Origin of the sequence: Paraliomyxa miuraensis, from assembly GCF_026337845.1 — a bacterium.
GTDB classification, from domain to species: Bacteria; Myxococcota_A; Polyangia; order Nannocystales; family Nannocystaceae; genus Paraliomyxa; species Paraliomyxa miuraensis.
Genome location: NZ_JAOVZF010000138.1, coordinates 57,672 through 115,342 on the forward strand (window position 1 = coordinate 57,672; position 57,671 = coordinate 115,342).

The 57,671-nt window shown below is 69.7% G+C and carries 45 protein-coding genes (2 of these 45 cut by a window edge); 30 read left to right on the plus strand and 15 right to left on the minus strand.

Annotated elements, in window-relative coordinates; genetic code table 11:
• Together OEB96_RS07180 and OEB96_RS07185 are read right to left on the minus strand one after the other, a co-directional pair.
• Positions 1–1,789: the 5' portion of an alkaline phosphatase family protein gene (locus OEB96_RS07180; RefSeq protein ID WP_266214713.1), read on the minus strand. It extends 128 nt beyond the left edge of the window; 1,789 of the gene's 1,917 nt are visible here — the first part of the coding sequence; its start codon is at positions 1,787–1,789; its stop codon lies beyond the left edge, outside the window.
• 31 nt (positions 1,790–1,820) lie between these two features.
• Complete coding sequence (locus OEB96_RS07185; protein WP_266214714.1) at positions 1,821–5,222, minus strand: alkaline phosphatase family protein; 3,402 nt, start codon at positions 5,220–5,222, stop codon at positions 1,821–1,823.
• A gap of 338 nt (positions 5,223–5,560) precedes the next feature.
• Here OEB96_RS07185 and OEB96_RS07190 point away from each other — a divergent pair, with 338 nt between their 5' ends.
• The 5 genes from OEB96_RS07190 (at position 5,561) to OEB96_RS07210 (ending at position 12,120) form a co-directional block, all read left to right on the plus strand.
• Positions 5,561–7,120: a hypothetical protein gene (locus OEB96_RS07190; RefSeq protein ID WP_266214715.1), complete on the plus strand. Its 1,560-nt coding sequence runs from the start codon at positions 5,561–5,563 to the stop codon at positions 7,118–7,120.
• 4 nt (positions 7,121–7,124) lie between these two features.
• The gene (locus tag OEB96_RS07195; protein WP_266214716.1) at positions 7,125–8,918 is read left to right on the plus strand and encodes a multicopper oxidase family protein; all 1,794 of its coding nucleotides are present in this window, start codon (positions 7,125–7,127) and stop codon (positions 8,916–8,918) included.
• Positions 8,919–9,625: 707 nt separating this feature from the next.
• Complete coding sequence (locus OEB96_RS07200) at positions 9,626–10,474, plus strand: hypothetical protein (protein WP_266214717.1); 849 nt, start codon at positions 9,626–9,628, stop codon at positions 10,472–10,474.
• Positions 10,471–11,457, plus strand: a complete 987-nt coding sequence (locus tag OEB96_RS07205) for a hypothetical protein (RefSeq protein ID WP_266214718.1) — start codon at positions 10,471–10,473, stop codon at positions 11,455–11,457. Before OEB96_RS07200 ends, OEB96_RS07205 begins: the two co-directional genes overlap by 4 nt.
• 18 nt (positions 11,458–11,475) lie before the next feature.
• Positions 11,476–12,120, plus strand: a complete 645-nt coding sequence (locus tag OEB96_RS07210; RefSeq protein WP_266214719.1) for a hypothetical protein — start codon at positions 11,476–11,478, stop codon at positions 12,118–12,120.
• A 25-nt stretch (positions 12,121–12,145) separates the two neighbouring features.
• Here the strand turns inward: OEB96_RS07210 and OEB96_RS07215 are convergent, their stop codons facing one another.
• On the minus strand, positions 12,146–13,396 hold the full coding sequence (locus OEB96_RS07215) for a hypothetical protein (protein WP_266214720.1): 1,251 nt from the start codon (positions 13,394–13,396) through the stop codon (positions 12,146–12,148).
• 85 nt (positions 13,397–13,481) lie between these two features.
• On the opposite strand from OEB96_RS07215, the gene OEB96_RS07220 reads away from it, so the two are divergent.
• Positions 13,482–15,047 (plus strand): NAD(P)/FAD-dependent oxidoreductase, encoded by a 1,566-nt coding sequence (locus OEB96_RS07220; protein ID WP_266214721.1) that lies wholly within the window; start codon positions 13,482–13,484, stop codon positions 15,045–15,047.
• A gap of 10 nt (positions 15,048–15,057) precedes the next feature.
• On the opposite strand, the gene OEB96_RS07225 is transcribed toward OEB96_RS07220, so the two are convergent.
• Complete coding sequence (locus OEB96_RS07225; protein WP_266214722.1) at positions 15,058–16,005, minus strand: hypothetical protein; 948 nt, start codon at positions 16,003–16,005, stop codon at positions 15,058–15,060.
• Between the two features lie 378 nt (positions 16,006–16,383).
• Between OEB96_RS07225 and OEB96_RS07230 the strand changes: the two genes are divergently transcribed.
• The 8 genes from OEB96_RS07230 (at position 16,384) to OEB96_RS07265 (ending at position 25,924) form a co-directional block, all read left to right on the plus strand.
• The gene (locus tag OEB96_RS07230) at positions 16,384–17,805 is read left to right on the plus strand and encodes a hypothetical protein (protein WP_266214723.1); all 1,422 of its coding nucleotides are present in this window, start codon (positions 16,384–16,386) and stop codon (positions 17,803–17,805) included.
• Between the two features lie 49 nt (positions 17,806–17,854).
• Entirely contained in the window at positions 17,855–18,622 is a 768-nt protein-coding gene (locus OEB96_RS07235; protein ID WP_266214724.1) for an ATP-binding cassette domain-containing protein, read from the plus strand.
• Positions 18,619–20,142 carry an ABC transporter permease/substrate-binding protein gene (locus OEB96_RS07240; RefSeq protein WP_266214725.1) on the plus strand — a complete coding sequence of 508 codons (1,524 nt, stop codon included), beginning with the start codon at positions 18,619–18,621 and terminating at the stop codon, positions 20,140–20,142. Before OEB96_RS07235 ends, OEB96_RS07240 begins: the two co-directional genes overlap by 4 nt.
• A gap of 92 nt (positions 20,143–20,234) precedes the next feature.
• Positions 20,235–21,455 (plus strand): TolB-like translocation protein, encoded by a 1,221-nt coding sequence (locus OEB96_RS07245; RefSeq protein WP_266214726.1) that lies wholly within the window; start codon positions 20,235–20,237, stop codon positions 21,453–21,455.
• A gap of 334 nt (positions 21,456–21,789) precedes the next feature.
• Positions 21,790–22,098 (plus strand): type II toxin-antitoxin system RelE/ParE family toxin, encoded by a 309-nt coding sequence (locus OEB96_RS07250; RefSeq protein WP_266214727.1) that lies wholly within the window; start codon positions 21,790–21,792, stop codon positions 22,096–22,098.
• Positions 22,099–22,254: 156 nt separating this feature from the next.
• Complete coding sequence (dnaB, locus tag OEB96_RS07255) at positions 22,255–23,667, plus strand: replicative DNA helicase (RefSeq protein ID WP_266214728.1); 1,413 nt, start codon at positions 22,255–22,257, stop codon at positions 23,665–23,667.
• Positions 23,668–23,782: 115 nt separating this feature from the next.
• Complete coding sequence (locus OEB96_RS07260; protein ID WP_266214729.1) at positions 23,783–24,817, plus strand: serine/threonine-protein kinase; 1,035 nt, start codon at positions 23,783–23,785, stop codon at positions 24,815–24,817.
• Positions 24,818–24,832: 15 nt separating this feature from the next.
• Positions 24,833–25,924 (plus strand): hypothetical protein, encoded by a 1,092-nt coding sequence (locus OEB96_RS07265; RefSeq protein ID WP_266214730.1) that lies wholly within the window; start codon positions 24,833–24,835, stop codon positions 25,922–25,924.
• Positions 25,925–25,934: 10 nt separating this feature from the next.
• Here the strand turns inward: OEB96_RS07265 and OEB96_RS07270 are convergent, their stop codons facing one another.
• From OEB96_RS07270 to OEB96_RS07285, 4 genes are all read right to left on the minus strand, one after another.
• Entirely contained in the window at positions 25,935–26,957 is a 1,023-nt protein-coding gene (locus OEB96_RS07270) for an inorganic phosphate transporter (protein WP_266214731.1), read from the minus strand.
• Positions 26,950–27,591, minus strand: coding sequence for a DUF47 domain-containing protein (locus tag OEB96_RS07275; RefSeq protein WP_266214732.1), 642 nt, complete (start codon positions 27,589–27,591; stop codon positions 26,950–26,952). Before OEB96_RS07275 ends, OEB96_RS07270 begins: the two co-directional genes overlap by 8 nt.
• Before the next feature lie 179 nt (positions 27,592–27,770).
• Positions 27,771–28,091, minus strand: coding sequence for a quaternary ammonium compound efflux SMR transporter SugE (gene sugE, locus OEB96_RS07280; RefSeq protein ID WP_266214733.1), 321 nt, complete (start codon positions 28,089–28,091; stop codon positions 27,771–27,773).
• A gap of 145 nt (positions 28,092–28,236) precedes the next feature.
• Complete coding sequence (locus OEB96_RS07285) at positions 28,237–28,998, minus strand: START domain-containing protein (protein WP_266214734.1); 762 nt, start codon at positions 28,996–28,998, stop codon at positions 28,237–28,239.
• Between the two features lie 171 nt (positions 28,999–29,169).
• Here OEB96_RS07285 and OEB96_RS07290 point away from each other — a divergent pair, with 171 nt between their 5' ends.
• Positions 29,170–32,124 (plus strand): iron-containing alcohol dehydrogenase, encoded by a 2,955-nt coding sequence (locus OEB96_RS07290; protein ID WP_266214735.1) that lies wholly within the window; start codon positions 29,170–29,172, stop codon positions 32,122–32,124.
• 71 nt (positions 32,125–32,195) lie between these two features.
• On the opposite strand, the gene OEB96_RS07295 is transcribed toward OEB96_RS07290, so the two are convergent.
• Positions 32,196–33,404: a hypothetical protein gene (locus OEB96_RS07295; RefSeq protein ID WP_266214736.1), complete on the minus strand. Its 1,209-nt coding sequence runs from the start codon at positions 33,402–33,404 to the stop codon at positions 32,196–32,198.
• A gap of 185 nt (positions 33,405–33,589) precedes the next feature.
• On the opposite strand from OEB96_RS07295, the gene ileS reads away from it, so the two are divergent.
• Entirely contained in the window at positions 33,590–36,892 is a 3,303-nt protein-coding gene (ileS, locus tag OEB96_RS07300; RefSeq protein ID WP_266214737.1) for an isoleucine--tRNA ligase, read from the plus strand.
• Positions 36,893–36,904: 12 nt separating this feature from the next.
• Here ileS and OEB96_RS46415 read toward each other — a convergent pair whose 3' ends face one another.
• Positions 36,905–37,300, minus strand: a complete 396-nt coding sequence (locus tag OEB96_RS46415; RefSeq protein WP_323137349.1) for a GNAT family N-acetyltransferase — start codon at positions 37,298–37,300, stop codon at positions 36,905–36,907.
• Positions 37,291–37,638, minus strand: coding sequence for a hypothetical protein (locus tag OEB96_RS07310; RefSeq protein WP_266214738.1), 348 nt, complete (start codon positions 37,636–37,638; stop codon positions 37,291–37,293). Before OEB96_RS07310 ends, OEB96_RS46415 begins: the two co-directional genes overlap by 10 nt.
• A gap of 132 nt (positions 37,639–37,770) precedes the next feature.
• On the opposite strand from OEB96_RS07310, the gene OEB96_RS07315 reads away from it, so the two are divergent.
• Together OEB96_RS07315 and OEB96_RS07320 are read left to right on the plus strand one after the other, a co-directional pair.
• A complete protein-coding gene (locus tag OEB96_RS07315; protein ID WP_266214739.1) occupies positions 37,771–38,373 on the plus strand; it encodes a TetR/AcrR family transcriptional regulator in 603 nt (200 codons plus the stop codon).
• Positions 38,374–38,430: 57 nt separating this feature from the next.
• Complete coding sequence (locus tag OEB96_RS07320) at positions 38,431–39,339, plus strand: alpha/beta hydrolase (RefSeq protein WP_266214740.1); 909 nt, start codon at positions 38,431–38,433, stop codon at positions 39,337–39,339.
• Positions 39,340–39,342: 3 nt separating this feature from the next.
• Here the strand turns inward: OEB96_RS07320 and OEB96_RS07325 are convergent, their stop codons facing one another.
• Entirely contained in the window at positions 39,343–40,206 is an 864-nt protein-coding gene (locus OEB96_RS07325) for a hypothetical protein (protein ID WP_266214741.1), read from the minus strand.
• 63 nt (positions 40,207–40,269) lie between these two features.
• Here OEB96_RS07325 and OEB96_RS07330 point away from each other — a divergent pair, with 63 nt between their 5' ends.
• Together OEB96_RS07330 and OEB96_RS07335 are read left to right on the plus strand one after the other, a co-directional pair.
• Positions 40,270–43,056 carry a serine/threonine-protein kinase gene (locus OEB96_RS07330; protein WP_266214742.1) on the plus strand — a complete coding sequence of 929 codons (2,787 nt, stop codon included), beginning with the start codon at positions 40,270–40,272 and terminating at the stop codon, positions 43,054–43,056.
• Positions 43,053–43,667, plus strand: a complete 615-nt coding sequence (locus tag OEB96_RS07335; RefSeq protein ID WP_266214743.1) for an RNA polymerase sigma factor — start codon at positions 43,053–43,055, stop codon at positions 43,665–43,667. The genes OEB96_RS07330 and OEB96_RS07335 overlap by 4 nt, the downstream gene beginning before the upstream one ends.
• Positions 43,668–43,697: 30 nt before the next feature.
• On the opposite strand, the gene OEB96_RS07340 is transcribed toward OEB96_RS07335, so the two are convergent.
• Positions 43,698–44,648 (minus strand): hypothetical protein, encoded by a 951-nt coding sequence (locus OEB96_RS07340; RefSeq protein ID WP_266214744.1) that lies wholly within the window; start codon positions 44,646–44,648, stop codon positions 43,698–43,700.
• A 112-nt stretch (positions 44,649–44,760) separates the two neighbouring features.
• Between OEB96_RS07340 and OEB96_RS07345 the strand changes: the two genes are divergently transcribed.
• The 4 genes from OEB96_RS07345 (at position 44,761) to OEB96_RS07360 (ending at position 48,934) form a co-directional block, all read left to right on the plus strand.
• Complete coding sequence (locus OEB96_RS07345) at positions 44,761–45,807, plus strand: hypothetical protein (protein WP_266214745.1); 1,047 nt, start codon at positions 44,761–44,763, stop codon at positions 45,805–45,807.
• Between the two features lie 43 nt (positions 45,808–45,850).
• Positions 45,851–46,897, plus strand: coding sequence for a hypothetical protein (locus OEB96_RS07350; protein ID WP_266214746.1), 1,047 nt, complete (start codon positions 45,851–45,853; stop codon positions 46,895–46,897).
• Between the two features lie 6 nt (positions 46,898–46,903).
• On the plus strand, positions 46,904–48,241 hold the full coding sequence (locus OEB96_RS07355; protein ID WP_266214747.1) for a radical SAM/SPASM domain-containing protein: 1,338 nt from the start codon (positions 46,904–46,906) through the stop codon (positions 48,239–48,241).
• A 174-nt stretch (positions 48,242–48,415) separates the two neighbouring features.
• Positions 48,416–48,934 (plus strand): hypothetical protein, encoded by a 519-nt coding sequence (locus tag OEB96_RS07360; RefSeq protein WP_266214748.1) that lies wholly within the window; start codon positions 48,416–48,418, stop codon positions 48,932–48,934.
• Positions 48,935–48,968: 34 nt separating this feature from the next.
• On the opposite strand, the gene OEB96_RS07365 is transcribed toward OEB96_RS07360, so the two are convergent.
• Complete coding sequence (locus tag OEB96_RS07365) at positions 48,969–50,501, minus strand: flavin-containing monooxygenase (protein ID WP_266214749.1); 1,533 nt, start codon at positions 50,499–50,501, stop codon at positions 48,969–48,971.
• A 158-nt stretch (positions 50,502–50,659) separates the two neighbouring features.
• Between OEB96_RS07365 and OEB96_RS07370 the strand changes: the two genes are divergently transcribed.
• A complete protein-coding gene (locus OEB96_RS07370; RefSeq protein WP_266214750.1) occupies positions 50,660–52,801 on the plus strand; it encodes a DUF4139 domain-containing protein in 2,142 nt (713 codons plus the stop codon).
• Positions 52,802–52,809: 8 nt separating this feature from the next.
• On the opposite strand, the gene OEB96_RS07375 is transcribed toward OEB96_RS07370, so the two are convergent.
• Positions 52,810–53,526 carry a peroxiredoxin family protein gene (locus OEB96_RS07375; protein WP_266214751.1) on the minus strand — a complete coding sequence of 239 codons (717 nt, stop codon included), beginning with the start codon at positions 53,524–53,526 and terminating at the stop codon, positions 52,810–52,812.
• 164 nt (positions 53,527–53,690) lie between these two features.
• Between OEB96_RS07375 and OEB96_RS07380 the strand changes: the two genes are divergently transcribed.
• The 5 genes in view from OEB96_RS07380 to OEB96_RS07400 are tightly spaced (at most 12 nt apart) and all read left to right on the plus strand, a layout consistent with a single transcriptional unit that may run on beyond the window.
• On the plus strand, positions 53,691–55,319 hold the full coding sequence (locus OEB96_RS07380; protein WP_266214752.1) for an alkyl hydroperoxide reductase: 1,629 nt from the start codon (positions 53,691–53,693) through the stop codon (positions 55,317–55,319).
• 12 nt (positions 55,320–55,331) lie between these two features.
• Entirely contained in the window at positions 55,332–55,643 is a 312-nt protein-coding gene (locus OEB96_RS07385; RefSeq protein ID WP_266214783.1) for a peroxiredoxin family protein, read from the plus strand.
• A gap of 10 nt (positions 55,644–55,653) precedes the next feature.
• Entirely contained in the window at positions 55,654–56,463 is an 810-nt protein-coding gene (locus OEB96_RS07390) for a hypothetical protein (RefSeq protein ID WP_266214753.1), read from the plus strand.
• Positions 56,460–56,987, plus strand: coding sequence for a TlpA family protein disulfide reductase (locus OEB96_RS07395; protein WP_266214754.1), 528 nt, complete (start codon positions 56,460–56,462; stop codon positions 56,985–56,987). The genes OEB96_RS07390 and OEB96_RS07395 overlap by 4 nt, the downstream gene beginning before the upstream one ends.
• Positions 56,988–56,990: 3 nt before the next feature.
• Positions 56,991–57,671, plus strand: partial view of a hypothetical protein gene (locus OEB96_RS07400; RefSeq protein ID WP_266214755.1) — the beginning only. The gene runs 1,332 nt beyond the window's last position; the window shows 681 of its 2,013 coding nt (coding positions 1–681); the start codon lies at positions 56,991–56,993; the stop codon falls past the right edge of the window.

The following is a 57,671-nucleotide window of genomic DNA, read 5'->3' on the forward strand; positions in this document are numbered from 1 at the left end:
GCTCGGTCGGCGTCCAGTCGGCCTCGGCCAGCGTGCCGTAGCCGTTGCTGGTGGTCTGCTCCTTGGATGCGTCGTACGAGACCGGCAGCTTGGGGGTGAGGATGCCGGGCGTCGAGAAGCGCTCGGTGAGCAGCTGCTCGTTGGACTCGCCGGGGTGCACCAGGTGCAGGACCCCGTCGAGCGGCGCGAGCGCGAGCGGTGCGCCCGCCCGCACTGGGTCGAGCACGGGCTCGAGCTCGCCCGGAGTGCCGGGAAACGGGGCCGCCGTGAAGCGACCCACCACGAACGCGCTCGGTGACCACTGATCTCGGGTGGTGTCGTCCCAGGGCCCGGAGTACTTGCTCGGCGACAGCGTCGTGACGTTGAAGGGCGCGGTGTTGTAGCTGAGCGCGCGCAGGCCCGAGGACTCGGGATCCTGGAACACGAGCTGCAACGAGGGCCCGATCGCGCCCAGGGCCAGCGCCCCCCGGGTGTGCTGACCGGTGCTGACGGTCGCGGCCCAGCCCTCGGGGCCGCAGCGTCGCGACTGGATCACACCCTCGGGGTCGACCCACGCCAGCATCAGTCCATCGTCGGGTAGTGCAGCGATGGCCACGGCGCCGCCCGCCGAGCCCTGCACCTGCGGCGCGCTCCAGCCGGTCTGCAGGTCGTAGCGGGCCACGAGCAGCTCGGTGCCCTGCACGAACGCGAGCACCAGCGCGTCGGCGCTCGAGGCCATCGCGAGCGGCCCGCTCGCACGCACGCCGATCGGCCGGGGCGTGCCCCAGGTCCCGCCCGACCAGGTCGTGTGGCGGAGCATGCCGTCCTCGTCGCGCACCACCACGTGCAGCACCTGCCCGAGCGCCGCACATCCGACGTGGCCATGGGTGCGAAGCGGCGTGGCCCCAGGCGTGCCCCACGAGAAGCGCTGCTTCCACAGCACCCGCAGCGGGGCCGCGGCGGCGTCGTTCTTGCCGAGGTCCCCGAGCCCGAAGTTCAGCTCGATCGTCTTGATCAGGTTATAGTGGTTGTAGCTCTCGTCCACCACGCCGGGCTCGATCATGTCGCCCAGCAGCACGGTGTAGACCTGGTTGGGACCATCGTAGGTGTACTTCTTGCCCTGGTCGAAGCTCCCCTCGAAGTCGGCCTCGTCGAAGGTCACCACCACCAGCGTGCCCCTGGGCAGCCGCGAGTCGGGGCCGGGGAACGAGAGCGCGCCGAAGAAGCCCTCGAGCCACGCCGCGAGTTGGTCCACCAGCACCGGCGCGCGCTCGTCCGGGGCCGTTTGGGTGCCGTCGACGTAGTGGCCGTCGTTCCACATGTCGGGCGTGAACCAGGCGTAGTGCGGCAGCGTGCCCGAGAGCACGTCCACGAAGAACTGCGTCTCGTTCACGATCCTCTGCCACCGCGACTCGCTGCGCACGATCCGCTCGAACGACGAGAACGGGTCGTGCTTGATCACGTAGGGATAGTCGTCCTGGGGCACCAGCGTGGGCGTCCACGGCGTCTTGGCCGGGCGGTAGCCGTCCATGTAGGCCTTCCACTGGAGCTCACCGGGAGCTTCTTCGATGAGGTCGACGATCGTCCGCTGCGGCAAGAGCTCCGGGGGCTGATCGTCGTCGGTGACGTTGCACAGCTCGCCCGCGATCGAGGCGATGTAGTTGGTCTGCGAGGGGTGCATGACCCCGTGGAAATTGGCCATGTCGAGCCCCTGGCGTGCGAGGCCACGCATGTACGGATTGGCCATCACGTACTGGCGATACTGGTTCTCGAACATGATGATGAGGATGCGTTCGAACGGGCGTTCCATCGAGAATCTCCGCGCTTGGCCAAAGTTGGATTCAAGCGTCCACGAGGGCCGCCCCCGGGACCAGGTCGCGCACCGCCGCGATCTCGGCCTCGACCTCGGCGTGCGTCTTCATGCCCTCGCCCGAGCTGGCGATGATCGTGCCCGCGGCGTCGCGCAGGCGCCAGCGATACTCACCGGCCTTGTCGCGATAGACCTCGAACCGCGCGCCCTGCTTGCGCGCGCGGTGGTAGCGGTCGTGCGCCGCGTAGCGCTCTTCGATGTAGCGCGAGGCCTCGGCCTGGGTCTTGGGCACCGGCGGCGGCTTGCCCGAGTCCGGGTGTCCGTCGAGGTGCTGCAGCGTCGAGTAGACCCCCCGCAGCAGCGCCCCCGGCGGTGCCTGACCGGGAGCCGGGGCCTGTTCACCCGCGGCCTGCCCCGGCAGCGGCGGGCGCGGCAGGGTGAGCGGCGCATCGGTGCGGGGCGCGTCGAGCCCCGCGAGCGCGGCGGTGAACGGGTTGGCCGAGGCGTCGCGGCGGGTCAGGAACGAGGGCAGCCCCAGCACCTCCTTGAGCGTCGCGGCGATCGAGGTGTGCTGGTAGGTGGTGGAGTCCACGGTGCCCTTGGCGATCCACGGCGAGATCAACACCGTGGGCACCCGACACCCCAGGCGCTGGAACGAGAACCGGTAGTCGTCTTCGAGCAGGTAGCCGTTGCGCTCGGGGTCGGCCTTGGCCTGGGCCTCGTCGTAGGCCGTGGGCGAGCGCAGGCCATCGGGGTTGGGCACGCCCTCCGACGGCGGCAGCACGTGGTCGTAGAAGCCACCGTGCTCGTCGTAGGTGACGATGAGCAGGGTGTTGGTCCAGTTGGGGCTGCGGCGCAGCGCCTCGTAGACGTCGGCGACGAGGTGCTCGCCGTAGCGCACGTCCTGGGGCGCGTGCTGCGAGTTGGCGTGCTCCTGGTCGGTGTCGCTGTAGCGTGGGCACAAGAACGAGTACGTGGGCAGCCCGTCCTCGCGTTGAACGTCGGCGTAGAAGCGCGGCAACGTCAGCACGCGATCGGGCTGGCTCTTGAGCGCGGGGAACTGATTGGAGTCGCTCAAGTCCTGGTAGTAGAACGCCCACGTGTGCCCCTGCGCAGCCAGGTTCTCCTGGATGGTGCGGGCCTCGATGGGCTGGTCCCATACGTTGTGGGCAAAGCCGACCGAGGTGGCCGCATGCGTGAACAGCCGGTTGGGCTCGGTGGGCCCGGGCACCTCGGAGAACCATCGATCGCACACGCAGAACTCGGTCGCGAGCGTGTTGAGCGTGGGGAGCTGCTCGGGGGTGAAGGCCTCCATCGCCACCTGCACGTGCTCGGGCTTGGGGTCGGCGATCTTCTGTGCGTAGCGCAGCTCGGCGATGTAGCTCTTGACGAAGCCGTTGTTGGTCGGCGGGTCGCTGCCCGCATCGGACGCGGGGCGGTACTTCTGGCCGAAGAGCTGCTCGGTCGCGGCCGGGAACGAGTGCGAGGGCCCGCCGTTGTCGGCCTCGTGATCCTCGCTGGGGATGTCGAAGAACTGGGCCGGGGCCACCGTGTAGCGCTCACCGTCGTGCACGAGCGGATCGGCGTAGTTGTAGTGGCGTGGGTCGATCCGGCCGTCGTTGCCGAGCACGCCGTCGACGCCGGGCAGCATTCCCAGCATGTGGTCGAAGGAGCGGTTCTCGAGCATCAGCACGACGACGTGCTTCATGCGGGGCGCCACGCGTTCGACGAGCGCCTGACGGGTGGCCGACACGACGGGCGCGGGAGCGGAGAGCTCGGCCCACGCGTCGCGCCCCAGCCCCAGCCGCAGGAGATCGGTGCTGCGCCCGCCCGCATACCAGCCGTGGGTCCAGCCGTCGTCTCCGGCCAGGGTGGGCTCGGGGTGATCGTGCTTGGGGTAGCGCTCCTGCAGCCAGCGTCCGCGCCAGTGGGTGTAGAGCCGCGCGAACTCCACGAAGCACTGCTGCGCCAGGCGCTGGTCGCCCTGGATCACCAGCGAGTTCTCGTCGTTGTTCTGGCTCGAGTTGTTCGAGTAGTTGGCCGAGCCCGTCACCACCACGCACTGGGGCGTGTCCCAGTCGACCAGCAGCAGCTTGTGGTGGATGAGCGGCTCGTAGCCCTCACGCTTGAGCTCGGTCAGGAGCACCTGCTCCTCGGGCTCCTTCTCGATGTCGTCGAGCGGCTTGGCCGCCGAGACCACGCGTGGATCGTCGGCGAAGGCTTCGTCGTGGAGCAGGCGATCGCCGCTGCCCGCGTTGCCCTGGTACACGCGATCGGTCACGCCGAGCACCACCACGCCGTCGTCGCGTGTGCTCCCGTGGGCGAGGATCGACTCCACCACCTCCTTGGCCGTCATGCGGAACGTCGCGAAGGCGATGCTCGAGCGGGCCTCCTTGGCCAGCGCGGCGAAGCGATCGAGGTCTGGAGTATCGCCGCCGTGGTGCGGTGAGAAGTAGGCCTCGAGGTTGGGACCGAGCGTGGTCCCGTTGGCATCGGCTTCGCGCAGGCCGACGTTGTCATCGCGCAGGACTCGCTCGAAGTCGGCGAGGTACGCTTGGGCGAGCGCGGGGTCGCGGAGGATGACGCTGTGGTTGGACTGCGTGGAGATCCCCCCGCGGGTGAAGTTGGTGGAGCCGGTGAGCACCGCCTGGGCGCCACCCTTGGCATTGCCGAGGATCATGTACTTGTTGTGGCTGATCGCCACGTGCTGGCGCTGGTGCACCTCCACGCCAGCAGCGACCAGCGTCTTGTAGGCGGGGCCGTTGGGGCCCTCGTAGGGCCCCGAGATGGCGCCCTCCTCCTCGCCCCAGTCGAGCGAGATCCGGCAGCGCTTGCCGAGCTTGGCCAGCGCGGCGATCACCCGCGGGTGGTCGAGGTGGTAGGCGGCCACGTCGAGCTTGGCGCCCGGGTCCTGCACCGCCTCCTCGATGAATCCGACGATCGCGTCGTCGAGACCTCGGGCCAGCCAGCTCATCGCAGCCTCGTCGCCCTCCGGCTCGTGGCCCTCGCCAAACAGCCGCTCGTACTCCTGCGAGCTCGACAGCCCACGGTTGCACCACACGGCCGCGCCGGTGGGTGCGACATCGGGCTCGGTGCGAAGCGTCACCGTGACCGCGCTTGCCTGGTCGAGCACGAGCGCCTCGGGCGTGCCGCGGACGGGGACGACCGTGTACTCGAGCGCCGTATCCGGCGGCAGGCCGTGGCTGGTCCGATCGTCGGAGAGCCCGGGATCGTTCCACACCATCGACTGGATCGGCGCCTCGTTCGAGGGATGGAGCGCGCCCGCCTTGGTGGGCTGCCCCGCGAAGCGTAGCGTCGTGGGCAGCCAGGTCTTGGCGCCGCCGATGCTGCGCTCGATCGCAAAGCCGAGCAGTCCCTGGGCCTGCGCGCGAGGCCAGCCCATGATCAGCGTGACCACGTGGGTTCCACTCACCGCAACGACGGTACGTCCTTGCGTCGTCTGTCGTACTCTCATGGGGACCGCATCCCGTTCGAATATCGATCGACGCCACCCTCTCGCTGGACCAACCACGAGACGGCTCGAAGCGTCGGGTTCACATGCTATCGCAGTCAGCGTGGCCTCGATGGACGATCTGAAGAACGATCTGGTGAACCAAGGTCGAGCAGCGCTCTCCATGCTCGATCGAGCAGGTGGACGGTCGACGCAACTACGTTTGGACCCGTATCCCCGGTGTCGTCGAGATTTCGATCGCTTTCAGCCGAGGCGCCTTGCTAGCATCCGGCCGCATTCGTTGCGCAGGAGGAATCGAAATGAAGGATCGCGCTCATTGGCTGGGACTCGCCCTCGCTGGCTCGTTGCTGCTCCCGGGGTGTGGAAACAAGCCCGCCGAGCCCCCCAAGGGCGCCGAGAAGGGCAAGGACGCCAAGTCCCCCGATGCCAAGACCCCCGATGCCAAGTCGCCGGATGCCAAGACTCCGGACGCCAAGACGCCGGACACCAACACCCCCGATGGCGCCGGTGACCCGGCCGCGCTCGCGTTCCGCAACGCCGCCACCGATCCGCCGCCCGACTGGAAGGGTCCCACCTTCGCGCTCAGCAAGGACTACCCCGCCGAGCCGCCGGCGCCCTGCGCCAAGGAGGTCTGCACCTGGCTCGGGATCGACGTCGACTTCGGCTCGCCCGATGCCCCCGCCAAGTGGACGGAGGGCAAGTGGGCCGACTACATCGAGGCCATCAAGGCCTATGCAGCGCAGGGCCAGGATCCACAGCTCGCCAACGAGGTGGGCATTCGCGTGGAGGTCGACGGCCAGACCCGCTGGTACCACGTGCCGTGGATGGCCTACGACCCGAAGGTCGGCCGCGACTTCGTGCACGGCACCACCAACGAGCGTACCGCCTCGTTCGAAGACCTCATGGGCGGCGCGGCGGGGTCGGCCGTGCACGACGAGCTGCTCGAGGGCAAGTGCCAGGATGAGTGGAAGACCGGGTTCGAGACCTGGGCGGTGGGCGTGTACAACGAGTACGGCGGCTACGCGGTGGGCCAGGCGATTCCGGCCTCTGGCATCCCGCAGGCGGCCGAATACGAGGGACGCAAGGTCGCCGCGGGTACGCCCATGGCCGAGGGGACCGCGGTGGTGAAGTATCTGTTCACCGACGCTCCGCCCGACTGCGTGCCGTTCTTGCAGGGTTCGCCCGAGTGGCAGGTCGATCGGCACGTACGCACCGACGCTGGCCAGTATCTGTGCGAGCGCAAGGTGCAGACGGTGCGGCTGCTCCAGGTCGACGTGGCGGTGGTCGACGCGCGCTCGCCCACCCGCTGGGTCTACGGCACGTTCTCGTACGATGGCAACCAAAAGGGCGACACGGTGTGGGAGCGGCTGGTGCCGGTGGGCGTGATGTGGGGCAGCGATCCCACCAGCTTCCCCGCGGTGCCCAAGGAGGCGAGCAAGCCGATCCACGAGACGGTGCTCAACCCCGGCATGGACATCTACGAGCACTACGGCTGTACCGCGCTGCCCGACGATCCCGATGAGCTCGCGGGCCATCGGCTCAACGGGCCGGTCGACAACCCGGTCTCCGCCTGCATGGCCTGCCACGGGGCGGCGTTCGCCCCGGGGGAGATCGGCGCCACCCTGCAAGACGGCGTCAACGTGCCCACGCCGTGGGGCTCGGCCGATCTGTGCAATGCGACCGATCCGGCCGCGAGCGCCGCGTACTTCGCCAACTACCCGTTCCCGCAGCCGTACCCTGGCGGCAAGTTCGACGCGGCGCTGCCGCTCGACACCTCGCTGCAGCTCCAGGTGGCCTACGGGCAGTATGGGCAGTGGAAGACCGCGGGAGCGCCCGTGTCCTGCACGGATCCGAGCTGACGCCATGTCGGAAGAACGCGCCGGTCGTCGTGAATTCATGGCCAGGGCCGGCGCGGCCTCGGCCGTGGCTGGTCTCTCCCCCGGGCTGTCGGGCTGCGCCGAGGACGAGGCGCCGCCCGACGTGCAGACGCTCGAGCTCGTCACCGGATGGATCGAGAAGACCTTCGATGGCGAGCGCGTGCGCCTGCGGGCCTACGACGGGCAGGTCCCGGGGCCCACCATCACCACACGTCCGGGGCAGCTGCTCGAGATCGCCCTCGTCAACGAGCTCGACGACTACGCGGCCAAGTCGTGGACCCGCGCCGACACCTGGAACGGCGACCACAACGTCCCGCACCACCTGGGGACCACCAACCTGCACGTGCATGGGCTCGAGGTGCTGCCGCACCTGTTCGAGCCGCTGGGGACCGAGGATCCGGCCGCCTCGATGATCGCGGTGCCGCCGGAGGGCGGGGTCCAGGTCTATCCGTTCCAGATCCCCTCCGATCACCCTTCGGGCCTGTTCTGGTATCACCCCCACCATCACGGCTCCACCGTGGTGCAAGCGGTCAGCGGGATGGCGGGGCCGATCATCGTGGAGGGGCCGATCGACGAGGTGCCCGAGATCGCTGCCGCACGCGACGTGCTGGTGGCGGTGCAGGACATCGGGCTATTCCGCTCCGACGATCCCGACGATCCCGATGCGTGGGTCTACGAGCCCGTGCAGAACGCCATCTGGCAGTCCCTGGCCTCCGATCCGGCAGCAAGGGTCACGATCTACGACGCGTCGACCGGGATGGCCGAGCCAACCCCGCTCAACGGTGGGTTCACCACCGGCGACTATGCGCTGCGCTTCTACCTCGTGGACGGCGAGCCGTTCTATCGCGAGGAACACAACGACGGCACGACCGGCGAGTGTCCCGGCGGGGGCATGCCCTCGCAGAGCTGCCCCGTGGGCACCCAGCTCGGCGATGGCCTGCGGCTCAGCATCGCCCCCGGCGAGGTGGTGCGCCTGCGAATGCTCAACGGCTGCTCGGATCTCGTGATGCCGATGCACCTCGAGGGTCACGAGCTCCACCTCATCGCGCTGGACGGCGTCAACTTCACCGCACCGCGCACGATCACCACCCAGTATGCCGAGATCTGGGACGGTCGGGTCGACTACTCGAGCGCCGCGACCTCGCTCGTGCTCGCGCCGGCCAACCGCGCCGAGTTCCTCGTCAAGGGCGGGGCGCCGGGCACCTATCGCCTCGTCCAGCTCGCGCACGTCGATCAGCAATTCATGGCGGCCGACGAGAAGGTGGTGGCCACGATCACGGTGGAGGGCGAGCCCATGGACATGGCGCTGCCCACCGCGCTGCCCGAGCCCACGCGCCACTATCCGCTCATCACCCCCGGCGAGCTCGTCGACGACAGCTACGTGGTCGAGTTCGAGATGGCGTTCCCGGGGGTGCTCAATCCCACGGTCGGCCTCGACTTCATGATCGGCGAGCAGATCTACGCGGAGCACGAGACCACCAAGCAGGTCCGGCTCGGCACCGCCGAGCAGTGGACGCTACGCACGCACGACACGATGGAAGGCCATCCGTTCCACGTCCACGTCAACTCGTTCGAGGTGATCTCGATCGCGGGGGTGGACCAGCCGCCGGGCACCATCATGGACACGATCTGGGTGCCCAAGCCGCCCACCATGGACGGCGCCACCGAGGTGGTGATCCGCAGCCGCTACAAGCAGTGGTCGGGCAAGTCCGTCTACCACTGCCACATCCTTCCCCACGAGGACACGGGGATGATGAGGAACTTCCTGATCCTGCCATAGTCGCGGTGGAAGGGCTTCGCGGCGCTCCCCCGGGCCCGCGAAGCCGTCCCGATCCGCCACCGGGCTCGTGGGAGCGGGTGATCGGTGGTGGGCGTGGTGATCTCGATTTCGGGTGGTCGGGGGCGGTCGGGGTGCCGACGCCGTGCAGTTCGACGAGCAGCACCACGGGAAGCGAGCCGGTGCCACATGGAACCTCGAACTCGAGCCAGTATCACGTCTACTACGTGTACGATTCGGAAGAACCTGGGCTCGTGGTAGTGCTCGGTCGCAGACATCGACGAGGCCACGAGGGGAAGCAGCGTGACGGCCCAAACGAGCCAAAGCTCGAGCGCCACAACCGCTGGATTCTTCACACAATGGTGGAAAGTGCGCCTCGCGATGGAGCCGAGAGCGGTCATACACGAAAATCCCCAAGGGAAGTGCATGACCGTGATCGCCCCTCAATCTACTCCTTGTGTGAGGGAATCCATGGGAGTACTTTGATGGACGTGGGACGGGTGGCGATGCGGTGCACGGTGATCGTGCTCGTATCCTGCGACCCCACGCTCGAAATCGCGCGCGAGGGACACCCGCACGATGCAGCGTCCAGCCCGGCGGTGCCTTCGTCCGGACCCGAAGCCTCCTTGATCGCCGTTCCGCATTCCGTGGCATCCGAGACCGCTGCGCAGCAAGGCTACGCTGAAGCGCTCGCAGCAGAGCCTCCGCCGATGCAGGGCTCCACCGTGCTCGAGCTTCGCCTTACGCGGCTCCAACCCACGGTCGACGACTTGCAGGAGCGTCTCGAGGGCATGCTCGCGGCGATGGGCCTGGAGATCGAAGCCGGCGAGGCGGCGGCATGGGCTCGGCAAGCGCACACCACCGAGTCGAGCCCGGAGGGTCGGGCGAGCATCGCCGAGCTGCGGCCGGGGCTGGTCGTCACCTACGACGCATGGTTCGACGATCTGTCCGTGGTCGACACCACCCGCCTGGCCGAGGATGGGGGGCAACTCGATGTAGTGCCGTGGGGCGTGGCGAGCAACGCGATGGATGCACTGGCAACCCAGGGCGTCGTCGACGTGAGTCTTTCGTACGACGATGTGTCGATCTCCTACGTGCGCAGTGGAGTGAAGGGACCCGATGGTACGCACGACGAGTGGGTCGATGAGATCCGCTTCGAGGCCAATGGAACCCTCGATGGCACCGCGATTCTCGACGCGGGGGTGCGGGTCGGTGTCACGCCGAAGCAGCGGGTGTCGTCGTTGCGGGTCAATCGCATCGAGATCGAGCGACTCGAGCCGAGCTTCGTCGAAGCCTCCGAGGTGGACGTTCGTGACTCGTTTGCTGCTCACGTGGCCGGGACGACGCGCGCCAACGTCGAGTCCGTGCTCGTCTCGGCCCGGCGTCCAGCGTACATGCTCGACCCGGCAAGCCCCTCGGCAATCGTCGCGCCACGGTATATGATCGACTACACCATCACCGTGGGCACGGCCGAAGACGATCGCATGGTATCCCGCGCCAGGATGGCGTTCTTGTCCTTGATCAGCGCTCCACCGTCCGTGGAGCTGGAGCAGCCTTGATGCCACCGTTGCGCAGAGTCTGGATCCTGGTACCCGCTGCGCTCGTTGGCATCGACCTCGTGGCGTGCTCGGTACCGCAAGACAGCGGAGTAGGTCAGGGACCTACCAGCGGCGGCGGTGAAGCGCCGCCGGCCAGCACCGGTATGCTCGACTCCGAGGGCGACGGCGGCAGCGGGCTCGACGACACGCAGGGCGCCGAGGCTCCACCGCCACCCGCCAAATCGTACTTCATCGCGGAGTCCATGGACTTCACCGACAACGGCTGCGAGAACGCAGACGTCAACGAGGTGAGCGCCAGCTTGCGGGACGAGCTCGACGACGACGGCTGGGTGGGGACCCGGGTCACCGATGGCAACACACAGCCATCGGACTTCATCGATGCCAACAAGGAGCCCTTTGGACGGGATCACCTCGAGAGCGATGCCGTTTCGCTGGCGGTGTACGCGGGGCATGGTGAGATCGACAGGATCCAGTGGGGCACTCAGGACGACGATCCTGCCGTGGATACACCCCGGCATCGGTGTGGTGCGGAGTTCTCCGATGACGTCAGGCTGGGGTCGATGGCCGGTGGGTGGGCCAAGGCCGTAGCCCTGCTGACGAGCTGCAACGGCAGCCTCGAGTGCTACGAGACTAGCCTGGCGAGGAGCAGCGCGACGCAGATCTTCGCGTTCAACAACAGCCCCTTGCTCTGGGGCAATGCCTCGGGCCGCTTCTATCGCAAGAGCGATCACATGCCCAACCGCGATGCATGGATCATGGCCATGGACAATCGTCCGGGCCAGGGGAAGAATTCTCCGGTCGTCTACACGCGGGGGACGAGCGAGGAGCAGGCCCTCCAGATCCACCGGACCGCCCGCTTGCCGCAGATCGAGCAGATCCCAAGCGACCAGACGACGACCTGGTACGCGTACACATGGGTCGATCATGGTCTACACGGGCACTGCGGCGTGGTCCCGGAATGGTGTAGACCCGTCGATGACTAGACTCGCGAAAGGCACCCCATGAAACCCACTCCACCCCTCCTCGCGCTACTCACGGCAACGGCCATGCTCATGGGCTGCGACAGCAAGGGTGGATGCTTCCAGGTCGACCACCCCCCCGTGACCGACAAGGAGGCACTTCTGGTCATCGGGGTCACCTTCGGTGAGATGGTGACCGTGGTCGAGGGCGAGCGCTCTGGCCCATTGCAGTGGGAGTCGAGCGAGTCGTACGTCCGTGGATTGCCTCCGCCCGGGCAGACGCGGATCACCGTGACGGTGCACGAGCCGAGCATGGTTCAGGAGATCGATCAGGAGCAGGAGGAAGCTTCGAGATTTCCCTGGAAGAACGAGCGAATCGTCTGCTCCGACCGGGTCGATGCCGACCTCGAGATCGACCTGCGGACCGACGACGGAGCGCTCGACACGACCATCGTGGCCGGAGCGTCCTTCGACGAATTCGGCGAGGCCCAGATGACCGGTGTTCTGGAAGATCTCGACGCCCTGGGCTTGGATCCGGTCGACCCGAACGCCACGCTCCACGTCCAGCTCTCCTATGACTCCGATCGCTCCGCCGAGGGCGCGCTGGTGCTGCGCTCGGGCTCCTCGGACGGCAACGGAAGCGGCAGCGGCATGTCGGTCGAGCTGGCCACCTGGACGCTGGAGTAGCCTCCACGAGCCCGAGCTCGAACCATCAGAACCAGAACTGCCCCTGCAGGTGCACGCCCTGCGTGATGCAGGCGGCGTCGGCCAGGCCGAGGTCGCAGCGATAGCGCAGCTGCAGCTTGGCGTGGTTGCCCGCGAAGTAGAGGTTCATCCCGGGCTCGAGGGGCATGTGCGCCGAGGTCTCGCCCTCGAGCCGCATCGCTCCCACCCGCGCCACCACGTCGAAGCGCTTGCGAACCGCGTTGAGCGAGAGCGTGCCGTAGCCACCCCAGGCATCGCCCCGGCCGCCGTCCTGGAAGTAGTCGCCGCGCCAGAACACCTCGCCCAGGCCCACCAGGCGCCACCACTGGAGCGCCAGCTCGCCGCCCGCGGTCACCGTACGCAGGCGCGGGAGCATGATGATGGTCTCCTCCCCGGTCATGGGATCGACCATGGTGCCCGTGCGCGCGACCTCGTTGGTGGCCGCGCTGGCGCCGATCGCAAGGCGGAGGGGGAGGTTGCGATCGGTGGTGGAGGCGACCGTCTGATCGTAGGCGACCGGACCCAGCGGGTTGGCGACCACGCGGGCCGTGACGAGCGGCTGAGGGCTGCGCGGCGCCGAGAGCTCGAGGCCCTCGCCGTTGAGCACGCCCACGTAGTACTCGAGCCGCCCATCGAACGGCTGGCCGAGCACCGTCACGCCGATGTCGCGGTCGATGCGGAAGGCATCGAGCACGGCACCACGATCGAGCTGCGCCTGTAGCGGTAGGTTGGTGGGAAACGCACGGGTGAACCACGGCCGGTACTGCCCCACCAGCACCGAGAACGCCGGATGCAGGTTGACGGTGACGTTGGCATCGAGCAAGCGCACGTTGCCGGCGAACTCGGGCTGCAGCTGGAACAGCAGCCGCTGCCCAAACATGTGGCCCTGGAGCATGGTCCGGGCCAGGCGCAGGCTGAAGGCGTTGTCGAGGTCGCCGTCCTGATGGTCGACCGAGTAGCGCACCTGGCCCAACAGGCCCAGCGACAGCCCGAAGCGGCCGCTGGCCGACTCGAGCCCAAAGCCGTCGAGCGAGGCTCGCACGCGCCCGTCGGTGGCCTCGTTCGGATCGGGCACGGGGATCGGCTCGGCGGCGGGCGAAGGCTCGCCGAACTCGAGCGCCTCCACGGGCGCCGGCTCGCTCGCCGCCACATCACCGGAATCTGCGGGTGGCTCCGCGGCCATCGCGGTGACCTCCAGCCGCAAGGCCAGGAGGGTCCCGGCCGTGACCGCGAGCATGGGCTTCGAAACCAGGCGCATGCGTAGGCGGTGGAGGCTAACCCCCACGGCTCGATTGGCCAAGGCTCGCGCGGAGCCTCGGGATGCGCTAGCACCTACCTTCGCGATGCCCCACCGCATCGAGCTGCGAGCCCATCCCGATGTCGGGGACGACGACGCAGCGTTGCGTCGTGTCGCCGCGGCCCAGGCTCGGATCCCGGAGGCCGAGGTGGAGCGCGTCGTGGTGCGACGACGCTCCATCGATGCGCGCCGGGGGCGAGTGCACCTGCAGCTCGTGGTCGAGCTGTGGCGTCGAGGCGAGTCGATTCCCGCCGAGCGACGGCCCGAGCCGGTGGTGCTCCCGAGCCTTTGCGGGGAGCCCCCGGTGGTGATCGTGGGCGCGGGTCCGGCCGGGATGTTCTGCGCATGGGCGCTGGCGCAGCGCGGCGTGCGAGCGGTGGTGCTCGAGCGCGGCAAGTCGGTTCGCCCGCGTCGTCACGACCTGGCGGCCCTGGCCAAGCACGGCCGGCTCGACCCCGAGAGCAACTACTGCTTTGGTGAGGGCGGCGCGGGTACGTTCAGCGACGGCAAGCTCTACACCCGGGCCCACAAGCGCGGCGACGTGCATCGGGTGCTCGAGGCGTTCGTGGGCTACGGGGCTCCCCAGGAGATCCTGGTCGATGCGCGGCCCCACATCGGCACCAACCGGCTGCCCCGGGTCGTCACCTCGATGCGCGAGCACCTCGCCAGCGCGGGGGTGGAGCTGTGCTTCGAGCACCGGGTGGAGGGCCTTCGCACCGAAGCAGGGCGGGTCACGGGCGTACGCGTGAAGGGAGAGGTCGTGCGAGCGCGCGCGGTCGTGCTGGCGGTGGGCCACTCGGCGCGCGACGTGACGCGATGGTCCTCCGAGGCCGGCGTGCTGCTGTCCGCCAAGCCGTTTGCCGTGGGGGTGCGCCTCGAGCACCCACAGGCGCTCATCGATCAGCTGCAGTACGGCGCGCTCGCGGGCCACCGCGCGCTCGGGGCCGCGGCCTACCGCGTGGTGGAGCAGGCGGCGGGTGCGGGCGCGTTCTCGTTTTGCATGTGCCCCGGCGGCTTCATCGTGCCGGCCGCGACCGAGCCGGGGGGACAGGTGGTCAACGGCTGGAGCCCTTCGTCGCGAGGCGGACGCTTTGCCAACAGCGGGTTCGTGACCGAGGTCGGGCCGGCCCAGCTCGCCGCCGCCGGGCTCGATCCGAGCGACGTCCTTGCCGGGGTGGAGCTGCAGCGCCGCCTCGAGCGGGCCGCATTCGAGGCGGGCGGCGGTGCCTACGTGGCACCGGCCCAGCGCGTGGACGACCTCGTGGCCGGGCGCACGTCCACCGGCGCGCTGCCGCGGTGCAGCTATCCCCGCGGGCTGACGGCGGCTCCGCTGCACGAGCTGCTGGGAGGCCTGGCGATTCCGCTGCGCGAGGCACTACGAAGGATCGGCGAGCGCATGCCGGGGTTCGTCTCGAGCGAGGCGGTGGCGGTGGGCGTGGAGTCGCGGACCAGCGCGCCCGTGCGAACCGAGCGCGATCGGGAGACCTGCGAGTCGCCGGGGCTGCGCGGGCTGTTTCCTTGCGGCGAGGGAGCCGGGTTCGCCGGGGGGATCATGAGCGCCGCGCTCGATGGAATTCGGGTGGCCGAGGCGGTGGCGCGCTCGCTGGGCTGAGCGCGCGAGCTCAGATGCACCCCTTGAGGTCGCCGGCCCCGACGCAGACCAGGAAGGGCCCGCACTGGTCGTCGTCATCGCACGGATCACCAAAGCTGCCGTCGTGGCACTCGTCGTCGTAGGGGCAATGGGGGGCCGAAGGACCGCAGTCCTCGTCGCCGGCGCAAGGATCGCCCTCGCTGCCGTCCTGGCAAACACCCGCAGGCCCACACAGCAGCGCGCCGGCACACTCGCCGTCTCCGGTGCACGGGTCGCCCTCGCTGCCGTCGTGGCAGATCATGTCGGGGGGGCAGAACGGCGCCCCGGCTCCACAGTCGGCCGCGCTCGCGCACGGATCGCCCTCGCTTCCGTCCTGGCACCCCCCCGCAGGCCCACACAGCAAGGGCGCCATGCACTGTCCATCGTCGGCGCACGGATCGTCGGCGCTGCCGTCGTGGCACGACCCGTCGGCCGTGCAGAACGGCGCCGCGGCGCCGCAGTCCCCGGTATCGGCGCAGGGCTCCCCCTCGTCGCCGTTCTGGCACACGCTGCCCGGACCGCAGAGGAGCGGCGCATCGCACTGGCCGTCGTCGTCACACGGGTCACCCTCGCTGCCATCGTGGCACTGGCCGTCGTGAGGACAGAACGGCGCGGTGGGCTTGCAATCTTCGGGACCGGTGCAGGGATCGTCCTCGCCCTTGTCGACGCACATGGGCGGCTGGCACACCCAGCCGGGTGCACAGTCGCCATCGACCATGCACTCGGCACCGGCGGTGTGCGAGTCGGCGGAGTCGGAATCGGAGCCATCGCCATCGCCGGTGACGGGGCCGACCGTCTCGTCGGGATCGAGCGTATCGGTCGAAGGTCCGTCGTCGGCCGAGCTCGCTCCATCACCCAGGTTCGCCGTGGTGATCCCCTTGCCGGTGGAATCGGGGCTGCACCCCACGAGCGCGAGCGCGGCGAGAACGATGATTCGCATGGGGCTGCGGATGCGCTCGAGCACGGCGGGGTTCCCCGAGTCGGTGATGATAGCGACATTTGCTGCTCGACACGGCAACGAAGACCACGCCGTCCGACGGGGTGTTGCGCGCTTCGATGCCGCGCTCGGATTCGGCCTTCTTCCATCACCTCGTCACGAGGCCTCGACCATCGGGCCACGAGACATCGACGGCTCACCTCCCGAGAGAGTCGGGTAAGAAAAACCTTGACACGAACATTGCTCTCGCCTATCCAAACGCCCATTGGGGATGCCGAAACGGCTCGGTGAGTGCCGTTGCATTCGATGGCGATCTGTTCCAGCCCGTTCGACTCGTGAACGTTGCCACGAGATCGACACCCGCCATGGACAGGCCAGCCCATGCCAGCGATCGCGCGACGCCTCACCCTCGAGTCCCTGCGCTGGAGCGCCCACCAGCTGGTGATGCGCTTTGGTCTGGGCGAGCTCTCGTTCTCCACCGTCTACTGGTATCCGGATGTCGATCTCCTGGATCTCGACCGCCGCTTCGGCCGGGACTTCATGGAGCGCGTGCACCTGCACTCGGCCCTGTTCGAGAGCAACAAGCTCGCGAGCCTCCGCCCGGAGATCCTCGATCTCGGACCCTACGCGCGGCATCACACCGCTGCGCTGGAGCGCCTGTGGTGTGAGGTGTTCCAGCGCATCTGGGCGCAGTGGCGCTACGAGAACGACCTGCCCGACGCGAGCCCACCGCAGTGGGCCACGCGCCCGGTCGCGAGCGGCCTCGGTGCCGTCCGCCGCGACCGCCATGCAGACGAGGTGCTGCTCTTTTGCGGCGGCGGCAAGGACAGCCTGGTCACGATGAAGCTCCTCGAGCGCGCGGGCATCCCGTTCGCCTCGTTCGGCTACGCGACCAACGCCTACGGCCTGGTGCGCCCGCAGCTCGGCCTCATCGACGCGCTCCTCGACCACGGGGTACCCCGTCGTCGTGAGCGGCAGATCGTCTTCGACGACTTCGTCGACGCCCCCGTGCTCTCGCTGTATGGCGAGTCGATCGGGGTACGCACGATCACGACGGCCGAGACCCCCAGCTCGGTGTTCGGCTCGCTCCCGATCCTGCTCGCCCGCGGCTATCCGCTCGCGGCCCTCGGCCACGAGGCCAGCGCCAACCGGGGCAACCTCGTGTGGGACCGCACCGGGGAGGAAGTCAACCACCAGTGGGGCAAGTCGGTGGAGGCGGAGCGCTTGCTCGACGAGTACGTCCGCAGCGAGCTCGTGGCGGACATCGGGGTCTTCAGCCTGCTCATGCCGATCCACGACGTGGTGATCTTCTCGCTCCTGCGTCGGGACGCGTCGGCCCTCCGTGCCACGCACTCGTGCAACGAGGACAAGCCCTGGTGCCGCCGCTGTCCCAAGTGCGCCTACGTGTGGCTCGGGTACCGGGCCCACCTCGAGCGAGCTCCCGTGGAAGCGATGTTCCCCGAGGATCTGCTCGAGGTGCACGAGAACCAACCCATCGTTCGCGATCTGCTCGGCCTGGGCAGCCACCTGCCCTTCGAGTGCGTCGGGCACGTCGAGGAGAGTCGCCTTGCGCTCGCGCTGTGCCGCGCCCGAGGCCTGCTGGGGCCCGGGGGCCTGACGCTCGCGGAGCGCCTGCCCCCGCTCGAGCTCTCGGCGATGCTCGAGCGCTATCTTCGGGTCGACGCGGAGCACTCGCGGCTGCCTGCGAGCATTGCGGCGGGCGTGCTCCCGCAGATGCGCGAGGCGGCGGAGGAGGCTCGCACGCGGATCCTGGCGCAGCTCGGGCGTGAGCGGACTCCATGACGATCTGGTCCCGCGTGGCAGCGCCGGCTATCATCGCGGCGCCGCTTCCATGATCCGGCTGATCGACGTGACTCGACGCTTTGGCGACCGCCTGGCCGTCGATCGCGTGTCGCTGGACGTCGCCGAGGGCGAGTCGCTGGTGCTGATCGGCGGGTCGGGCTCCGGGAAGACGACCACGTGCAAGATGATCAATCGGCTCGTCGAGCCGAGCGCGGGGCGGGTCCTGGTCGACGGACAGGACGTCGCGCACCAGTCGGGGCCGCGGCTGCGCCGAAGGATCGGCTATGTGTTCCAGCGCCTGGGGCTGTTCCCCCACATGACGGTCGCCGAGAACATCGGCGTCACGCCGCGCTTGCTCGGCTGGGACGCCGACCGCGTGCGCGTGCGGGTGCGCGAGCTGCTCGAGCTGGTCGAGCTCGATGCCGACGCGGTCGCCGAGCGCCGCCCCGACTCGCTCTCGGGCGGGCAGGCTCAGCGCGTCGCGGTCGCCCGGGCCCTCGCGGCCGCCCCGCCGGTGCTGCTGATGGACGAGCCGTTCGGCGCGCTCGATCCACTGACCCGCGAGCGCCTGCAGGGGTCCTTCGAGCGGATCCGCCGGGAGCTACGACTGACGGTCGTGTTCGTCACGCACGACATGATCGAAGCGATGCGGCTGGGCGATCGGATCGCAGTGATGAGCGATGGTCGGCTGGTGCAGGTCGGCACGGCCAGGCAGCTCTACGAGGCACCGGTGGACGCGACCGTGCGCGAGCTGTTTGCGGCGCCGCGTCGGCAGGCCAGGCTCATCGAGTCGCGGCTCGAGCGAGGCGCGCCGTGACCGAGCTGCTCGCGCGCCTGCCGGAGACGACCGCGGCGCACCTCGGGCTGTCGCTCGCCGCGCTGACGCTGGGGGTGGCGGTTGCCGTGCCGCTCGGGGTCATGGCCGCGCGCCAGCCTCGGCTCGCGGGTCCGCTGGTCGGCGTGGCGAGCGTGCTGCAGACGATCCCCGGCCTGGCGCTGCTCGCCTTCATGGTGCCCGTGCTCGCAGCCCTCGGCTTGACGAGCATCGGCGTGCTACCGGCGCTGCTCGGACTGTTCCTCTACAGCCTGCTGCCGGTGCTGCGCAACACGATCACGGGGCTGGCCGGAGTCGATCCGGCGGTCCGGGAGGCTGCATTGGGGGTCGGCATGACGCCGCGCGAGTCGCTGGTGCAGGCCGAGCTGCCGCTGGCGCTGCCGGTGATCCTCGCCGGGATCCGGATCTCGGCGACCTGGACCGTCGGCACCGCGACGCTCGCGACACCGGTGGGCGCGCCGAGCCTGGGCAGCTACATCTTCGGCGGGCTACAAACGCGCAACTACGCGGCCGTGCTGGTCGGCTGCGCCGCGTCCGCGGTGCTGGCACTGATGATCGACGGTCTACTCCGCGCGCTGGCGCTCGGGCTGGAGCGTCGGCGACGACGCGTGACGACGGCGAGCCTCGCCGGGCTCCTGGGACTCGGCGCGATCGGTGCGTCTCCGGCGGTGTGCACCCTCGGGACCCGCGACGAGGCGCCGATCGTGATCGGCGCCAAGACGTTCTCCGAGAGCCAGATCCTCGCCCAGGTGCTCGCCGGTCGGATCACGGAGCAGACGGGCGATGCGGTGCGAACGGTAGACTCACTCGGCTCGACGGTCGTGTTCGACGCGCTCGAGCACGGGCAGATCGACGCCTATGTCGACTACTCCGGCACCCTCTGGACGACCGTGCTCGGCCGGGGCGAGCCGCGACCGGGGCGCACGGAGCTGCTCGACGAGGTCGGGCGCGCCCTGGCGGAGGAACGCGGGGTGCACGTCGTCGCGGCCCTCGGCTTCGAGAACACCTGGGTGCTGGCGATGCCTCGTGCGCAGGCGGAGCGGCTGTCCGTGCGCCGGCTCGGCGACCTGGCTCCGCACGCGCCGCGGCTGCGGATGGGCGGGGACTACGAGATCTTTCAGAGGGCCGAGTGGGCGGCGCTCGTCACCGCGTACGACCTGCGCTTCGCCGAGCAGCGCACGCTCGACCCTTCGCTGATGTACGAAGCGGTCCGCTCCGGACAGGTCGATCTCGTGGCCGGCCTATCGACCGACGGGCGGCTCGCCGCGCTCGATCTGGTCGTCCTCGAAGACGACCGTGCCGTGATGCCTCCCTACGACGCCGTCATCCTGGCCAGCGAGCGTCTGCGACGCGAGCGACCGGACGTGATCGCGGCCATGCGCCGCCTCGCCGGTACCATCGACGACGCGACGATGCGCGAATTGAATCGCCGCGTCACGGAGGCCGGGGAGAGCCCTGCCGCCGCCGCCGCGTGGTTCCTCGGCCGTCCCCTCCCCCCGTGAGCGCCTCGCGAGAACGGATGCCCATGTCGTCGTTCCGCGGGCCGAAACGGGTTGATCACACCAGCACGTCGATTCGGCCGATGATGGCGGCCATGCGCTCTGCCCTCCCCTCGCTCGTGGTCTGCTCGCTGCTGCTCGCGTGCAACGGCGAGCCCTCGTCGCTGCCGGCCGAGCCGGGCCCTGCGTCCGCCGCAGCCACCCCATCGACGCTGCGGCCCGACGGTCCGTCCGCGTCGCCTGACGCCAAGGTGCCCACGGATGCGAGCCCCGAGCCGGCGACGAAGCGCGATCCGGAGCCGCCTTCGCCCACCGAGACTCCCGCCGCTGCGGTCTCCCACCGCGCCGCAGTGCTGTTTCGCGAGGCCCCCGAGGATCGCCTCACCGTCTGGATGCTGCCCGAGCCCACTGCGGCCGATCCAGCCGCGGCGCGCGACCTGGGCGTGCTGGCCATCGACGGCGGCGGCGCGGTGGATCTGGGCACCGGGGCGCCCGTGCTCGCTCCCGATGGCCAGTGGCTCGCGTACCTCGACGACGGTCGGCTCGCGCTCGATCGCACCGATGGCACGCAGCGTCATCGGCTCACCAAGCACGAGGGGAACCGCGTCGAGGTGCTGATCGCCGGCTTCACCCCCGATGGCAGCGCGCTGTTGTTCCATCAGGGCGAGGTGCAGTCCGAGGAGGGCACGCCGCTCCCCGCCGGGATCACGCCGGGCTTCCAGCGCGTCTCGCTGACCGACATGAGCATCTCGCCGGTGGAGGGCCTGCCGGGGCTTCGGGCGTTCACCGCGAGCGGCGACGTGATCTTCACGCGTCGCAAGCCCGATCGCAGCACGGAGCTCTTGCGCTTCGAGATCGCCACCAAGGCCGAAGAGGTCCTCCAGCGCAGCGTCGATGCGTTCGCCTACGGGCAGCTCGTGATCCACGGCGATCGCCTCGCCTACGTGCTGCACGCCGACGGCGGTGATCCATCGGCGGAGAAGGGCAGCCAGGTGGTGGTCGAGGGTCTGCGCGGCGAGGGCCGCATCGAGGTCACGGGGCGTGGAGGCTTTGCGCAGTACCAGTGGCCCAAGTTCTCGCTCGACGGCACGCACGTGGCGTACGGCGATGACGAAGCGCTGAAGGTCGTGCCGATCGCGGGTGGGGCGACCAGGACGCTGGCCACGTGCGAGCGGCGGTGCCGGTATGCGTGGGATGGACCGAGCACCTTGCTCGTGCTCGATGGTGACTCGCTGTCACGCGTGGGGATGGATGGAGCGGCGGTGCCGCTGGCGACGGCGGTGGAAGGGTTCGCGGTGGCGGGGGAGGCGGAGTAGTGGAGGACACACCTCGGCACGACAGCGCACGACCCGCAGCAGCGCGCCGGACCATCCTCTGGCCCGAGGAGGCATTGATGTGGGGCCGGCCGAGCGCTATTCTCGGATTTCAGATGAAGGCACGAGTCAGGGCTGGACGCCTCGTTCTCGACGAACCCACCGAGTTGCCCGAGGGCACGGTGGTTGCGCTTCACGTAGTGGATGACGGCGACGAGCTCGACACCGCGGAGCGCGAGCGGCTCCACCATGCGCTTCGCGAGGCATGGGATGGCGTTCGCGCTGGACATGTGCTTCCGGCAAGCGCTCTGCTGAACGCCACCTCCCCAACTCGATCGTGAACGTCGAGATCCGCGTCTCGCTCCAGGCCGTAGAGCAAGCGAAGGCCGCCCAGGAATGGTGGGAAGCCAACCGTGGTGCTGCGCCCTCGCTCCTCCACGATGAGTTGGCTAGCGGTCTCCAGCTTCTCGCTCGCCTTCCAGAAATCGGGCCGCCGTATCCGAACGATCATGTGCCTGGCGTACGGAGGCTGTTATTGCGGAAGTGCCAGCATCACATCTACTACGTGTACGATTCGGAAGAACCCGGGCTCGTGGTCGTGCTGGTGATCTGGAGCACCCGCCGCGGACGAGGGCCGAGTCTGTAGCGAACGCCTTCGAAACGCCGACTCGGCGTTGACGCGAGCACCCACGTGGCGACGGACGGTAGTTCGAGTTCGACCCCACCGCGCCTCGCCTCCACCTCCCCACGCTTGCGCCCCCCGCACACCCTCCCCCGCCCGTATCATCCCCGTCCCCCTCCCATGGCCCGCCCGCTCCCCCACAACAAGGAAGCCGAGGCCGCCGTCCTCGCGGGCGTGCTGCTGCGCAACGAGGCGCTCAACGACGTCATCACGCTGATCGACGAGGAGGCGTTCTACGTCCCCGCGTACAAGTCCGTGTTCCGGGCGATGGTGAAGCTGGCCGATCGCGGGCAGCCGATCGATCCGGTCACGCTCGAGCACCAGCTGCGCGCCACCGACGAGCTGGGGCTGGTGGGCGGGCTCGAGGGCCTGGGCAAGCTGGCCGACCGCTATGCGAGCAGCCACCACGTGGCCCATCACGCCGAGCTGGTGCGGCAGACGGCGTCGATCCGCCGCCTGGTGCAGACGGCATCGGACATCGCCGACGAGGGGCGCGAGGGGGTCGAGGACGTCAACGAGTTCATCGACAACGCCGAGCGACGCCTGCTCGAGGTCAACCAGGCCGGCCGCATCGGCGGCTACCGCTCCGCCAAGGAGATCATCCACGGCGTCTTCGAGAACATCACCGAGCGCGCCAAGCTCAAGAACCCGATCACCGGGGTGCCCACCAGCTTCACCAAGCTCGACGAGATGACCGGCGGCATGCAGCCGGGCGATCTCATCATCTTGGCCGCGCGCCCCTCCATGGGCAAGACGGCGCTGGCGCTCAACCTGGCCCAGCACGCGTGCATCACCCAGACCAAGCACCAGAACCTGCCCGAAGACGAGCGGCCGCCTCGCTACCCCACCCTGGTGTTCAGCCTCGAGATGAGCGCAGGCCAGCTCATCGAGCGCATCCTGTGCAGCGAAGCTCGCGTGGACGCGAGCCGCCTTCGTGCCGGCCGCATGGTCGAGAACGAGTTCCGCGATCTCGTGCAGGCCGCCGATCGCCTGCACAAGGCACCGCTCTTCATCGACGACAGCGGCGCCCCCACCATCCTCGAGATCCGCGCCCGCGCCCGCCGCTTCCGCCAGGACCGTCAGCTGTTCCCGCCCAAGGACGACTCGGGCAAGCGCAAGGCGCTCGGCCTCATCGTGGTCGACTACCTGCAGCTCTGCCGCGGAGGCAAGGGCCGCTACGACTCCCGCGAGCAGGAGATCAGCGAGATCTCCCGCGGTCTCAAGGCGATCGCCAAGGAGCTCGAGCTCCCGGTGCTGGCGCTGTCGCAGCTGAACCGCGGGGTCGACAGCCGCTCCGATCACCGCCCGCAGCTCTCCGATCTCCGCGAGTCCGGCGCCATCGAGCAGGACGCGGACGTGATCATGTTCATCTACCGCGAGGCCCGCTACATCACCGACGAGCAGGAGCGGGCCAAGGTGGAACGCGACGCCGAGGTGATCATCGGCAAGCAGCGTAATGGTCCCACTGGTACCGTCCACCTCGTCTTCCGGGGCGAGCACACGCGGTTCGAGAACCCGGCCATCCAGGACTAGTGCGGGGCTGATTTCCCTCACATTATCAGCAGGTTGGCCGGCCAACCCGGCCATTCGGCCTTGGGCACGCGGTCCCGTAGCCGCGCAGGCCGCGTCCGTGTTAACGTGCGGGCCCATGCCCGAGGTGCCGGACGTCATCGGCAATTACGAGGTCGTCGGGCTCCTCGGCAAAGGGGCCATGGGCGAGGTGTATGAGGGCCGCGACCCCGGTCTCGGCCGCCGCGTGGCCCTCAAGATCCTCGGGGCGCGACATCGAGAGTCGCGCGAGTTCAAGGAGCGGTTCCTCCGCGAGGGTCGAGCCCTCGCGGCGATGAACCACCCCAACATCGTCCAGATCTATCAGATCGGCGACTATCAGGACCGGCCGTTCCTCGCGATGGAGTTCCTCGACGGTGAGGATCTTGGCCAGGCGATCAAGAAGCGGGGACCGATCAACCCCGGCGATGCCGCCGAGGTGATCCGTCAGGCGGCCATCGGCCTGGGCCAGGCGCAGCAGGCCGGCGTGGTCCACCATGACGTCAAGCCCTCGAACCTGGTGGTGACCACGCAGGGCGCGGTGAAGGTCACCGACTTCGGCCTGGCCAAGGCGCTGCAAGAGGACCTCTCGATCACCGCCACCGGTGTGTTCGTGGGCACGCCCGACTACCTCGCGCCCGAGCAGGCGATGGGCGAGGAGGTCGACGCCCGCGCCGACGTCTACGCGCTGGGCTGCTCGTTGTTCCACATGTGCAGCGGCCACCCGCCGTTCCGCAAGGGCGGCCAAGACGACCACTACACCGCCGTGGTGCGTCGTCACCTCAAGGCCGAGCGCCCGCAGCTCAAGATGGAGATCCAGGGCTTCGACGAGGAGCTGTCGGATCTGTGCCGGCGGATGATGAGCCGGCGCCCCGACGTGCGCCCCACCTTCAGCGAGCTGGTCGAGAAGCTCGGTGGAATCTCGCAGCGCCTGGGAGGCCGGGTGCCGCCGCGCCACCAGGACATCGAGCCGCTCCAGTCGTCATCCGCCTCCACCAACATCGATACTCCGGCGGCCGAGGACGACATCGCGCTCAACCCGGGCCGCAGCAGCCGGGCGGTGGCCATCGCGGTGGTCGCCGGCATCGTCATCGGCATCGGCGTGACGGTGGGCGTGGTCTTGATGGTGGGCTAGCCCGGGCGGTCCTTGGTGGAGACGACCGCCGATCAGATCGCCGCCGCCGCGCGAGCGCGAGGACCAGAGCTGGGCGAGCGGCTACGGCTCGAGGCCGATGTGATGGTGGATGCGCTGGGACAGCAGCTCCAGCTGGTCGCGTGGGATCGCGAGCAGCTCTTGGGCCAGGTCCAGGCGCGCATCGCCGAGCTCCATGGCCAGCGCCCCTCGGTGCGCGAGGGTCCGCCCGTGCGGGTGATCGAGCGTCGGCTCCAGCCGCTCGAGGCCATCGACGTGACGTGGGCATGGCTGCGCCGCGGCCGGAGGGTGCGACTGGAGCTGGAGCCCAACGCCTGCACCGCCGTGGCAGAGCTGCTGCGAGGCCTGGCCTATCGCTTGCCCCCGGGTGCACTCGAGATCCACGACGGGACGTCGAGCGGGCTGCCGACCGGCTACGCACCGGGCGGCGTGGACGCGCCCAAGGAGCGCGTGGCCGTGATCGATGGCGATGCCGATCGCGAGCTGGCGGCCTACGTGCTGGCGCGCACCGGCCTGCGGCGAAGCGGGGTCGATCCGCGTGGGGTCAAGCGAGCGTTCGTCGTTGGCGACCTCGACCTGCTCGAGCGGCACATGCGGCGGCTGTGGGTGGGCATTCGAGTCGGGCCGGCCGATGATCCCGAGTCGTTCATGGGGCCCGTACCCGCCTCGCTGCTCGAGCCCTACCGAGCCGCGCATGCGCAGTGGCAGGCGCACGCGGACGTGCGCACGTGGTGTCCCGGCGGCGTGCTCGAGCGAACCGGCGACCCGGCCAGCTACCTCGCCCCCGCGCTGTTCTGCACACGATGGCCCGTGCCCGAGCTACCGCTGGTGGGACCGATGGTGGTGGTGGTCGCGTGCGACGGCGTGCTGCGGCTGCAAGAGGTCGCGCGTCAGGCTCAGGGCACGAGCACGGGCAAGACCTCGACCACGCACTCGGGTCTGCACGCGCTCCCGTCGAACCCGACCGGAGCGGCGGTGGTGCAGATCGGCGGGCGGCCAGGGCGGATCCCGGGGCCGGTGCGACACGTGCGGGGAGCATTGCTGGTCGAGCGCCTTCCACCCGGGATGCCCGAGCCGCGACCGGTGTAGCACCCGACTCTCACATCCCCACCGCGTCGAACAGCACCATCATCAACGCGGCCATCCCGGCGCTGAGCGGCAGCGTGAGCACCCACGCCGTCACGATGTTGCCCGCCACGCCCCAGCGCACCGCCGACAGCCGCTTGACCGCGCCGACGCCCATGATGCTCGAGTTGATCACGTGGGTGGTCGACACGGGGATGCCCACGTGGCTCGCCGCCAGGATCGTCAGCGCCCCGCTGGTCTCCGCCGCAAAGCCCTGCAGCGGCGAGATCCGGATGATCTTGCTGCCCATCGTCTTGATGATGCGCTGACCACCCGCCATGGTCCCGAGCCCGATCGTGGTGGCGCAGGCCAGCACCACCCACGTGGGCACCCCGTCCGGCGTCGACGGCAGCATCCACGCCGGCATGTCGTGCCCCGCCGCCGCATGCGCGACGATCGCCAGCGTGATGATGCCCATCACCTTCTGCGCATCGTTGCTGCCGTGCGAGAACGCCATGCTCGCCGCCGACAGCAGCTGCAGCCGCCGCGAGGCCTTGTCGACCACGGCTGCCCGCCACGCCCGAACGATCCACACCAGCCCCAGCATCAGCGTGAACGCCAGCACGAACCCGATGGCCGGCGACGCCACGATCGGCACCAGCACCTTGCTCACCAGCGCCTCCCACTTGAACGCCGACACCCCCGCGTGGGCCACCACCGCTCCACAAAGCCCCCCGATGAGCGCATGTGACGAGCTCGACGGCAGGCCCCACCACCACGTCAGCAGGTTCCACACGATCGCCCCGAGCAGGGCCGCCAGCACCACCGGCTGCGTCACGTCGCCTGCATCGGCGAACCCCGACGCGATCGTCTTGGCCACGGCCGTACCCGCGATCCCGCCCGCGAAGTTGAGCAACCCCGCCAGCACCACCGCCGCGCGCACGGGCATCACCCCCGTCGACACCACCGTCGCGATCGCGTTGGCCGCGTCGTGGAACCCGTTGATGAAGTCGAACACCAGCGCCGTGACGATCACGGCGATGAGCAGGCTAACCATGCTTCACCGCCAGGTTCGCCAGCTGGTCGGCCACCTTCTCGCAGCGATCGACCGCGGCCTCGAGGTCCTCGAGCACCTCGCGCTCCCGCAGCAGCACCTGGGCAGGCAGCCCCTCCGAGTGGAACAACGCCGTGACCGCCTCGCGATGGATCCGATCGCCGTCCTTCTCGAGCTGCCGGATCTTGCGCGTGGCCGCCCGCAGCTCGACGAACGAGCGTCGCCGCAAGAGCGGCACCGCCTCCTTCAGCGTGTCGGTGATTGCGACCAGCAGCCGCATCAGCTCCACCATCGGCGTCGTCGGCCGCTCCACCCCCAGCATCGCGCACGCCCGCGCCGCATAGTTGGTCAGGTCGAGCACCTCGTCGAGCGCCGACGACAGCAGGTGGATGTCCTCGCGGTCGAGTGGTGTCACGAACGTGCGCGCCAGCGACTCCTCGAGCTCGTGCACCAGTGCATCGCCCTGATGCTCGAACTCCTGCACCTCCTCGCTCACCGATCCCACGTCGCGCTCGGGGTCCGCGAACGAAGCCAGGGCTACCGCCGCGTCGTGAGCCACCCCCGCCTGGCGCTCGAGCAGGTCGAAGAACCGATCGTCGCGAGGGAGCAGCCGATGGATGAAGTCCTGCAGGCCCATGACGAGCGGCCCACTATCACGAAACGATGGGCGCAATCACCTGTTGCTCGCCGATTGGCTTCGGCTTGGCGTTGGGCTCGTCATGCAGCCGTGGCGGCTGGCTCCGAGGCGCCGCGCCTCGAGCACGTTGGCGGCTCCCGCTCGAGCCACTGGCGTGAACGAAGCGTGGCGCGCCCATGCTACGGGGCAGCGGTGAGCTTCAGGCCCACGATCGACACGATCAGCAGCACGAGGAACGCGAGTCTCCGGGGAGGCATTGCCTCTCCGAAGAGAACGGTCCCGCCGATCGTTGCGCCAACCACGCCGATCGCGACCCACACCGCATAGGCCGTTCCGATCGGAAGCGTTCGTGTGGCGTGTGCGAGCAAGCCCATGCTCGCGACGATCGCCACCCCGGTGATGACGCTCGGGACGGGGCGCTCGAAGCCCTCGGTGTACTTGAGCCCGAGCGACCACACGACTTCGAGCACCCCGGCGACGAACAGAACGAACCATGCCATGGAAACACCTCCACGGCCCGTCGTGCTTGCCTGGTACGGGTCGTCCTCGTCAGGGCTCGAAATGAGCAGTTCGAATCCTGAGCTCGAGGTCCGCCGGAGTCAAATGCTCTTCGAGCGGCAACGTGCCCATCGAGGCGGGGTGATGCTACGACGCGGGCGCCAGCAGCGTGCGGCGGAATTCGGCGATGCGCTCGTCGTAGAGCCCGCGCGTGCGGGCCACCTGGGCTCGCAGCGCGCGAAGCGTCTCCACCGGCATGTCGCGGGTGCCCCGGGTGGCCAACCACGTGGGCAGGCTGCCGCCGGGATCGCTGTCGACCTGGTACTCCACCCGAGTGTGCGCGGCGTCCTCGGCCCACAGGTGATAGTGGCCCTCGAGGTAGGTCATGCGGACGACGCCGTCGGTGGGAGGACGGGCGGGGTGGGCCGTGGCGGAGAAGCGCACGATGACCTCGCGCTCGCCATCGACCAGCTCGATGCGGCTGTCGAGCACCACGTCGCGATCGGGCACGGGCCACGGCGTATCGGTGCGGTTGTAGACGATGCCCGTCGACTCCGACGTCTGCTCCACCAGGCTCGAGTCCGAGCACGAGAACACCCACTCGCGGTGGCGCTCGGCGTCGGTGACCACCGCGAGCACCTCGACGAGCGGGGCGTCCACTTGCCCGACTCCGCGAAAGATCGGCAGCGGGCTACGCTCGCTGGGTCGTGAAGTGACCACGACGCCCTCCTCGTCGGTCACGGGGGACCAGCCGGTCTCGGACGACGCCTGCGGCGAATCGGTCGAGGATGGGGACTCGGAAGCATCGACCGGGGAAGCGGCGGCGTCCGGCGTCGTCGAGGCACTGGGGCGGCAGCCCGCGAGCACCGAGACGATCCCCATCACCACGGGCAGTCGCACGAATTTCATGACCATGAGCGAGGATGCGAGCCGCGAGTCTAGCCGTCGTGTGCTCGGGCCACCACCGCCCGCCGATCCGACCGTTGCGCTCGCGGCACCGCGGTGTCCATGCCCGAACCCGAGGCTCCCGCTTCCCATCCCCACGCCGCGGGCCTACCTTCGAGGCCTCGGAGGCGGACCATGACCAGTGAAGGCCCCACCACGTTCTTCGGCGCCGACGCCCTCGCCGATGCCATCGCCTGGCTGCGCGACCAGGGAGCCGAGCGACCGCTGGTGATCAGCAGCCCGTCCCAGCGCTACGTCGACGAGGTGGAGGCTTGCCTCTCCGGCCTCACCGTGCGCCGCTTCGCGAAGGCCGAGGTCCACGTGCCGCGGACGACCGTGCTGGCCGCGATGGCGGCGTTCACCGAGCACCGAGCCGACGCGATCATCACCGTCGGCGGAGGCTCGGCCACGGGCCTGGGCAAGGCGCTGCGCCTGCAGGCCCCCGTGCCGTTCGTCGCGATCCCCACCACCTACGCGGGCTCGGAGATGACCCGCATCCATGGCATCACCGACGACGGTCACAAGCAGACCGGCCGCGACGATCGCGTGCGTCCCGACGTGGTGGCCTACGTGCCCCGAGTGCTCGACACGATGCCCGCCGACCTCACCGTGCAGAGCCTGCTGAACGCCATGGCGCACCCGGTGAGCGCGCTGTCGACCGGTACGCTCGACGAGGCCGAGCAACGCCGAGCCCTGCGGGTGATCACCCGTCTGTTTCGCGCCACGCTGAAGCTGGCCGATCACCCGCAGCACCGCACCGCCCGGCTCGAGGCCGCCCGAGGCATCGCGGAGGCGGCATCGATCCTCGACGAGCACGCGATGGGCTCGCACCATCGCGTGGCCCACGCTCTCGGGGGCCGCTTCGGGCTGCCCCATGCCGCGCTCCACGGCGTGCTGCTGCCGGCCACGCTCGCCGGCCTGCCGCCGCAGCTGCGCCGCGCGGTGCTCGACGCCATGCCCGAGGCCGATCCTCTGGCCTCGCTGTTCGATGCGCTCGTGGCCGTGGGCGCTCCCACCTCGATCGCGGCGCTGGGCGTGCCCCCCGATCGAGCCCGCGCCGCGCTCGAGCAGCTCGACGACGTCGCTTCGACTGCATGGGTCGAGCCCGCGCTGATCGGCCGGCGCCCCTCGGTGCACGTGCGCTGGCAGGCGTGGGATCACGGACCGCCACTGTCGGTGTTCGGCCGGCCAGAGACCGCGACCGACGTGGTGCTGGCGGTGCACGGCCGCGGCTCCACGGCCGACGCGATCGTTCAGCGTGCGCGCGAGCTGCTGGGCGACGCACCGGGCTTCGCCGTCGTCGCACCGCAATCGGACGGTCGTGCCTGGTACGAGGCCTTGTTTCGCACCGTACGCACCGACGAGCCGGCATCGCTCGAGCACGCGCTGCAGCGCCTGCGCGCCGCCCTGGCCTTCATCGAGCAGCATGCCCCTCGGGCTCGCGTCCACCTGATGGGCTTTTCGCAGGGCGCCTGTGTGGCGCTCGAGCTCACCGCCCAGGGCACCACCCCAGGCCAGGCACGGTTCGCCTCCGTGCTCGTCCTCGCTGGCACCCGCATTGGCCCCGATGCCGCGCCGCCCATTGCTCCTTCGCTGCGCGACGTGCCCGTGCTGCTGGCGATCGCCCGCAGCGACCGCTGGGCGACCATCGCCGAGGTCGAGGCCACCGCCGCCGCGCTCACCGAGGCCGGCGCCCGAGCGGAGCTGCTGCTCACTCCCGGCAACGTTCACGAGATCGGCGGACGCGCCCGCATTCGCGCTCGCGAGCTGCTGCTTGGGCGCTCGGCCCACGAGGGCAGCCATGGCTTGCACAACGCCCATGCCAGCGAGGCGCTCCCCGGAGCGCTGCCGCGCACCCAGAACAGCCCACGCCGCGCCCCCCATGGCCTCTACCCCGAGCAGATCTCCGGCACCGGCTTCGTGACGCCGCGCCGCCACAACCAGCGCACCTGGGTCTATCGCCTGCGCCCCTCGGCCGGACACCGGGCGTTCTCGCCGCTGCCCCATCCCACCTTCGACGAGGCCTTCGCCGACCACCCTCCCGAGGCCAACCTGGTGGGGCACGGGCCGCTGCCGTTCCCCGAGGTACCCACCGATTTCATCGACGGCATGCACACCTATGGCGGCCAGGGTCGAGCCGCGCTGCGCCGCGGCTGTGCGATCCACCTCTACGTGGCCAACCGCAGCATGGAGCACCGCGCCTTCTACGACGGCGACGGCGACCTGCTCGTGGTGCCCCAGCAAGGCGGTCTCACCCTGCGCACCGAGCTCGGCGTGCTCGACGTGCTCCCGGGACACATCGCGGTCATCCCCCGCGGCATCGTGTTCTCGGTGCTGCTGCACGACGAGCGCGCTCGTGGCTGGGTCGGCGAGGTGTTCGGTCGTCACTTCGAGCTGCCCGAGCGGGGAGTGGTGGGCGCCAACGGTCTCGCCGACGAGCGCCACTTTCGGGCGCCGAGCGCCTGGTTCGAGGATCGGCCCGACCCGGGCTTTCGGCTCACCGCCAAGCTCGGCGGAGCGCTGCACGAGACCACCCGGTCGCGCAGCCCGTTCGACGTGGTCGCCTGGCACGGCAACTACACCCCCTACGCCTACGATCTGTCGCTGTTCTCGCCCGTCTCCAACACCGCCTTCGATCACATCGATCCGTCGGCCTACCTGGTGCTGACCTCGCCGCTCGACGAATCCGGGGCCGATGCGCTCGACCTGGTGGTGTTCCCGGCCCGCTGGGACGTCACCGAGCACACCTTTCGCCCGCCGTTCTTCCATCGCAATGCGATCACCGAATTCAACGGCATCGTGCGCGAGGCGGTGGGTCCGGGGAGCCCGTTCGAGCCGGGGCAGTCGTTCCTCACGCCCTCGATGACCGCCCACGGCGTGCTCGACCGCGCGGTGGAGCGGGCGATCGACCAGACCGACGAGCAAGCCGATCGAGCCACGCGCACGACCGGTCACTCGCTGTGGTTCCAATTCGAGAGCGCGCTCCCGCTGTCGCTCAGCCCCTGGGCCCAGACCTGTGCACAGCGCGTGCACGACTGGCCCGACGTATGGGGACGATATCGCGGCTACTACCGGCCACCCGAGGGATGACCTTCCCTTCGAAACGACCAAGGCGGACCCACTGTCGCGGGCCCGCCTCGGCGAGCACGGGATGAGCTCCCCTACGGGATGAGTTCAGAGCAGCTCTGCGTGATGCAGTTGGTGCACACGGTCACGTTGCCGCGCTCCTCGGAGTCCTGGTCCTCGCCCTTGCCCGTGCCCACGAAGTCTTCCGGCCTCTCGGTGTAGGCCACCGGCTCGCACGAGCTGGAGATCGCATTGATGGAGAACCCGGCACCGCCGATGGCGGGCATGCCCGGGTAGTTGGCGTTGCCGAACGCCTGCCAGGAGAAGTCGTTGCCGGTCTCGGCGCGCTCGAAGTTGGCGACCTCGACCTTGGCCTCGCAGTGATCTCCGGCCTCCTCCTGACCGTCGCCCTGGTTCTCGGCCTTGATCGAGGCCCACAGGCCATCGGGAACGTCGACCACGATGTCCGCTGCGGTCTCGTCGCGGCTGTCGATCGCGAGGCGGCCGAACTCGCCGCCGCCCACCGCGATGCAGTCGCACTCGGGCGCCCACGCCGCGGGAACGTCGTTGCCCATGCCGTCATCGACCGTCCAGTTCTCGCACTTGTCGATCTGCTCCAGCGAGCACTTGGGCGCCGGGTTCACGTCACGCGCGAGCTGGGCCCACACCTTGCCGCTCTCGGTCTCGATGTTGGCGCTGGCGAACAGGTTGCTCACGCACACGTTGCCGCGGTTCAGGTAGTCCTCTTCCTCGATGTTGTCCTGGGTGACGATGTTGATCTTCTGCCGATAGTCGGGGGGCAGGGTCACCCGCAGGTCGGCGCCGGAGCGCTCGAGCTGGCTGAGGCCATCGAAGTACACGCGGACCTGGCAGGCGTTCTGCCAGCTGCCCGAGCAGTCGTCGGCCGGATCTTGATCCTGGGGCCGGCCGGTGGACGAGGCGAACGCCCACAGCGACAGGTCGTCGAAGTCGAGGTCGGCCGCCTCCTGGTTGGTGGAGAACGTGAAGCGCCGCATCTCCACCAGGATGCGATTGGGGGGCCCGTCGAAGGTGACGATGATGTCACCGCGGTTGGCGAAGTTGTCGCCATCCTCGCGTCCGCCCACCGTCATGTCGAAGATCGCCCGCGTGCCCTCGGCGTCGGTGTGCACGAAGTCGGCATCGACCTCGACCACCCAGCCATCGCGGAAGGGGCTGCGGTCGGCGATGCCGGGGGGCCCGTCGGGGCAGCCCGTGACGCCGATGGCGATGGCGGCCAGAGCAAGGCTGGGAACGACGGGCTTGGTGGCGAGGCGGCGCTTCATCGGGAGGGGCTCCATGCTCCTAATGGCCCGCAGCATACCCCTGCGGGCCCGGGCCCCGCAAACCTCGCGGGACGGATCGATGGCCCCGCCGAGCGGGGCCTCGTTTCCACCTGGCAGGGAGGACCATTGGTCCCACGGGGAGGGGCTTGACCCAGGCTCCCAGGCACGACATGCAAGAGCCCGCCATGACCAGCTCCGAGCCGCTTTCCACCCTCCAGGCGCCCCCTGCACAGTTCGATCTCCCGGGGTTGGAGGAGGGCATCCTGCAGCTCTGGGCCGAGCGCGACGTGGAGGGCCGTTCCCTACGAGAGGGCGCGGCGGCGGCCCGGGGGCGGAGCGACCGCCCGTCGTTCGCCTTCAACGACGGCCCGCCCTTTGCCACCGGGCTGCCGCACTATGGCCACCTGCTGCCCGGAACCATCAAGGACATCGTCCCGCGCTACCAGGCCATGTGCGGTTTCGCGGTGGAGCGACGCTTTGGCTGGGATTGCCACGGGCTGCCCATCGAGAGCCTGGTGGAGAGCGATCTCGGCGTGCACGGGCAAGCCGAGATCGAGGCCTACGGGATCGACCGCTTCAATGCCGCATGTCGGGCCGGCGTGCTCCGCTTCACCAAGGAGTGGGAAACCATGGTCCGCCGCACCGGGCGGTGGGTGGACTTCGAAAACGACTACAAGACCATGGACCCCTCCTTCATGGAGACGGTCTGGTGGGTGTTTCGGCGGCTTTGGGACGAAGGGTTGATCTACGAGGGATTTCGGGTCCAGCCGGTCTCACCGGCGCTGGGGACTCCGCTGTCGAACTTCGAGGTGGCCCAGGGGCCACAGGAGAAGGACCCCGTCACGCGCAAGGAAGGGCACAAGCGCATCGCCGATCCCAGCCTCACCGCGCGCTTCCGGCTCGAGGACGAGGACGCGAGCCTGTGGGCATGGACCACCACCCCCTGGACCCTGCCGAGCAACCTGGCCCTGGCCGTCCACCCCGATGTGACCTACGTGAAGGTGAGGCTCGTCGACACCGGGGAGATCGCCTATCTGGAGCCGGGTCGGCTGGCCGACTACCAGGCGCGCGGGCGCGTGGGCGCGACCGAGGAGCTGGCCCGCATGCCCGGCCGCGAGCTGGTGGGCCGTCCCTACGCGCCGCTCTTGCCGTTCTTCGAGCGCTATCGCGAGCGCGAGGACGGCAGCCGCTGGTCGTTCAAGGTGGTCGCGGCCGAGTACGTCACCGTCGACAGCGGCACCGGCATCGTCCACCAGGCCCCCGCCTTCGGCGAGGACGACTACCAGGTCGGCCAGCGCGAGGGCCTGCCCATGGTGCGCCCGATGGGCCTGACCGGCGTGTTCGACGACAGCGTCGGTGGATTCGCCGGCATGTTCGCCAAGGACGCCGACAAGGCGATCGTGGCCAGACTCAAGGCCGAGGGCAAGGTCGTCGACCACGACTCGATCGTCCACCCCTACCCGCACTGCTACCGCACCGACTCGCCGCTGCTCTACATGGCGCTGTCGACCTGGTTCATGAAGGTCGAGCCGCTGCGCGAGCGGCTGGTGCGGCACAACGAGGCGATCCACTGGGTGCCCGAGCACGTGGGCACCGGTCGCTTCGGCAACTGGCTGGCCGCGGCTCGCGACTGGAACCTGGCCCGCAGCCGCTTCTGGGGCACGCCGCTGCCGATCTGGCGCTGCGACGAGGACCCGAGCGACATGGTGTGCGTGGGCTCGATCGCACGGCTCGAGCAACTCGCGGGCATGGAGCCCGGCAGCATCACCGACCTGCACCGCGAGAACATCGACCCCATCACGTTCCCCTCGGCCAAGACCCCGGGCGGCACCATGCGGCGCGTGCCCGAGGTGTTCGACTGCTGGTTCGAGTCGGGCAGCATGCCCTACGCGCAGAGCCACTACCCGTTCGACCAGAGCAAGCGGCAGTACGTGGAGGAGCACCTGCCGGCCGACTTCATCGCCGAGGGGCTCGATCAGACGCGCGGCTGGTTCTACACCCTGCACGTGCTGGCGACCGCGCTGTTCGACCGGCCCGCGTTCGAGCACGTGATCGTCAACGGCCTGGTGCTGGCCGAGGACGGCAAGAAGATGAGCAAGCGGCTCAAGAACTATCCCGACCCGGCCGACGTGATCCGGCAGTACGGGGCGGATGCGCTGCGGGCCTACCTCGTCAACAGCGCGGCGGTGCGCGCCGAGCCCATGCGCTTCTCCGAGCGTGGGGTGCGGGACACGGTGCGCAAGATCGTGCTGCCGCTGTGGAACGCCTACAACTTCCTGGCCACCTATGCGCGGGCCGACGGGTGGTCACCGTCGTCCCAGACGCTCGGGCATCGGCCGAGCGCCGCGCTCGACCGCTGGATCCTCAGCCGGCTGCAGGCGTTCGTCGGGCAGATGCGGACCGAGCTCGATGCCTATGCGCTGTCGAACCTGGTGCCGTCGTTCTACGAGATCTGCGACGACCTCAACAACTGGTACATCCGTCGCGGACGGCGACGCTACTGGCGGGGCAAGGGCGAGGGCGACGCGAGCGACAAGGACGACGCCTACGCGACCCTGTTCCAGGTGCTCTCGACCATCACCCACGCGATCGCCCCGGTGATCCCGTTCTTCGCCGAGTGGATGTACCAGCGGCTGCACGTCGACACCGGCCTCGCGGGCGAGGGCGAGGACAGCGTGCACCTGATGCGCTATCCGCAGGTCGACGCCGGCCGGCGCGACGAGGCGCTCGAGCGCGACGTGAGCGCGGTGAGGCAGGTGGTCAACCTCGGCATGGCGATCCGCGAGCGCGAGAAGCTGGCCGTGCGGCGACCGCTGGCCACGATCACGGTGGCAAGCCCCGATCCCGAGGTGCGTCGCGCGGTGGAGACCGGGCGCGAGGATCTCCTGGGCGAGCTCAACGTCAAGGAGCTGCGCGTGCAGGAGGACGACCGAGGTCTGGTCGAGCTCTCGGCCAAGGCCAACTTCAAGACGCTGGGCAAGCGCCTGGGCAAGAAGATGAAGGCGGTCGCGGCCGCGGTGGCGGCGATGGATGCGGCGGCCCTGACGGCGTACCTGAAGGCCGGCAGCGTCGAGCTCGAGGGCGAGACGCTCGGTGAGGGCGACGTGCTCGTCGTGCGCGAGACGATCGGCGAGCAGGCCGCCGAGGCGGCCGAGGGGGTCACCGTGGTGCTCGACACCGCCCAGAGCGACGCGCTGCGGCGCGAGGGACTGGCGCGAGAGATCGTCAACCGCGTGCAGAACCTGAGGAAGAACAAGGGGCTCGAGGTCAGCGATCGGATCGAGCTTCGGCTGACGTGCCACGGTGAGCTCGCGGCCGTGGCCGGCGATCCGGAGCTGGCCGAGATGATCAAGGGCGAGACGCTGGCGACGGCGCTGACGGTGGTCGGCGATCCGGCCGGAGTCATCGACGCCGGCTTGGTCGACGAGGACGAGCGCTTCGAGATCGACGGCGAGACGCTGCGGGTTGCGGTCGCCAAGGACGCATAGACTCGACGTCGCTCATCGAACCAGGGGCTCGAGGTCGAGCACGAGACGACAGGGGGCTTCTGCGTGCAGACGCGCAAACCCGTGGTGCTCGTAGAAACGCGCCGCGGCTTCGTCGATCGCATCGGTCACGAGTACGCGAAATGCGACGGTCCCAATGCTCATGAGATCGAGCGTCAGCCCTACCGACTCTCGTAGGAGATAACGCCCGACTCCTTGCCCTTGGACGCGGCAGTCTATCGCGAGTCGAGCCAAGAGCACACCGGGTATGGGAAACTGCGGGAGCCGCTGCAAGGTGTCGATGCCACTCGCCGAGGCTCGCTCGATGGATGTGGTGGTGAGCGTAACAGTGGCTTGTGCCTGCGCTCGAGAGCCTCGATGCGAAGCGCCATGGGGTTCGCTCAACTCCACTTGGGATCGGGCGGTCGATGCTCGGGATCGACGAGCGACGCAAGCAACCTACGCAATGCGGGCGTAGGCGAGTACCCGCGGTCGAGCACTTCGGCCAAGCGACGCACTTGTTCGTCGTCGAGTTGGAGCCTGGTCATGAGTTGCTGGTTCGGGTCGGCCTCGAGTTGGTCGAGCACTTCCTGCGCTTCGATTGGTCGACCTGCCTCGGCCTGCCGAATCACCCAGGACGCCAGTGCCGCCAGCCTATGAAGCAGATCGGTCTCTTGATCCTCCCCGAGACCGAGGCGCTGCCGCAACTCGTCGAGCGCACGGTCCAAGCCGCTGTCGGTTTGTGCCATGAAGTGAGACATCGATTCGTCTGCGCCTCGAAGAGGAATCGTAGTCGAGATGCCCCGGCGACGTCTCCGCCGATCTGCGCACATCACGCAACTCCACTCACCACCCTTGTCAATACGAACGGTCGTGCTATCGTGCGTTCGTTGGCCAAGGGCGACGATACCCGCAGCTCGATCCTCGAGCAGGCGCTCGAGTTGTCGGCCGAGGTCGGCCTCGAGGGACTCACGGTGGGCACGCTGGCCAAGCGCGTGGGCATGTCCAAGAGCGGGCTCTATGCCCACTTCGAATCCAAGGAGGACATGCAGCGGCAGGTCCTCGACGCGGCGGCCTCGTACTTCGTGGATGCCGTGGTCTCGCCCGCGCTCAAACAACCGCGTGGGCTGCCGCGAGTCAGGGCCCTGTTCGAGCGCTGGATCGACTGGATCTCCTCCAACGAGCGCCGGGGCGGCTGCCTGTTCATCGGGTCGGCCACCGAGCTCGACGACCGCCCGGGCCCGGTCCGCGACACGCTCGTGGGGCACCTCCGCGACGTGACCGGCACCATCGCTCGCGCCGCCGCGATCGCGATCGAAGAGGGCCACTTTCGCGATGATCTCGACCTCGACCAATTCGCATTCGAGGTGTGGGGCATCCTGCTGACCCACCATCACTTCGAACGGCTCATGGGCAACCGCGACGCTCGCAAGCGGGCCAGCGTCGCCTTCGCCGCCCTGGTTCGCCGCGCCACCCCGGCGTAGCCGCCCGGGTCCGGACCGGCCCGTCCCTCGTCGTACCCGCCTGGGAGCACTCTCGCCATGTCAGAAAAAAGCACGATCGTTCGTTTTATTCAATCCCTCGCACCCACGGCCTCGGCCCTGGCGCCCACCCTGGCGAGCCGGTGGCTCGAGCGCCTGTTCCTCACCCCGATGCGCCACCGTCCGCCCGCCCGCGAGCAGGCCTGGATGGCATCGGCGCGGCGGACCACGGTGCGCTTCGATGCCACGCGCGCGCTGCCGATCTTCGAATGGTCGCCCCCGACCGCCGATGAAGGGACGCCCCTCGTGCTGCTCGTGCACGGCTGGTCCGGTCGGGGCAGTCAGCTCGGTGCCCTCGTGGCGCCGCTGCTCGAGCGCGGCTACCGGGTCGCGGCCTTCGACGGCCCCGCGCACGGTGATGCCGACGGACGCCGCTCGGCGCTGCCCGAGCTCGCCATTGCCGTCGAGCGCGTCATCGACGTGCTGGGCCCGGTGCACGCGATCATCGCCCACTCGATGGGCGCCGCTGCCACCACCATCGCGCTCTCGCGAGGCGTGCACGTCGAGCGGGCGATCTACCTCGCCCCGCCCGAGCACCTCGGCGGCTATCTCTACCGCCTGGCCAAGCAGCTCGGCTTCACCACCGACGTGGTCCTGAGCGTGCAGCGACGCATCGAGCGGCGCTACGGCGCTCCGTTCGACGAGCTGCGCGGCTCGACCCTCGCCCCGCGCATGCGGGTGCCGCTGCTCGTCGTGCACGACCAGGAGGATCGCGAGGTCCCGTTCGACGAAGGCGAGTACATCGTGAGCCGCTGGCCGGGGGCGGCCCTCGTGGCCACCCGGGGGCTCGGGCACCGCCGGATCGTGCGAGACCCCGAGGTCCTGCGAACCGTGGTGGGGTTCGTGGGGGAGCTCCGCCCCGCCGCGCACGTGCCTGCGATCGGCATCGGACCCAACGCCGCGGCGTGACGATCAGAACGTGATCTCGGCCAGCTTCCGCACGCGCTCCTTCTTGGGCTTGCAGCGGATGTTCCGCAGGTGGGGGTCGGGGTCGAAGGTCACCTCCGTGATCTGCTGGATCAGCACCGTACCCGGCTTGGGCACCCGCGCCGCGGGCACGTCGATGTACCGGCACACGCCAAAGGAGCTCGAGAAGCTGCCCGTGCCCTGCCATAGCACCCGAGGGGCCGTGGTGGGGCCGCCCACGTGGATCACGGTGGAGAGCATGTCGCGCGAGAATTCGTCCTCACCCATGGCACAAAACGCCTGGGCAAACACCAACGGCGAGGGCTCACCGGCGACGGGCTCCACCACGGCCTCGGTGACGTCGCAGTAGTCGAACGCGGTGGAGAACGTGATGAGGCCCTCGCCCGTGGTGGCACCATCGATGGAGACGACCAGCGAGACCTTGGGCGGTACGTAGCCCTCGTCGGTGTCCTCGGTCGGTGCGGGAGGCTGCTCCTGCTCGTCGGTCCACACCTTCACCGCCCGACCGGCCACGCGCACGCGGGTGCGGCTGAACACCTTCGTGTCGGCGAGGTCGGGCGGCTCGACCTTCGCCTCCGCCTTTGCTTCCACCTCCGGCGTCGCGACCGACTCGTCCTGCGCTCTCGCCTTCGCCTCCACCTTCGGCGCCGCGACCGGCTCGACCTTCGTCTCCGCCTTCGCCTCCACCTCCGGCGTCGCGACCGGCTCGTCCCTCGCCTCGGCGTCCGCCTCCACGTACCGAGACGACGACTCTCCACCTCGGCAACCGCAGAGCACCACGAGCCATGCGACTGCCGAGGCGCGCACGAGCATGCGCCGACCGTTCACCCACCCACGTGCGGTGCTCACGTCGACCATGGTAGCGCCCAGTCGCACCTCCGCGCTGCCGATCGTGCGACCATCGTGGTGGCCATGCCCTCCGTGTCCTCGCTCGACGCGCTGTTCCAGCAGGCCCGCCCGCCTGCCCGCAGCCTCGAGATCGACCAGGTGGTCGGTGCGCTGCACCAGCGCTTCGGCAGCCTCGACCCGGCCCCGGTGAGCATCGGTCGCTACCAGGTGGCCGGGCGCCTGGGCGCGGGGGGCCTGGGCATCGTCTACCGTGCCTTCGATCCGGTGCTCTCGCGCTTCGTGGCGATCAAGGTGCTCAAGGGCGGTCGCGAGCCCGCCGAGCACGACGTGAGGTTGCTTCGCGAGGCCCAGGTGCTCGCCCGCATCCAGCACCCGCACGTGGTCGAGGTGTTCGACGTGGGCTTCTTCGAGGACCGAGGTCTGGCGCTGCCAGGCGAGGACATCGAGGTGCCGGGCCCGACGCGCTTCTTCGTGGCCATGGAGCTGGTGGAAGGCACCGACCTGCGCGGGTGGCTCGAGCCTGGGCGCTCGCTCGGCGAGATCCTCGGGGCGTTCGTGGCCGCCGCCGAGGGCCTGCACGCCGCCCACCAGGCGGGGCTGCTCCACCGCGACTTCAAGCCGGGCAACGTGCTGATGGGCCAGGACGGAGCGGTGAAGGTGGCCGACTTCGGACTGGCTGCCGTCACCCAGGAGCTGCGTGCCGAGCTCGACACGCAGGGCCTGGTGAGGACCGACGCGACCCTGTCGTGGCGACCCGGCGGCACGCTGCACTACATGGCGCCCGAGCAGCAGCGCGGTGAGCCGCTCACCCCACGCAGCGATCAGTTCGGGTTCTGCGTGTCGCTCTACGAGGCGATCTACGGGGGCGAGCGCCCCTACGACGGTTCCGACCGGCACGCGATCCTGGTGGCCAAGGAGCGAGGGCCGACGCTGCCGAGGACCGCGCGGATTCCCACCGCGCTGCGGCGGGTGCTGGCACGCGGCCTGGCGCCACGCGCCGAGGATCGCTTCGAGAGCATGGTCGAGCTGCGGCAGGCGCTCGTACGGATTCGCCGGGGCACCCGGCGGCCCTGGTGGATCGCCGCGGGGCTCGTGATGGCCGGTGGCACGGCCGCGGCCCTGATGGTCGACGTGACCCCGCCGCCAGTCGCACCCGCATGCGCCACCCCGCCGCTGCCGCTGCTCGCTGGCCCCACGGCCACCACCCCGGCGGTCGAAGCAGTGCTCCGCGGCAGCCCGCCCCTGGCCCATGCGTGGCCCCAGCTCGCGCGCGCGCTCGATGCCTACGCGGCCGAGCTGCGCTCGCGCTGGGACGATGCCTGCAGCCTGCCCCCGGACGACCGCATGCGCGTGCAGCGATGCCTCGAGCAGGGCGGCCGCAGTGTGCAGGAGCTGCGAGCGCTCCTCACCGCGGGCGACCGCGAGGCGCTGGCCCAGGGATGGTCGCTCGTCCGCGAGCTGCCCGACGTGCAGACGTGCCTGCCCGAGCACGTGGGAGCGCTGGATGGAGAGGTCGAAGCAGCGCTGGCCCACGCGCGCATGCTGGTGGCCGCAGGCCGCCTCGGCCTCGCACGCCAGGGGCTCGAGTCGCTCCTGGCCGAGCTCGAGGGATCCGCACACGCGCTGGCGCGACGACAGGTGGACATCGAGCTGGCCGAGCTCTCCTCGATCGAAGGACAGCTCGAGCCGGCCCAGCAGAGCCTCGAGCGGATCTACTTCGAATCGGTGGCCGACGGCGACACGCTGGGCGCCAGCCGGGCCGCGGTGTGGCTGGTGATCCAGGGCTATCGCGCGGGCAACGTGAACGAGGCACGCCAGTGGGGCCGAGCCGCGCGAACCCAGCTCGAGCGCGTGCAGCCGCGCCGCTTCGATCTCGAGGCGATCCTCGACAACAACCTGGCGCTCGTCCACTTGATCGCTGGCGAGCTGCCGGCCGCCCTCACCACCAGCCGGCAGGCGCTCGTGCACGCATCGGCCCCGGGGGTTCCACACAGCGTGCTGCGCTCGGTGCAGCAGGTCCACGCCGAGCTGCTCATGCTCAACGGTCGCCCCGCCGAGGCGCTGGCGATCCACCGCGACGAGCTGCACACCGACGGCGAGGCACCACGGCGCGACCCGCTGTCGCTGGTCATCGACCTCCAGAGCATGGGCAACGCGTTGATGACCCTGCACGACGTCGATGCCGCCCACGATGCATACCGCGACGCGCTGGAGCTGGGGCGAGCGCTCTTGGGGCCCGAGCATCCGGACACGGCGGCGGCCTGCATCAGCTTGGCATGGGCCGAAGGCGACCGAGGCCAGCCCGAGCACGGGCGAGAGCTCCTCGGGCCGTGCCTCGAGCAGCTGGTGAACAACGTGGGCGAGGATCACCCCCACGCCGCGATCGCACGCGGAATGGAGGCACGCCTGGCCCGACAGCAAGGGCAGCTCGAGACCTCGCGGCGCTTGCTCGAGCGCACGGTGACCAGCCTCGAGCAGAGCCTCGGCCCCACGCACTACACGGTGGGCGACGCGCTCCACGAGCTGGGGCTCACCCTCGCCGCCGCTGGCGATGCCGGTGCCCTCGCCACGCTCGAGCGTGCGCTCGAGGTTCGACGCGCCGCCCTCCCCGAGGGCCACGTGTACATCGCGGAGACCCAGGCCGAGCTCGCCCGCCTGCATGCCGCAGCGAGGCGGCGCGATCCGGCGCGGGTGCTGCTCGAGGACGCGATCGCCGGATTCGAAGCGCGGCAGCTCGCTCCCGCCTATGTCGAGGGCTGGCGCGCCGAGCTTCGTGCGCTCGACCAGCCGCCCGCTCGGGCCGCTCGGACCGAGCCCGCCCCCACCGCACCGGAGGATCGCGTGCCATGACCTGGGACCCCTCCACCTCCGACGCCGAGCTGCTGCAGGCCTGGCGCCGCGGCGACAAGACGGCCGCCGACGCGCTCATCACCCGCCATGGCCCGCGCCTCTACAACTTCTTTGCCAGCAAGGTGGGCCGCAGCGCCGACGACCTGTGCCAGCAGACCCTGCAGGAGTGCGTGGAGGCCCACGAGCGCATCGAGGAAAACGGCGGTCGCCACAGCTTCCGCAGCTTCCTGTTCGCGGTGGCGCGCCGACGTCTGCTCGACCACTACCGTGGCTCGGAGCTCGAGGGTCAGCGCATCGACCCGCTCGAGCACTCGGTGGCCGACCTCGAGCCCGGGGTGAGCGAGGCGATCGCCGCCCGCGAGCAGCAGCGCCGGCTTGGGCTCGCGCTGCGGCGCCTGCCCGTGGACTTCCAGATCGCGCTCGAGCTGCTCCACTGGGAAGGCTTGACGGTGGCCGAGATCAGCCGGGTGGTCGAAGCGCCCGAGGGGACGCTCGAGGCGCGGCTGTCCCGGGCGCGCAAGAAGCTCGAGACGCTGCTGCACGCCGAGCCCTCGCTGGCCGAGGCCACCGTGGAGGGGCTGCTGACCGAGGACGATCGCGGGCCGGAGTGACGGCCCAACCTTCGTCGAGAGGCCGTCTCGCTACTCGCTGGCCAGGGCCATCATCGTGGTCAGCACCCCCGGCACCGCATCGCCGGCGATCTGGAGCTTGGTGCTGACCACCGTGCCCTCGCCCTCGATCTTCAGCCCCTCGAGCAGATCCGCGGGCAGCCCCGCCTCGGGAAGGCTCGGGCCGATCTCCTCCATCATCGCCGGGAGCGCCTCCTCGAACGCTCCGGCCTGCTCCGCGTCGGTGAACCCGAGATCCACGTCGATCCCGATCCCCGACGCCAGGTCCAGCGCCGCCACCACCGAGCGGATCGCCGTTGCCCCCGGCACGTCGCCCAGGTCGGCCACGTCGCTCTCGTCGAGCGTGGCCGCCACCCACAGGTGGGCCCCGGCATCCATCCCTGCCATCGCCTTGGCCAGCGGCGAGTCGGAGTTGCGCGAGGCCGGCTGCTCGATCGCGGCGAACACCTTGTCCTCCCACGGCCCGTCGACCATCGCGATCGCGTCCTTGTTGAGGATGATGAGGTAGCCGCCCCCTTCCTGCGGAGTGATGCGCACGTCGCCGCGGGTCTCGAACAAGATGATCCCGCCCTTCTCGCCGTCGGCCTCGCGCATCGCGTCCTCGATGCAGCGCACCACGCTCTCGTCACCGATCCCCGGCGACTGCACCACCCCGAAGATCTTGTCGTCGGCGTCCATCTGGGTCGCGACGAAGCCGCGCAGCGCGCTCAGATCGGTCACGCACTTGCTCGTGGCATCCATGGCCGACGACATGTCGTGATCGCTGCGCATCGCGGTGCCGAGCATCGGACCCAGCGGCGACTGCCGCACGGGATCGAGCGAAAAGCCCATCACCACGTCGGCATCACCGGGCACGAGCAGCCTGGGATCGACGTCGGTGCCCTTGGCCTCCTTGCAGCCGAGCGGGGCCAGACAGAGCAGCGACAGCAGCGGCACGGACGACACGAGCGAAGAGCGCACCATCGCGGCACGGTATCACGCAGGCGGAGGCCGCGGGGTGGGCCCTGGCTCAAAATCTCGGGCTCTTGGAGGTGCGGCGCCCCCCGAGTGCGCGCTTTGGTATCCTGGCGTTGCCGTGAAGCAGTGCACCGGATGCGACCGTCACCTGTTCGGCGAGGAGCCGAGCTGTCCCTTCTGTGGCACCGAGCAGCATAGTGCTCCGGCCCCCGTGGCCTCCCCGGCAAGCGGCACCACCTCGCGGCTCGCGTCGGTCACCCTGGCCCTGGGCCTGTGCGTGGCAGCGTGCGGACCCTCGGCCGAGACCGACACCACCAACGCCAGCTCGACCGGTGACACGGGGCTCACGACCACGAGCACGAGCACCACGACCGCCGGCATCACCACCGACGACGGCCCCTCGACGACCACCATCGCCTCGACCACGGCCGGGGTCGACTCGAGCGACGATGGGCCCGCCTCGTTCTACGCGGTTCGTCCCGACGGCCCCGTGGGTCCCCCCGAGTGCGACCTCTTCGCCCAGGACTGCCCCCAGGGCGACAAGTGCATGCCGTGGGCGAACGACGGCGGCAACAGCTGGAATGCCACCCGCTGCTCGCCGATCGCCGACAACCCCGGGGAAGACGACGACCCCTGCACGGTCGAGGGTAGCCCCACCAGCGGGATCGACGACTGCGACCTGGGGCTGATGTGCTTCGACGTGGATGTGGAGACCAACCAGGGCACCTGCACCCCGCTGTGCGGAGGCACGCCGATGGACCCCACGTGCCCTCAGCCCGAGCAGTTCTGTGCGATCTCGGGCGATGGCGTGCTCTCGCTGTGCCTCGACTCCTGCAATCCGCTCATGCCCGCCTGCGACGTGGGCGACGGATGCTATCCCCACCCCAGCACCGGGATCTTCTTCTGCGCGCCATCCGTCGGCGCGGCGGTCTACGGCGAGGCGTGCTCGTTCATCAACGACTGTGCCCCCGACCACGTGTGCCTCGACGCGAGCGCCTTCCCCGACTGCATGGGCGCGGGCTGCTGCTCGGAGTACTGCGACGTGACCGCCCCCGAGACCTGCCCCGAGGCCATGGCCGGAGCCACCTGCCAGACGTGGTACGAGACCGGCTCGGCCCCGCCCGGCCTCGAGAACGTGGGTGTGTGCGCGCTGCCGTCCGCGTGACGAATCGACACCGCGCGTCCGGGTGGTCTACGATCGCACCATCATGAAGCAGTGCCCTTCATGCGATCGCCACTTGTTCGGTGAGGAGCCGGAGTGCCCGTTCTGCGGCACCGCGCAGCGTTGCACCACGGCTACCCTCACGAACGGCCCCGTGAGCGCGATGCTCGCCTCGGTCACCCTGGCGTTGGGCCTTGGCGTGGCCGCTTGCGGCCCGAGCATCGCCGTGGAGACCGACGCCAGCTCCAGCGGTGACGTCACCACGACCTCCACATCGACCACCTCCACATCGACCACCTCCACATCGACCACCCTCACCACCAACATCACCGTCGACGACGGGCCCTCGGTGACCAGCATCGCCTCGACCACGGCCGAGAGCGACAGCAACGACGACTGTCCGGTCGCATTCTACGGGGCGTGCCCTCCCGATACGGGCGCCGTGTTCGAGTGCGACCTATTCGCCCAGGACTGCCGGCCGGGCGAGAAGTGCGTTCCGTGGTCGTATGACGGCGGTGGATGGGACGGTACCAACTGCATCCCGGTTGCCAGCGATCCCGGCGCCGCAGGCGACGCGTGCACCATGCAGGACGGGTTCGACGACTGCGACGTGGGCCTGCTTTGCTGGGTCACCGATCTCGAGACCAACCAGTGGACGTGCCACAGCCAATGCGGCGGATCGCTGCGGGCGCCCACCTGCCCCGAGCCAGCGCAGATCTGCTCGATCACGGACGACGGCCTGCTGAACCTCTGCCTCCAAGCATGTGACCCCTTGCTCGGCGATTGCCCCGGGGGCGCCGGTTGCTATCCCACGAACTCGCAGAGCGACTTCGTGTGCATGTGGACCGGCGTCGAGGGGGTCTACGGCGAATCCTGCGAGTACATCAACGGCTGCTCGGCGGGCCACGCGTGCATCGACGGCAGCGTCTTTCCCGCCTGCGAAGACTTCGCCTGCTGCACCCCGTACTGCGACGCATCGCTGGCCGAGCCATGCCCCGAGGCCGAGCTCGGGGTGGTGTGCATGCCGTGGTTCGAGGGCATGGCCCCGCCGGACCACGAGAACGTGGGCGCGTGCGTGCTGCCGCCCGCTTGAGCCGCCATGAGCCGCCTCCAGGACATTCGCCGTCGCCTCCCCGTGGTCGACCTCCCGCCCGCCGACACCCGGCGGTTGCGCGACCCGAAGCCCGGCGAGGTCCCCGTGCCGCGCCTCGCCGTGTGGGAGCTGACCCTCGCCTGCGATCAAAAGTGCATCCACTGCGGCTCGCGGGCGGGACCGGCCCGGCCCGGCGAGCTCACCACCGAGGAATGCCTCGACCTGGTCCGCCAGCTCCGCGAGCTCGGCGTGGGCGAGGTGACCGTGGTGGGCGGCGAGGCCTACCTGCGCAACGACTTCATCCTGGTGATCCGGGCGATCCGCATGGCCGGCATGTCGTGCACGATGACCACCGGCGGCCGCAACCTCACGCCCGCGCGCGCCGAGGCGATGGTGGCGGCGGGAGTCAGCAGCGTGGGCGTGTCGATCGACGGCATGAAGGAGGCCCACGATCGCCTGCGCGGCGTGCCCGGCAGCTGGGACACGGCCTTCGGCGCCATCGCCAACCTGCGTGCGGCCGGAGCCAAGGTCAGCGTCAACACCCAGATCAACCGCCTCACCATGGCCGACCTCCCGCAGCTCCTGCCGCGCCTCCACGCAGCCGGCATCCGCGGCTGGCAGCTGCAGATCACCGCGCCGTTCGGCAACGCGGGCGATCACCCCGAGATCCTCTTGCAGCCCTACATGTTGCTCGAGGTGTTCGAGATGCTCGATCGTCTCGTCGAAGAGACCACCCGTCTCGGCGTGATGATCTGGCCCGCCAACAACCTCGGCTACTTCGGCCCGCTCGAGGCCAAGCTGCGCCGGGTACAAAAGCGTGGCGCCCACTACAAGGGCTGCAGCGCGGGCCGCTTCGTGCTCGGCATCGAGGCCAACGGTGACATCAAGGGCTGTCCCAGCCTGGGCGGCGCCGCCAACGTGGGCGGCAACATCCGGGAGCACTCGCTGCGCGAGATCTGGGAGCGCACCGACCAGCTCGCCTACACCCGCGAGCGCACCGAGGCCGATCTGTGGGGCTACTGCGGGCAGTGCTACTACCGCTCGGTGTGCCGAGCCGGCTGCACCGCCACCGCCGAGCCGCTCATGGGACGCCCGGGCAACAACCCGTTCTGCCACCATCGCGCGCAGCAGATGCAGGCGATGGGCATGCGCGAGCGCATCGAGCTGGTGCGCAAGGGGCCCGGCGTGCCCTTCGATCACGGGCTCTATCGGATCATCCGCGAGCCCGTGGACCCGCACGAGCGCGAGCGTACGGGACCGGTGCAGGTCGACGAACCCCGGACCTCTCGGGAGCTCGAGCCGCTGGGTCCGGGGCGCCCGCTGGAGCTCGCAACGCACGAGTAGCACCCACGCTGGCTGGCCCGTCTCTGACACTTCGATGAAGGCTCGGGTGGGAGGATGTACGATCACCCTCCCGCCACTGGAACGACACAGCCATGAGATTTGACGGAGCGCCGGTTCCAGTTGCACTCTTCGCCGTGGACGCGAGCCGTGCTCGCGACGATGGAGCCTGGGTACGTGTCCGACGATCCAACCCGCATCTCCAGGGCACTGCAGCTACCCCCGAGCGCCACGATGGGGCCGGGAACCGCCGACTACCAGATGGTCCGGCTCGACGGAATCCTGGTCGGGGGATGGTACGGCGACGTCACGGACGAAGGCGTCGCGACCTGGCGCAAGTCCGTGGCGGAGGTGGCCCAACGAACCCAGGGGCCCATTGGGCTCATCACCTGCATCCGCGAGAGCTCGTCCCCGCCCGACGGAGAGCTTCGCCGAAGCGCCGCCAAGATCCTGTTCGATCCGTCCGTGGCGGTCAGCTTGCTCGTATTCGAGGGCACGGGCTTTCGTGCCGCGATCGTGCGTAGCGTGATCGCCATGATGTTCGCCCTCGTCGGCAACAAGAACGCCGTCCACAAGGTGATCGGCGATCCCAAGGAAGCGGCGCAGTGGTTCGTGGAGCACACCGCGGGCCAGCCATGGCGCCCCGATTCCGGCGAGATCCTGCGCATCATCGAGGCTCTGCTGACCACGACCTGAGCCGGCGACGTCGACGACGCCTCGCATCACGCCCTCAGGTATCCAGCGGCAGCGGACGCAGCGGCTCGCGGCGCTGGCTGCTCGCACGCCGATACTCCTCGAGCACTCCCGCGTAGTCCGATGCGGAGTAGGGCTGGAACACCTCGGCCAGTGGATTGGGCAGCTTTCGGTACGGATTGAGACCGAGCTCCCGCAGCATGATGTCGATGTAGTGCTGCCAGCGCGTCTGCACCCCCGACGATCGCGAGGGTTCGAAGTTGACGTGCTCCCGCTTCCAGGCGCGTACGCGCTCGATGCAGCCCTCCATCTGGTCCACCGAGGGCAGCAAGAGCTCTCCGTCCATCACCGCGCTGAGCCACAGCGTACCGACCTCCATGGACGGGAAGGTCAAGAAGCTCTGGTTGTAGCCGATGAAGCCCAGCCGCGGGATGCGAGGGTGCAGCACGTGCCGATAGAGTTGCGGGCCGTCGGGCTCCCGCTCGAGCATCTCTCGGTATGGCGGGGGAAGGTACGGGAACTCGGCCCCCTTGCTGCCGAGCGTGAGCACGAGCGTATCGGCCGAGATCCGTCGACCATCGTCGAGCACCAGGCCGTCGTCCTCGATCCTCGCCACCTGGCCCCGATGGGGAAGGATGCGTCCGGCGGCGACCTCGTCGTAGTAGCGCTCGGGTGCGAGGGCCGCCGCCGCGCGCATGTCGGAGACCAGGGAGTGCTCGGGAATCAAGGTCTCGAGCCGGCGTCGCACCTCGCGGCCCCTGCCGCGGCCGGTGTGGAGGATCTGACGACGAAGGATCGCGGTGATCAGGCCCCAAAAGCCCCCCACGGCTCCGCCCAGGCGCTCGTGGAAGGCCCGCTGGACCCCCGTGGGATGCGTCCAGCACGGGATCATCACGGAGCCGAAGCGCGTGAAGATGGCGTGCTCGTAGTGCATGACCCCGCCGATGTACTCGGGGATCAGCCAGCGTGGGGTGCGAAACACGTGCTCCACCGTGGAGCCGCGAGCGGCCGCGAAGCAGGCGAAGTCGACCGCGCTCTTGCCGAACCCCACGACGGCCACGTGGCGGTCGCGAAGCACCTCGAGATCCTCCACGTCGCGCTCGGTCACGATCGTCCCGCGGAACCGCTCGCGACCGGGGACCGAGAGCTCGGCCTTGCCCTGAGTGAAGTGCCCCACGGCGATCACGACCCAGTCGAAGGTCTCCTCGACCTCCTGCGGCGATGCACCCGAGGAGTCACGCGCCAGGACCCGCCAGCCCTGCTCGAGCGGCTCGAGCTGCACCACCTCGTGACGCAGGCGGAGATCGAGCGCGTGGTGCTCGACGACCTCGCGTAGGTAGCGAAGGACTTGCGTGGCCGTTGGGTGCAGGTCCGGCTGGAACGGCCAGTCGAAGCCGCTGAGGTGGTAGTGCGTCGCGACGTTCTGGAGGCGCACCTCGGGATACGCCTGGGACCACACGCCGCCGACCTCGTCGGCGCGCTCGAACAGCACGACCTGATGACCTCGGGCCTGCAACACCACGGCAGAAGTGATCCCCGCGACTCCGGACCCTACGATGGCGATGCGCACTGCGGGCAGCATAGCCCGACCGAAGCCGAACCCAAGGGACGAGAAAACGCCGGGTCCGCGCGCGTACGCCCATGCGCCTGTGGCAAAGTGGACGCCGCGGGAACTCCGGCCCCAGGCCGTTGTCCCCGCAAGCCACTCGTTCGCCCCGCTCCGTCGCCATGCGCTCGCTCCGCTTCGCCCTGCTCGCCCTTCCCCTGCTTTCCTCACTCGCCTGCGCCACCGCCCCGCGCGAGCGAGCCCTGCCGCTCGCCAAGCTCCGGCTCTACGAGACCGGCGTGGGCTACTACGAGCGCGCGGGCGAGCTGGGGGGACCCGGGGGAGCCTCGCTGCCCGTGCCCTCGGGCCACCTCGACGACGCGCTCAAGAGCCTGGTGGTGCTGGGTGAGGACGGCACGGTGCGCTCGGTGGCCTTCGACAGCCGCCAGAGCCCGGCCGTCGCCCGCGCGCGCGCCGGCCTGCCGCCGGAGACGAGCGCGCCGATCCGCGTGCACGACGTGCTGCTGGGTCTGCGCGGCCACGAGGTGGTGGTCCGGCACAAGGCCAAGCGGATCCGCGGGCGAGTGGTCGACGTGATCGGAGTGCCCGACGTGACGTTCCTCGAGAACGGCGACAATGGCACGGGCACCGGCGAGGACGTGCGCCCCACCACCGCCGAGCAGGCCGGCGCGACCAAGAACAAGACCTTCGCCCTGCTGGTCACCCGCACCGGTCGCTACCGTCGGGTCGACGTGGCCGGGATCGACGAGGTCACCCCCGTCGATCCCGACGTTCGCAACCGCATGCAGGCCGCCCTCGATGCCACGGTGGCCCTGCGCAGCAACGCCCGGGGCCTGCTCGACATGGAGGGCGAGGGCAAGGCGGTGCGCGTGGGCTACCTGGCCGAGTCTCCCGTGTGGCGCGCGAGCTATCGCCTGGTGCTCGACGATGCACACGAGAACGCGGCGCTCCAGGGCTGGGCGCTGGTCCACAACGACACCGAGGAAGACTGGGACGACATCGCGCTCGAGCTGGTCAACGGCCGCCCCGACTCGTTCCTGTTCCCGCTCGCGGCCCCGCGCTACGAGCGTCGCGACCTGGTGGTGCCCGACCGCGAGCTGTCGTCGGTGCCGCAGCTGCTCGACACCACCCCCGACGCGATGTGGGGTGACTTCCTCGACGGCGAGGAGGGCTACGGCGGTGGCGGCAGCGGCTACGGCTACGGCAGCGGTAGCGGCTTTGGTGCCCGCGGCAGGCGGGTCCCCACCGCACGCACCACCAGCGGGGCCGTCACCGGCAGCAGCGACCTGGTCTCGGTGGGCAACCTGGCCGAGCTCGCGACCGGGGCGGGGCGCGAGACCAAGACCGTGTTCGTCTACGGCGCGGCCGAGCCGATCGACCTCGCGGCCGGTCGCTCGGCGATGGTGCCGTTCGTGCAGTCGCGCGTGGACTCGGCGGCGATCACCTGGATGCTGGACTTTCGCGAGGCCCCGGCCCGGCACGCGGTGAGGGTGAACAACAGCACCTCGCAGACCCTGCCCGAGGGCACGCTGGGCGTGTACGGCGATGGTGGGTTCTCGGGCGAGACCGTGCTGCCGCGGCTCAAGCCGGGGGAGCGACGCTTCCTCGAGATCGGCGACGACCCGGACACCGAGATCACCCGAGTCGAGCGCGACGTGGTCGATACGCCGCAGCGCCTGGTGTACCGGGGAGATCGCCTGCAGGAGCACGTGCTGCGCCGCAGCACCGTCACCTTCGATCTCATCAACCGCAGCGGCCAAGCGCGGCACGTCCACGTGGAGGTTCCTGCGGGCAGCAACACCAAGATCGAGGGAACCGATCGCGTCGACTTCGATCTCGACAGGGGCCGTCCGCTGGCGATCTTCGAGGTCGGACCCGCGGCCGAGCTGAAGGACCGTACGGTGGTGATCGAGGAGGGCATCCAGACCGCGGTCGACTTCGAAGGGCTCACCGAGAATCGCCTCGAGCGCCTGGCCAAGGCCCCGTCGCTGACCGAGGACGAGCGGGGGGTCATGAAGACCTCGCTCGAGCGCCTGCGCGAGCAGCACGTGGCCCGGGCCGAGGTCGACCGGATCAAGGCCGAGATCGCGGTGATCGAAGCCGACATCGAGCGGCTGCGGGGGCACCTGACGGCCATGGGAGGCGAAGGGACCGGGGAGAAGAACCCGGTCGTGGAACGCCTGCTCGCCACCGAGGACCAGCTCCAGGCCAGGCGCAAGGAGCTCGAGACCGCCACCAAGGCGCTCGACGGGCGCATCGAGGCCACTCGCGAGAGCCTCCTGGTGCTGGCGCCCGAGCGCTGACTCGGCGGTCACCCCCCGTAGGGATCGGCCAGCACGAGCTCGAGCTGCGTGCGCACCACCTCGAGATCGGGCTTCTGCCCCTGCAGCTGCCAGCGGATGTTGCCGTTGGCGTCGACCAGGAGGTTGACCGGAGCGGCGGCCATGGTGTCGGAGATGTAGCGCGACGACCAGTCGAAGCTCTCGTCGCGGATCACCGGCCACGGGATCATCACGGGCTCGCCCGCCTCGCCCTCCGCCCAGGCGCCCGCCACCCAGTCGTCACAGAACTCCGCGGTGGGCGTCTGCCCGGTCCAGTCCTGGAACATCACCTGCACGATCTCGATGCCCTGGCCGTGGAATTCCTCGTAGAGCTCGGGCAGCTCGACCGATTCCTCCTGGCAAGGGCCGCACCAGCCCGCGCCGATGTTGAGCAGGATCCCGCGGTTGTAGTCACCGTATGCGTCGTCGCGACGACAAAACCAATCCGACAGCTCGACGCGGGCACCCTCGCAGGTCTCGAGCACGAAGGTGCCGCTGTTGGCGAGGCGCTGCCCCACCTCGGTGCCATAACCCTGGCTGCCCGCCGACGGATAGCCGCAGCCGCCCTCGTCGACGCTGCGATCGAGCCGGGCCTCGTCGATGGGACCCTCGATGCCGTCGCCGAGCTCGGGCGGCGGTGCGCAGGCGCTCCCGAGGATCGCGGCCGCGATCGGTTCGAGCCCACGCCCGTGCCATCGTCGCTGCATGGTCGTCCCTCCCTGCTCGGCCAGTGTCGCACGGCACTCGGGCCGGTGGAATGCGCCACTGGGGTGCGCCTGGAATGCGCCCGAATGCGACTGGAATGCGCCCGAATGCGTCCGTTGCGCGTCTGCTTGACAGGCCCCGATGGCCGGTGTGAAGTGATCCGCCGATGGGTTCGAACCTTCGTTGGCTATGGCTTGCGCCGCTCTCCTTGTGTGGTGCATGCGGTGACGATCTGCCGCAGTGCGGCCCCGGCACGGAGCTGGGCGCCGATGCACACTGTCACCCCACGCACTCGCTCGAGCCCGGCAACTTCAGCAGCCCGGTGACGCTGCTCCAGCGCCTGCAGGGCGAAGAAGACCACATGCACGTCTCGCAGGTGCGCTACCGCGAGTCGGACCAGCTGCTGTTCTTCTGCAGCTACACCTTCGGGGTCATCGACGCCAGCAACCCTCAAGACATGAGCTACCTGGTGGAGGGCCTGCGGCACGAGACCCCCAGCGGCTCGCCGCGGACCCCGGGCTGTCTGCACTTCATGTGGGACGACGACGATCCCGACCTGGTGTTCACGTCGCACCGCGGCAACATCGACTTCGCCACCTTCCTCAGTGGCTGGGACCTCGGCCGCACCGAGGACGACGGCGACGTGGAGTTCGCCCCCGTGCAGCTCCCCGCACTGCAGGAGCCCGGAGAGAGCTACGGCGGCCTCGACGTCGAGAACGGGCTCGTGTACGTGGCGCTGCACGAGAACGGCCTGGGGATCTACGACTACGATGCCGCCACCGGGTTCACCCGCGTCGCCACGGCGGGCGGCTTCGGCAACGCGTGGACCGTGGTCGTGCGCGGCACCACGGCCTACGTGGCCGACGGAGCGGGCGGGCTGGCGGTGGCCGACGTGGCCGATCCGGCCAACGTGCGGATCCTGGGCCGCGCGGTGCTGGGAGGGACCGCGCAAGAGCTGGTGCTCGACGGCAACCTGGCCTACGTGGCGGCCGGCAGCGCGGGCATGGTGATCGTCGACGTGTCCAACCCGGCGGCGCCCGCCCCGATCTCGTCGGTGCCCACCTACGGCAACGCCGTGGCCGTGGCGTACTCGGCCGGCCGCGCCTACGTGGCCGACTGGAACGACATCCGCGTGGTCGACGTGGCCGACCCCGCCGAGCCCATGCAGATCGCCGCCACGCGCATGACGATCAACCTCGACTACGAGGTCTGCGAGGGCGAAGGCGACGCCGAGGTCTGCATGCCCGACGACGCGCGGCCCGATGCCACCGCCCGCAACCTCGCGGTGGCGGCCCACGACGACGTGCTGTTCGCGGGCAACTGGTGGGTGCCGTATGCGTTCCGCGTGCACCCCGATCGCCTCGCCCCGTACCTGGTGCTGCCCGAGGACGCGAGCCTGCTCGACTTCGGGCCCACCGCGGTCGGCGAGACGAGCACCCTGGAGCTCCCCGTCACCAACCACGGCACCGCTCCGCTCACGCTCTACGACAACTGGATCGACTCCGCGGCGTTCACCGTGTCGCCGCCCCAGCTGCAGGTCGATCCCGGGCAGACGGGGGTGCTGACGCTCTCGTACACCGCGACCACCGAGACGCGGGAGAGCGGCGTGCTCCACGTGCGCTCCGACGACCCGCAGCAGCCCGTGCGGCAGGCCTACCTCGTCGGCAACCAGCCCGGGCTCGGCGTGGGCCAGCCGCTGCCCGAGATCGAGCTGACGCTCGTCGACGGCTCGCCGTTCTCGTCGACGGCGCTCGAGGGCAAGGTCGCGATCCTCGCCTACTTCGCCACCTTCTGACCCGTCTGTAGTCTGGAGTTGCCAGACTTGGAGACGCGGTTCATGGAGTACGGGGGCGATGTGGCACTGGTGGCGATCAACCCCGATCCCGACGACTACACCCAGATCGACCGGGTCAAGGCGTTCTGCGACGACATCGGGGTGAGCTTCCCCGTGGGCATCGAGGAGACCGAGACCTACGATCTGTTCCGCCAGAGCTTCGAGGGCGCCAACCCCTATCCCATCGACGTGATCGTCGACAAGCAGGGGATCATTCGCTTCGTGGCCCGTGAGTACGACCCCTCGCGCATGAAGGAGGTCGTCGAGGAGCTCCTCGCCGAGTAGGATGTCGGTGATGCGCGGCTTCGTCTCGCCCCTCTGCCTCGCCGGGCTCGGCCTCGTGCTCGGCTGTGCCGACGATGCACCACCGTCGGGCGAGTCGGGGTCGACGGCCGCGACGGATTCGTCCGTCGGCGGCGCGGGCATCGTGGGCATGCTGATCGACGCCAACGAGCAGCCGATCGCCGACGAGGACGTGCTGGGCTGCCTGGCCACCACCTGCTACTTCGGCAAGACCGCGGCCGACGGCAGCTTCGCGTTCACCATCGATCCGCCGGCCGAGGTCGCACTCAAGACCCACCCCGATCCCACCCGCACCCCGCGGTGGGCCGCAGCGCTCGAGCCCATCCGCCTGGTCGACGACGACGTGGTGATCGATGCCGGCACCGTGTACGTGCCCGAGCTGCCCGCGGGTGCGGTGATCGACACCAACACCGACCAGGCGCAGGTGCTCGCGGTGGGCGACGGGCTCGAGCTCACCGTGCTCGCCGCCGATCTGAGCGCAGCCCCCGGCGTGTTCCTCTACGATCTCGCCGCCGCGCGCATCCCCGACGCCCACGTGCCGCCGTACCCCGAGCTCGGCGATCGCGAGGTGGTGGCCGTGTTCGGGCTGCATCCGTTCGAGACCACGTGCGGCTCGCCGATCGCCGTTCGGCTCCCCACGAGCCTCCCCGACGGCACCACGGTCGAGCTCTCGACGATCGATCATCTCGATGGAACGCTCGATGCTCCCGTGCCCGGACACGTGGAGGCGGGCTTCATCGTCACCGACCCCGGCCAGGGAATCACCCGGCTGACCCACCTCGTGATCTCGCGCTACCCATGAAGCGATCGTCTTGCTCCTTCGTCGGCCTCGGCCGTGCGCTCGGCCTCGGATGTGCACTCGGCCTCGGCTGTGCAAGCGGGCCCGGCGGCTCCGCCCAGCGCCTCGACCTCACGCTGCCCGACGTGCAGGGCAACGTGGTCACCCCCACCGCCGAGACGGGCCAGGAGGTGTTCGTGCTGGTGTTCTGGGCCACGTGGTGTCAGCCCTGCCAGCAGGAGCTCACCGGGATGAACCGCTTGTACACCGCGATGAAGCACCGCGGACTCCGGGTCTATGCGATCAGCATCGACGCGCCCGACACCGCCGCGCAGGTCGTGCCGTGGGTCGAGCGCGAGGGCTACGACTTCGAGGTGCTGCTCGATCGCGAGACCGAGGTGCTCACCCGCTACAACCCCCGCGGCGACATCCCGTACTACGTGGTGATCGACGCCAGCGGCAAGGTGCTCAAGGACCATCAGGGCTACATGACCGGCGATCTGGAAGAGCTGGCCGCGTTCCTCGAGACGGTGCTGCCGAGCGGCTGACCCGTGCGTACGCCGATCATCCTCGCGGTCGGGCTCGGTGCGTGGCTGGGGGCCCGTGTCGCCGCGGCCGAGCCCGAGGCGGTGGAAGAAGTCGTGGTGGACGCGGCGCCCCCCGAGGCCGTCGAGGCGCGCGCGGAGGAGCCGACCGCACCCGAGCCCGAGGAACCCGCGACGCGCGAAGCCGACGACGATCCGGTCGTGCCCACGCCCATCCACCCGGCGCACGAGCCCATCCCCGTCCCCGCCCACGAGCCTCGCCAGGCCGCAGCTCCCCCCAACCCGCGCATCCCAAGGATCCCCGCCGGTCCCACCCAGGTGCAGCCGTGGGTACGCAGCACGCTGTTCACCGAGTGGTACCGCAGCAACTACAACACCCGGCAGTCCGACGACGGCTTCGTGAGCCTGGTGGGGCGGCTGGGCGTGGGCGCCGACACCCGGCTGCGCCGCGTCACGCTCGGTACGCAGCTGCGACTCGATGGACAGAAGATCTGGTTCCCCGACGGGCAGGATTGCAGCGGCGACTGCGTGCCCGTGGACGACGACGTCCGGCTCGAGCGCGTGACCGTGCGCGCCGACACCCGCCGCGTGTCGGTGCAGGCCGGCGACCACAACGTGAGCTTCGGCCGCGGCATGGGCCTGAGCGTGCGCAAGATCGACCTCATCGGCGTCGACGCCACCATCAAG

What these genes read in the sequence shown, in the direction of transcription:
- OEB96_RS07190 (WP_266214715.1), top strand. Translation starts at nt 5,561, where the DNA reads ATGAAGGATCGCGCTCATTGGCTGGGACTCGCCCTCGCTGGCTCGTTG.
- OEB96_RS07195 (WP_266214716.1), top strand. Translation starts at nt 7,125, where the DNA reads ATGTCGGAAGAACGCGCCGGTCGTCGTGAATTCATGGCCAGGGCCGGC.
- OEB96_RS07200 (WP_266214717.1), top strand. Translation starts at nt 9,626, where the DNA reads ATGCAGGGCTCCACCGTGCTCGAGCTTCGCCTTACGCGGCTCCAACCC.
- OEB96_RS07210 (WP_266214719.1), top strand. Translation starts at nt 11,476, where the DNA reads ATGAAACCCACTCCACCCCTCCTCGCGCTACTCACGGCAACGGCCATG.
- OEB96_RS07215 (WP_266214720.1), bottom strand. Translation starts at nt 13,396, where the DNA reads ATGCGCCTGGTTTCGAAGCCCATGCTCGCGGTCACGGCCGGGACCCTC.
- OEB96_RS07220 (WP_266214721.1), top strand. Translation starts at nt 13,482, where the DNA reads ATGCCCCACCGCATCGAGCTGCGAGCCCATCCCGATGTCGGGGACGAC.
- OEB96_RS07225 (WP_266214722.1), bottom strand. Translation starts at nt 16,005, where the DNA reads ATGCGAATCATCGTTCTCGCCGCGCTCGCGCTCGTGGGGTGCAGCCCC.
- OEB96_RS07230 (WP_266214723.1), top strand. Translation starts at nt 16,384, where the DNA reads ATGCCAGCGATCGCGCGACGCCTCACCCTCGAGTCCCTGCGCTGGAGC.
- OEB96_RS07235 (WP_266214724.1), top strand. Translation starts at nt 17,855, where the DNA reads ATGATCCGGCTGATCGACGTGACTCGACGCTTTGGCGACCGCCTGGCC.
- OEB96_RS07245 (WP_266214726.1), top strand. Translation starts at nt 20,235, where the DNA reads ATGCGCTCTGCCCTCCCCTCGCTCGTGGTCTGCTCGCTGCTGCTCGCG.
- dnaB (WP_266214728.1), top strand. Translation starts at nt 22,255, where the DNA reads ATGGCCCGCCCGCTCCCCCACAACAAGGAAGCCGAGGCCGCCGTCCTC.
- OEB96_RS07260 (WP_266214729.1), top strand. Translation starts at nt 23,783, where the DNA reads ATGCCCGAGGTGCCGGACGTCATCGGCAATTACGAGGTCGTCGGGCTC.
- OEB96_RS07270 (WP_266214731.1), bottom strand. Translation starts at nt 26,957, where the DNA reads ATGGTTAGCCTGCTCATCGCCGTGATCGTCACGGCGCTGGTGTTCGAC.
- OEB96_RS07275 (WP_266214732.1), bottom strand. Translation starts at nt 27,591, where the DNA reads ATGGGCCTGCAGGACTTCATCCATCGGCTGCTCCCTCGCGACGATCGG.
- sugE (WP_266214733.1), bottom strand. Translation starts at nt 28,091, where the DNA reads ATGGCATGGTTCGTTCTGTTCGTCGCCGGGGTGCTCGAAGTCGTGTGG.
- OEB96_RS07285 (WP_266214734.1), bottom strand. Translation starts at nt 28,998, where the DNA reads ATGAAATTCGTGCGACTGCCCGTGGTGATGGGGATCGTCTCGGTGCTC.
- OEB96_RS07290 (WP_266214735.1), top strand. Translation starts at nt 29,170, where the DNA reads ATGACCAGTGAAGGCCCCACCACGTTCTTCGGCGCCGACGCCCTCGCC.
- OEB96_RS07295 (WP_266214736.1), bottom strand. Translation starts at nt 33,404, where the DNA reads ATGAAGCGCCGCCTCGCCACCAAGCCCGTCGTTCCCAGCCTTGCTCTG.
- ileS (WP_266214737.1), top strand. Translation starts at nt 33,590, where the DNA reads ATGACCAGCTCCGAGCCGCTTTCCACCCTCCAGGCGCCCCCTGCACAG.
- OEB96_RS07310 (WP_266214738.1), bottom strand. Translation starts at nt 37,638, where the DNA reads ATGGCACAAACCGACAGCGGCTTGGACCGTGCGCTCGACGAGTTGCGG.
- OEB96_RS07320 (WP_266214740.1), top strand. Translation starts at nt 38,431, where the DNA reads ATGTCAGAAAAAAGCACGATCGTTCGTTTTATTCAATCCCTCGCACCC.
- OEB96_RS07330 (WP_266214742.1), top strand. Translation starts at nt 40,270, where the DNA reads ATGCCCTCCGTGTCCTCGCTCGACGCGCTGTTCCAGCAGGCCCGCCCG.
- OEB96_RS07335 (WP_266214743.1), top strand. Translation starts at nt 43,053, where the DNA reads ATGACCTGGGACCCCTCCACCTCCGACGCCGAGCTGCTGCAGGCCTGG.
- OEB96_RS07340 (WP_266214744.1), bottom strand. Translation starts at nt 44,648, where the DNA reads ATGGTGCGCTCTTCGCTCGTGTCGTCCGTGCCGCTGCTGTCGCTGCTC.
- OEB96_RS07350 (WP_266214746.1), top strand. Translation starts at nt 45,851, where the DNA reads ATGAAGCAGTGCCCTTCATGCGATCGCCACTTGTTCGGTGAGGAGCCG.
- OEB96_RS07355 (WP_266214747.1), top strand. Translation starts at nt 46,904, where the DNA reads ATGAGCCGCCTCCAGGACATTCGCCGTCGCCTCCCCGTGGTCGACCTC.
- OEB96_RS07370 (WP_266214750.1), top strand. Translation starts at nt 50,660, where the DNA reads ATGCGCTCGCTCCGCTTCGCCCTGCTCGCCCTTCCCCTGCTTTCCTCA.
- OEB96_RS07375 (WP_266214751.1), bottom strand. Translation starts at nt 53,526, where the DNA reads ATGCAGCGACGATGGCACGGGCGTGGGCTCGAACCGATCGCGGCCGCG.
- OEB96_RS07380 (WP_266214752.1), top strand. Translation starts at nt 53,691, where the DNA reads ATGGGTTCGAACCTTCGTTGGCTATGGCTTGCGCCGCTCTCCTTGTGT.
- OEB96_RS07390 (WP_266214753.1), top strand. Translation starts at nt 55,654, where the DNA reads ATGCGCGGCTTCGTCTCGCCCCTCTGCCTCGCCGGGCTCGGCCTCGTG.
- OEB96_RS07395 (WP_266214754.1), top strand. Translation starts at nt 56,460, where the DNA reads ATGAAGCGATCGTCTTGCTCCTTCGTCGGCCTCGGCCGTGCGCTCGGC.